Annotated in this window: 59 protein-coding genes (2 of these 59 cut by a window edge); 23 read left to right on the plus strand and 36 right to left on the minus strand. The window is 68.8% G+C overall.

Going from position 1 to position 54,541, the window contains the following annotated elements; genetic code table 11:
• The 4 genes in view from NO345_RS13850 to NO345_RS13865 are tightly spaced (at most 1 nt apart) and all read right to left on the minus strand, a layout consistent with a single transcriptional unit that may run on beyond the window.
• Nucleotides 1–305, minus strand: partial view of an ABC transporter ATP-binding protein gene (locus NO345_RS13850; protein WP_256300129.1) — the beginning only. 415 nt of this gene lie to the left of the window's left edge; the window shows 305 of its 720 coding nt (coding positions 1–305); it begins with the start codon at nt 303–305; the stop codon falls past the left edge of the window.
• On the minus strand, nt 302–1,099 hold the full coding sequence (locus NO345_RS13855; protein WP_256300130.1) for an ABC transporter ATP-binding protein: 798 nt from the start codon (nt 1,097–1,099) through the stop codon (nt 302–304). The genes NO345_RS13850 and NO345_RS13855 overlap by 4 nt, the downstream gene beginning before the upstream one ends.
• A complete protein-coding gene (locus NO345_RS13860; RefSeq protein WP_256300131.1) occupies nt 1,099–3,123 on the minus strand; it encodes an ABC transporter permease in 2,025 nt (674 codons plus the stop codon). The genes NO345_RS13855 and NO345_RS13860 overlap by 1 nt, the downstream gene beginning before the upstream one ends.
• Nucleotide 3,124: 1 nt before the next feature.
• Nucleotides 3,125–4,414 (minus strand): ABC transporter substrate-binding protein, encoded by a 1,290-nt coding sequence (locus tag NO345_RS13865; RefSeq protein WP_256300132.1) that lies wholly within the window; start codon nt 4,412–4,414, stop codon nt 3,125–3,127.
• 339 nt (nt 4,415–4,753) lie between these two features.
• On the opposite strand from NO345_RS13865, the gene NO345_RS13870 reads away from it, so the two are divergent.
• The gene (locus tag NO345_RS13870) at nt 4,754–4,879 is read left to right on the plus strand and encodes a hypothetical protein (protein ID WP_256300133.1); all 126 of its coding nucleotides are present in this window, start codon (nt 4,754–4,756) and stop codon (nt 4,877–4,879) included.
• Here NO345_RS13870 and NO345_RS13875 read toward each other — a convergent pair.
• From NO345_RS13875 to NO345_RS13895, 5 genes are all read right to left on the minus strand, one after another.
• Nucleotides 4,876–7,500 carry a disk-shape morphogenesis protein volactin gene (locus NO345_RS13875; RefSeq protein WP_256300134.1) on the minus strand — a complete coding sequence of 875 codons (2,625 nt, stop codon included), beginning with the start codon at nt 7,498–7,500 and terminating at the stop codon, nt 4,876–4,878. The two genes, NO345_RS13870 and NO345_RS13875, sit on opposite strands and share 4 nt — an antisense overlap.
• A gap of 85 nt (nt 7,501–7,585) precedes the next feature.
• Nucleotides 7,586–8,557 (minus strand): NAD-dependent epimerase/dehydratase family protein, encoded by a 972-nt coding sequence (locus NO345_RS13880; protein ID WP_256300135.1) that lies wholly within the window; start codon nt 8,555–8,557, stop codon nt 7,586–7,588.
• A gap of 70 nt (nt 8,558–8,627) precedes the next feature.
• Entirely contained in the window at nt 8,628–11,435 is a 2,808-nt protein-coding gene (locus tag NO345_RS13885; protein WP_256300136.1) for a penicillin acylase family protein, read from the minus strand.
• Between the two features lie 78 nt (nt 11,436–11,513).
• Complete coding sequence (locus NO345_RS13890) at nt 11,514–13,199, minus strand: thiamine pyrophosphate-binding protein (protein WP_256300137.1); 1,686 nt, start codon at nt 13,197–13,199, stop codon at nt 11,514–11,516.
• Nucleotides 13,196–13,519, minus strand: a complete 324-nt coding sequence (locus tag NO345_RS13895) for an EthD family reductase (protein WP_256300138.1) — start codon at nt 13,517–13,519, stop codon at nt 13,196–13,198. The genes NO345_RS13890 and NO345_RS13895 overlap by 4 nt, the downstream gene beginning before the upstream one ends.
• A 99-nt stretch (nt 13,520–13,618) precedes the next feature.
• Between NO345_RS13895 and NO345_RS13900 the strand changes: the two genes are divergently transcribed.
• From NO345_RS13900 to NO345_RS13945, 10 genes are all read left to right on the plus strand, one after another.
• Nucleotides 13,619–13,786 carry an HEWD family protein gene (locus NO345_RS13900; protein ID WP_256300140.1) on the plus strand — a complete coding sequence of 56 codons (168 nt, stop codon included), beginning with the start codon at nt 13,619–13,621 and terminating at the stop codon, nt 13,784–13,786.
• 68 nt (nt 13,787–13,854) lie between these two features.
• Nucleotides 13,855–14,406, plus strand: a complete 552-nt coding sequence (locus NO345_RS13905; RefSeq protein ID WP_256300142.1) for an Ig-like domain-containing protein — start codon at nt 13,855–13,857, stop codon at nt 14,404–14,406.
• A gap of 54 nt (nt 14,407–14,460) precedes the next feature.
• Nucleotides 14,461–14,775, plus strand: a complete 315-nt coding sequence (gene cutA, locus NO345_RS13910) for a divalent-cation tolerance protein CutA (RefSeq protein ID WP_256300144.1) — start codon at nt 14,461–14,463, stop codon at nt 14,773–14,775.
• 129 nt (nt 14,776–14,904) lie between these two features.
• The gene (locus NO345_RS13915) at nt 14,905–15,393 is read left to right on the plus strand and encodes a 50S ribosomal protein L11 (protein ID WP_256300145.1); all 489 of its coding nucleotides are present in this window, start codon (nt 14,905–14,907) and stop codon (nt 15,391–15,393) included.
• Between the two features lie 241 nt (nt 15,394–15,634).
• Entirely contained in the window at nt 15,635–16,276 is a 642-nt protein-coding gene (locus NO345_RS13920) for a 50S ribosomal protein L1 (RefSeq protein WP_256300147.1), read from the plus strand.
• Entirely contained in the window at nt 16,276–17,325 is a 1,050-nt protein-coding gene (locus tag NO345_RS13925; protein WP_256300149.1) for a 50S ribosomal protein L10, read from the plus strand. Before NO345_RS13920 ends, NO345_RS13925 begins: the two co-directional genes overlap by 1 nt.
• A gap of 5 nt (nt 17,326–17,330) precedes the next feature.
• Nucleotides 17,331–17,687, plus strand: coding sequence for a 50S ribosomal protein P1 (rpl12p, locus tag NO345_RS13930; RefSeq protein ID WP_256300150.1), 357 nt, complete (start codon nt 17,331–17,333; stop codon nt 17,685–17,687).
• Between the two features lie 110 nt (nt 17,688–17,797).
• A complete protein-coding gene (locus tag NO345_RS13935; protein WP_256300151.1) occupies nt 17,798–19,039 on the plus strand; it encodes a tripartite tricarboxylate transporter permease in 1,242 nt (413 codons plus the stop codon).
• 45 nt (nt 19,040–19,084) lie between these two features.
• On the plus strand, nt 19,085–19,264 hold the full coding sequence (locus tag NO345_RS13940; protein ID WP_089731760.1) for an HVO_2753 family zinc finger protein: 180 nt from the start codon (nt 19,085–19,087) through the stop codon (nt 19,262–19,264).
• Between the two features lie 2 nt (nt 19,265–19,266).
• Nucleotides 19,267–19,533 (plus strand): elongation factor 1-beta, encoded by a 267-nt coding sequence (locus NO345_RS13945; protein ID WP_256300152.1) that lies wholly within the window; start codon nt 19,267–19,269, stop codon nt 19,531–19,533.
• A gap of 78 nt (nt 19,534–19,611) precedes the next feature.
• Here NO345_RS13945 and NO345_RS13950 read toward each other — a convergent pair whose 3' ends face one another.
• The 4 genes from NO345_RS13950 to NO345_RS13965 form a co-directional block, all read right to left on the minus strand.
• A complete protein-coding gene (locus NO345_RS13950; protein WP_256300154.1) occupies nt 19,612–19,851 on the minus strand; it encodes a hypothetical protein in 240 nt (79 codons plus the stop codon).
• A gap of 2 nt (nt 19,852–19,853) precedes the next feature.
• Nucleotides 19,854–20,540 carry an MBL fold metallo-hydrolase gene (locus tag NO345_RS13955; RefSeq protein WP_256300156.1) on the minus strand — a complete coding sequence of 229 codons (687 nt, stop codon included), beginning with the start codon at nt 20,538–20,540 and terminating at the stop codon, nt 19,854–19,856.
• A gap of 71 nt (nt 20,541–20,611) precedes the next feature.
• Nucleotides 20,612–21,778, minus strand: coding sequence for a cystathionine gamma-synthase (locus NO345_RS13960; RefSeq protein WP_256300158.1), 1,167 nt, complete (start codon nt 21,776–21,778; stop codon nt 20,612–20,614).
• 45 nt (nt 21,779–21,823) lie between these two features.
• Nucleotides 21,824–22,390 (minus strand): GNAT family N-acetyltransferase, encoded by a 567-nt coding sequence (locus NO345_RS13965; RefSeq protein ID WP_256300159.1) that lies wholly within the window; start codon nt 22,388–22,390, stop codon nt 21,824–21,826.
• 278 nt (nt 22,391–22,668) lie between these two features.
• On the opposite strand from NO345_RS13965, the gene NO345_RS13970 reads away from it, so the two are divergent.
• From NO345_RS13970 to NO345_RS14005, 8 genes are all read left to right on the plus strand, one after another.
• Nucleotides 22,669–22,959, plus strand: coding sequence for a 50S ribosomal protein L21e (locus NO345_RS13970; RefSeq protein WP_256300160.1), 291 nt, complete (start codon nt 22,669–22,671; stop codon nt 22,957–22,959).
• A 4-nt stretch (nt 22,960–22,963) separates the two neighbouring features.
• Nucleotides 22,964–23,320, plus strand: coding sequence for an RNA polymerase Rpb4 family protein (locus NO345_RS13975; RefSeq protein WP_256300161.1), 357 nt, complete (start codon nt 22,964–22,966; stop codon nt 23,318–23,320).
• 56 nt (nt 23,321–23,376) lie between these two features.
• Nucleotides 23,377–23,955 carry a DUF655 domain-containing protein gene (locus NO345_RS13980; protein WP_256300162.1) on the plus strand — a complete coding sequence of 193 codons (579 nt, stop codon included), beginning with the start codon at nt 23,377–23,379 and terminating at the stop codon, nt 23,953–23,955.
• Nucleotides 23,956–23,995: 40 nt separating this feature from the next.
• Nucleotides 23,996–24,835, plus strand: a complete 840-nt coding sequence (locus NO345_RS13985; protein WP_256300163.1) for a 16S ribosomal RNA methyltransferase A — start codon at nt 23,996–23,998, stop codon at nt 24,833–24,835.
• Nucleotides 24,828–26,021, plus strand: coding sequence for a mechanosensitive ion channel family protein (locus NO345_RS13990; RefSeq protein ID WP_256300164.1), 1,194 nt, complete (start codon nt 24,828–24,830; stop codon nt 26,019–26,021). The genes NO345_RS13985 and NO345_RS13990 overlap by 8 nt, the downstream gene beginning before the upstream one ends.
• Nucleotides 26,022–26,606: a HemK2/MTQ2 family protein methyltransferase gene (locus NO345_RS13995; RefSeq protein ID WP_256300165.1), complete on the plus strand. Its 585-nt coding sequence runs from the start codon at nt 26,022–26,024 to the stop codon at nt 26,604–26,606.
• A gap of 64 nt (nt 26,607–26,670) precedes the next feature.
• Nucleotides 26,671–27,675, plus strand: coding sequence for a 5-methyltetrahydropteroyltriglutamate--homocysteine methyltransferase (locus NO345_RS14000; protein WP_256300166.1), 1,005 nt, complete (start codon nt 26,671–26,673; stop codon nt 27,673–27,675).
• Nucleotides 27,672–28,751, plus strand: a complete 1,080-nt coding sequence (locus tag NO345_RS14005) for a methionine synthase (protein WP_256300167.1) — start codon at nt 27,672–27,674, stop codon at nt 28,749–28,751. Before NO345_RS14000 ends, NO345_RS14005 begins: the two co-directional genes overlap by 4 nt.
• A gap of 36 nt (nt 28,752–28,787) precedes the next feature.
• On the opposite strand, the gene NO345_RS14010 is transcribed toward NO345_RS14005, so the two are convergent.
• The 7 genes from NO345_RS14010 to rpl7ae form a co-directional block, all read right to left on the minus strand.
• Nucleotides 28,788–30,497 carry a sensor histidine kinase gene (locus tag NO345_RS14010; RefSeq protein WP_256300168.1) on the minus strand — a complete coding sequence of 570 codons (1,710 nt, stop codon included), beginning with the start codon at nt 30,495–30,497 and terminating at the stop codon, nt 28,788–28,790.
• A 91-nt stretch (nt 30,498–30,588) separates the two neighbouring features.
• Nucleotides 30,589–30,924: a hypothetical protein gene (locus tag NO345_RS14015; RefSeq protein ID WP_256300169.1), complete on the minus strand. Its 336-nt coding sequence runs from the start codon at nt 30,922–30,924 to the stop codon at nt 30,589–30,591.
• Nucleotides 30,921–33,332 carry a penicillin acylase family protein gene (locus NO345_RS14020; protein WP_256300170.1) on the minus strand — a complete coding sequence of 804 codons (2,412 nt, stop codon included), beginning with the start codon at nt 33,330–33,332 and terminating at the stop codon, nt 30,921–30,923. Before NO345_RS14020 ends, NO345_RS14015 begins: the two co-directional genes overlap by 4 nt.
• Nucleotides 33,333–33,462: 130 nt before the next feature.
• On the minus strand, nt 33,463–33,927 hold the full coding sequence (ndk, locus tag NO345_RS14025; protein ID WP_256300171.1) for a nucleoside-diphosphate kinase: 465 nt from the start codon (nt 33,925–33,927) through the stop codon (nt 33,463–33,465).
• Complete coding sequence (locus NO345_RS14030) at nt 33,924–34,130, minus strand: 50S ribosomal protein L24e (RefSeq protein WP_256300173.1); 207 nt, start codon at nt 34,128–34,130, stop codon at nt 33,924–33,926. Before NO345_RS14030 ends, ndk begins: the two co-directional genes overlap by 4 nt.
• Nucleotides 34,130–34,354 carry a 30S ribosomal protein S28e gene (locus NO345_RS14035; RefSeq protein WP_089731743.1) on the minus strand — a complete coding sequence of 75 codons (225 nt, stop codon included), beginning with the start codon at nt 34,352–34,354 and terminating at the stop codon, nt 34,130–34,132. The genes NO345_RS14030 and NO345_RS14035 overlap by 1 nt, the downstream gene beginning before the upstream one ends.
• 9 nt (nt 34,355–34,363) lie before the next feature.
• Nucleotides 34,364–34,723 carry a 50S ribosomal protein L7Ae gene (gene rpl7ae / locus NO345_RS14040; protein ID WP_256300174.1) on the minus strand — a complete coding sequence of 120 codons (360 nt, stop codon included), beginning with the start codon at nt 34,721–34,723 and terminating at the stop codon, nt 34,364–34,366.
• Nucleotides 34,724–34,985: 262 nt separating this feature from the next.
• Between rpl7ae and tmcA the strand changes: the two genes are divergently transcribed.
• Both tmcA and NO345_RS14050 read left to right on the plus strand, forming a co-directional pair.
• Nucleotides 34,986–37,289, plus strand: coding sequence for a tRNA(Met) cytidine acetyltransferase TmcA (tmcA, locus tag NO345_RS14045; protein ID WP_256300175.1), 2,304 nt, complete (start codon nt 34,986–34,988; stop codon nt 37,287–37,289).
• 63 nt (nt 37,290–37,352) lie between these two features.
• Complete coding sequence (locus NO345_RS14050; protein ID WP_256300176.1) at nt 37,353–37,514, plus strand: DUF8014 family protein; 162 nt, start codon at nt 37,353–37,355, stop codon at nt 37,512–37,514.
• A 162-nt stretch (nt 37,515–37,676) separates the two neighbouring features.
• Here the strand turns inward: NO345_RS14050 and NO345_RS14055 are convergent, their stop codons facing one another.
• From NO345_RS14055 to NO345_RS14085, 7 genes are all read right to left on the minus strand, one after another.
• Nucleotides 37,677–38,411 (minus strand): GNAT family N-acetyltransferase, encoded by a 735-nt coding sequence (locus tag NO345_RS14055; RefSeq protein ID WP_256300177.1) that lies wholly within the window; start codon nt 38,409–38,411, stop codon nt 37,677–37,679.
• A 64-nt stretch (nt 38,412–38,475) separates the two neighbouring features.
• Nucleotides 38,476–39,018 carry a VIT1/CCC1 transporter family protein gene (locus NO345_RS14060; protein ID WP_256300179.1) on the minus strand — a complete coding sequence of 181 codons (543 nt, stop codon included), beginning with the start codon at nt 39,016–39,018 and terminating at the stop codon, nt 38,476–38,478.
• A gap of 74 nt (nt 39,019–39,092) precedes the next feature.
• The gene (locus NO345_RS14065; RefSeq protein WP_256300180.1) at nt 39,093–39,443 is read right to left on the minus strand and encodes a DUF8055 family protein; all 351 of its coding nucleotides are present in this window, start codon (nt 39,441–39,443) and stop codon (nt 39,093–39,095) included.
• Between the two features lies 1 nt (nt 39,444).
• On the minus strand, nt 39,445–41,112 hold the full coding sequence (locus NO345_RS14070) for an FAD-dependent monooxygenase (protein WP_256300182.1): 1,668 nt from the start codon (nt 41,110–41,112) through the stop codon (nt 39,445–39,447).
• The gene (locus NO345_RS14075) at nt 41,105–42,781 is read right to left on the minus strand and encodes an electron transfer flavoprotein subunit alpha/FixB family protein (RefSeq protein WP_256300184.1); all 1,677 of its coding nucleotides are present in this window, start codon (nt 42,779–42,781) and stop codon (nt 41,105–41,107) included. The genes NO345_RS14070 and NO345_RS14075 overlap by 8 nt, the downstream gene beginning before the upstream one ends.
• 2 nt (nt 42,782–42,783) lie before the next feature.
• Nucleotides 42,784–43,638 (minus strand): electron transfer flavoprotein subunit beta/FixA family protein, encoded by an 855-nt coding sequence (locus tag NO345_RS14080; RefSeq protein ID WP_256300185.1) that lies wholly within the window; start codon nt 43,636–43,638, stop codon nt 42,784–42,786.
• A 6-nt stretch (nt 43,639–43,644) separates the two neighbouring features.
• Entirely contained in the window at nt 43,645–43,974 is a 330-nt protein-coding gene (locus NO345_RS14085; RefSeq protein WP_256300186.1) for a 4Fe-4S dicluster domain-containing protein, read from the minus strand.
• A gap of 213 nt (nt 43,975–44,187) precedes the next feature.
• Between NO345_RS14085 and NO345_RS14090 the strand changes: the two genes are divergently transcribed.
• Nucleotides 44,188–44,691, plus strand: coding sequence for a DUF456 family protein (locus tag NO345_RS14090; protein WP_256300188.1), 504 nt, complete (start codon nt 44,188–44,190; stop codon nt 44,689–44,691).
• A gap of 26 nt (nt 44,692–44,717) precedes the next feature.
• Here NO345_RS14090 and NO345_RS14095 read toward each other — a convergent pair whose 3' ends face one another.
• The 4 genes from NO345_RS14095 to NO345_RS14110 form a co-directional block, all read right to left on the minus strand.
• A complete protein-coding gene (locus NO345_RS14095; protein ID WP_256300190.1) occupies nt 44,718–46,436 on the minus strand; it encodes a glutamate--tRNA ligase in 1,719 nt (572 codons plus the stop codon).
• Nucleotides 46,437–47,069: 633 nt separating this feature from the next.
• Complete coding sequence (locus NO345_RS14100) at nt 47,070–47,549, minus strand: DUF8159 domain-containing protein (RefSeq protein WP_256300192.1); 480 nt, start codon at nt 47,547–47,549, stop codon at nt 47,070–47,072.
• A 93-nt stretch (nt 47,550–47,642) separates the two neighbouring features.
• Nucleotides 47,643–48,692, minus strand: coding sequence for a geranylfarnesyl diphosphate synthase (idsA3, locus tag NO345_RS14105; protein ID WP_256300193.1), 1,050 nt, complete (start codon nt 48,690–48,692; stop codon nt 47,643–47,645).
• A 4-nt stretch (nt 48,693–48,696) separates the two neighbouring features.
• Complete coding sequence (locus NO345_RS14110; protein WP_256300194.1) at nt 48,697–50,049, minus strand: ribonuclease J; 1,353 nt, start codon at nt 50,047–50,049, stop codon at nt 48,697–48,699.
• A 333-nt stretch (nt 50,050–50,382) separates the two neighbouring features.
• Here NO345_RS14110 and NO345_RS14115 point away from each other — a divergent pair, with 333 nt between their 5' ends.
• Entirely contained in the window at nt 50,383–50,646 is a 264-nt protein-coding gene (locus tag NO345_RS14115; RefSeq protein WP_256300195.1) for an AN1-type zinc finger domain-containing protein, read from the plus strand.
• Nucleotides 50,647–50,698: 52 nt separating this feature from the next.
• On the opposite strand, the gene NO345_RS14120 is transcribed toward NO345_RS14115, so the two are convergent.
• The 5 genes from NO345_RS14120 to NO345_RS14140 all read right to left on the minus strand — a co-directional run.
• Nucleotides 50,699–51,430 (minus strand): isopentenyl phosphate kinase, encoded by a 732-nt coding sequence (locus NO345_RS14120; protein ID WP_256300196.1) that lies wholly within the window; start codon nt 51,428–51,430, stop codon nt 50,699–50,701.
• Nucleotides 51,427–52,413, minus strand: coding sequence for a mevalonate kinase (mvk, locus tag NO345_RS14125; RefSeq protein ID WP_256300198.1), 987 nt, complete (start codon nt 52,411–52,413; stop codon nt 51,427–51,429). The genes NO345_RS14120 and mvk overlap by 4 nt, the downstream gene beginning before the upstream one ends.
• 105 nt (nt 52,414–52,518) lie before the next feature.
• Nucleotides 52,519–53,301 (minus strand): 30S ribosomal protein S2, encoded by a 783-nt coding sequence (gene rpsB / locus NO345_RS14130; RefSeq protein WP_256300199.1) that lies wholly within the window; start codon nt 53,299–53,301, stop codon nt 52,519–52,521.
• A complete protein-coding gene (gene eno / locus NO345_RS14135; protein ID WP_256300200.1) occupies nt 53,298–54,503 on the minus strand; it encodes a phosphopyruvate hydratase in 1,206 nt (401 codons plus the stop codon). Before eno ends, rpsB begins: the two co-directional genes overlap by 4 nt.
• Nucleotides 54,500–54,541 carry the end of a DNA-directed RNA polymerase subunit K gene (locus NO345_RS14140; protein WP_256300201.1) on the minus strand. The gene runs 138 nt beyond the window's last position, so the window shows 42 of its 180 coding nt (coding positions 139–180); the start codon falls outside the window, past its right edge — the gene reads right to left on this strand; the stop codon is at nt 54,500–54,502. The genes eno and NO345_RS14140 overlap by 4 nt, the downstream gene beginning before the upstream one ends.

The following is a 54,541-nucleotide window of genomic DNA, read 5'->3' on the forward strand; positions in this document are numbered from 1 at the left end:
CCCATCTTCAGGTTCTCCGTGACGGTGAGGCCGGGGAACACCCGGCGCTCCTCGGGGACGAACCCGATGCCGTCCCGCGCGACCGCCTCCGACGGCGAGCCGGTGATGTCCTCGCCGTGGAACCGGATCTCGCCGGCGGTCGGTTCGACCACGCCGACGATGCTCCGCAGCGTCGTCGTCTTGCCGACGCCGTTGCGGCCGACGAGCGTGACGACCTCGCCCTCCTCGACGTCCATCGTGACGCCGGAGAGCACCTCCGTCTCGCCGTAGCCCGCGTGGACGTCCTCCAGTTCGAGCAGGCTCACAGCACACCACCACCGAGGTAGGCCTGCTGGACCTGCTCGTTGTCGGCGACGGCCGCCGGCGGCCCGGTCGCCAGCTCTTCCCCGCGGTTCAGCACCGTGATGCGGTCGGACGCGTTCATGACGAGTTCGATGTCGTGTTCGATGAGCAGCACCGTCCGGTCGCCGAGCACCTCGCCGATGAGCTCCATCGTCTCGCGTGTCTCATCGGCGCTCATGCCGGCGGTCGGCTCGTCGAGCATGACGAGCTGTGGGTCGGTCGCGAGTACGAGGCCGATCTCGAGCCGGCGACGGTCGCCGTAGGCCAGCGTGCTGGCCTGCTCGTGGCCGCGTTCGCCGAGCCCGATGCGGGAGAGCACGTCGTCGGTCCGTCCGTTCAGGTCGTCGAACGAGTCCTTGTGCCGGAACGCGTTGTCGACCGGCGAGCGCTCCCGGAGCACCGCCTGCGCGGCGAGTCTGACGTTCTCGCGTACGGTCAGTCCGCCGAAGACGTTCGTGATCTGGAACGAGCGCCCGATGCCGCGGTGGACCCGTTCGTGTGGGCGCAGGTGCGAGACGTCCTCGCCGTCGAAGATGACGGAGCCCTCGCTCGGGAGCAGTGCCCCCGAGATGAGGTTGAACAGGGTCGTCTTGCCCGCCCCGTTCGGGCCGATGATGCTCCGGAATTCGCCGCGCTCGACCTCGATGTCGAGGTCGTCGACGGCGGTGAGTTCGCCGAAGCGACGGGTCAGGCCGTTCGTCTCGAGCACCACCTCGCCGGTGCCGAACGTCGTCGTGGCGTCGTCTGCGGTCGCCATCAGTCGGACACCTCCGTGGGTTCACCCTCGGGCGGTGCCTCCGACGAGGCGTCGACCCGCTGTTTCACCAGCGACGGGATCGAGACGATGCCACGCGGGACGAAGATGACGAACAGGACGAACACGATGCCGAGCACGCCCTGCCACTGCTCGACGCCGACGCCGAGCAGCAGTTCCTCCAGCGAGAGGTAGCCAGCCGCGCCGACCATCGGGCCGTACAGCGTGCCCATCCCGCCGAGCAGGGTCATGACGATGACCTCGCCCGACAGCAGCCAGTCGAGGAAGCCGGGCGAGGCGCGCCCGAGGTTCTGGGTCGCACGCAGTCCCCCGGCCAGCCCCGCGAGCGCGCCGCTGATGACGAACGCACGGCGCTTGTACGCGGTCGTGTCGTAGCCGAGGAACGACGCGCGCTGTTCGGACTCGCGGATGGCCTGCAGCACGCTCCCGAACGGCGCGTCGATGAGCCGCCGGGAGACGAGGTACGAGCCGATCACGAGCGCGACGATGACGTAGTAGTACAGGTGTATCTCCCCGAGCAGGGAGACGTCGCCGAACTCCGGGCCGGACGAGATGCCGTAGTGGAACGCCTCGGCACCGATGCCGTCCTCGCCGTTGCTCAGCGGCGGAATCGTCGGCAGGCCGAGCGAGTCGAGCGTCGGGTTGAGTTCGGTGCGAAGCCCGGGCATCTTCAGCGACAGGCTGGCGAACAGTTCGGCGAACGCGAGCGTGATCATCGAGAAGTACACCCCCGAGACCCGGATCGAGAGGTAGCCGACGACCCACGCGATGAGCGCCGCGACGACGATGCCGGCCAGCAGCGCGAGCCATATCGAGGGCACCAGGTACAGCGCGAACAGCACCGTCGCGTACGCACCGAGGCCGTAGAACAGCACGTGCCCCAGCGAGACGAGGCCGGTGTAGCCCATCACGAGGTCGAGGCTGAGCGCGAACAGCGCCCAGATGAGGATGTCGACCACGATGGTGTTCACGTAGAACGGGCCGTAGAGGACCCCGATACCGAGCGGGGCGACGAGCAGCAACGCGACCACCCCCAGCCCGATGAGCCGCCGCTGTCTCCCGGTCAACACGCCGCTCCCGGCGGCCGTGAGCAGTTCACCCCCTTCGCCGGGGTCGTGCCACTCCGGACTGCCGAACAGCCCCTGCGGCCGGACGAGCAGGACGCCGATCATCAGCATGAACACGACGAGCCCCGAGAGGAACGGGAGCTGCCACTGCACGAACACCTCCACGACGCCGACGAGCAAGCCGCCGACGACCGCGCCGCGGAAGCTCCCGAGGCCGCCGAGCACCACGACGATGAACGCCGGGATGATGACGGAGCCACCCATCCCCGGTCCGACCGACTGCCGGCCGGCGAGGATGACGCCACCGAAGGCGGCGAGGAACGCCCCGAACGCGAAGACGAGCGTGTAGTAGCGGTCGATGTCGATGCCGAGGTGACGGACCATCTCGCGGTCCATCGACCCGGCGCGGACGACGAGCCCGAACCGGGTTCGTTCGAGGACGAGCCACGAACCGAGGGCGACGGCTGACCCGGCGACGATGACGAAGTAGCTGTACAGCGTCTTCTGGAAGCCGAGTACGGTGATCGTGCCGGCGAGCGCGCCGACGTCGAGCGTCCCGAGAGGCTGTGTGCCCCACACGAGCTCGATGGCGTCGACGAAGATGAGCACCAACCCGAACGTCAGCAGGATGTGGTACAGCGGGTCCCTGCCGTACAGCGGGCGGATGGTCAGTCGTTCCATCCCGGCCCCGAGCACCGCCACCGCGAGCGGTGCGACGAGCAGCGCGATCCAGAAGTTGCCCACACCGGCTGTCGTGATGGCGACACCGAAGTACGCACCCAGGGCTAGCAGCTCGCCGTGGGCGAAGTTGATGACGTCCATCACGCCGAAGATGATGGACAGCCCGGCTGCGAGGAGGACGTACACCATCCCGACCGTGAGCCCGTTGATGAGCTGGTCGAGTGTGGCACCGGCCGTGACCAGGGGCAGGTCTAACATCTTACAGTGAGCACTCGGTCTCCTCGCAGGGGATCATCGCGTCGGGGCCCTCGACCTTCGAGAGCAGCTCGACGTCCGCCATCTCGCCGGAGTCCGGTTCGACACACTGGCCCATCCACGTCGGGTTGAGCGCCTGGTGGTCGCAGGCCCGGAACTGGTTGGTGCCGAGGATGGAGTCCATCTCCAGCCCCTCCAGCGCGTCGATGACGTCGTCGACGTTGGTCGAACCGGCCTCCTTGATGCCCTCCGCGGTCATCATGATGGACTGGTACCCGACGCGGGCGAAGTTGTCCGGCGGCGCGCCGGACTCGTTCTCCTCCATGTCCATGTACGCCTCGCGGAACGTGTTGTTCGCGGGGTTGTCGAGGTCGGCGATGTAGCGGACACCACCGTACAGCCCGTACGCGGCCGACCCGAGCGCGCCCCGGACGACCTGGAACGTCATCGTGGGGGCCATGATGTCCTTGTCCTCGGTGATGCCGGCCTCGACGGCCTGTGCGGTGAAGTTGATGAGGTCGCCGCCGGTCATGCCGATGACCACCACCTCGGCGTCGGAGTTGTCGATCTCGGAGATGTACGTGTCGAAGTTCGAGGAACCGAGCTGCGAGGCCGTGCTCCCGACGACGTTCAGGTCCGAGTTCGCCTCCTCCATCCGCTGGGTCACCCGGTTCTGGACCGAGGTCCCGTACGCGTAGTCCGCGATGTGGAACCAGACGTCCGTCCCGAGGTTGTTGACCGTGTACTCCGAGACGGCCTCTGCGATCTGTGCCGTGTTCGTCTCGGTCCGGAAGACGTAATCGTTGCAGTTCGCACCCGTGATGGGGACCGCGGCCGCCCCCGGGTTGTAGATGACCTGTTCATCGGCGGCGAACTCGTTCATGGCCAGCGCGACGGAGCTGGAGATGTTCCCCATGATGAAGTTCGCGCCGTCCTCCTGGACGAGCCGCTCGGCGGCCTGCACCGAGGCTGTGTCCTCCGTCTGGCCGTCCGCGTAGACCCCCTCGATGTCGAAGTCGAAGTCGTCGTCCTCCTGCAGGGTCCGGATGGCGAGTTTCGCGCCGTTGCGCTGGCCGGGTGCGAGACTGCTGTACGCGCCGGACATCGGACTGACGACGCCGTAGGTGACTGTTTCCGAGCCGCCTCCACCACCACCGATGTTGTCGAGACAGCCTGCCAGTCCGAGGGCACTCGCCCCGGCCGTGGCTCGAAGGAAGTTACGACGGGACCCGAACCCACTCGACTCCCCTTTATTGTTGGTGCGCTGCTTGCGATTACTGGTACCCCGTGCCATGCATGAACATTTATTAAATAGACCCTAAATCAGTTCGCCCGCACATGTCCGGGGTATTTATGAACTACATCACCGATCTCGATGACGCAATCCCGGTTCCGTCGGTGAGAAACACGAAAAATACCGTATGGAGTTGTCTCATCTAGTTTCGTACCCGCCGCCGCGAACTCCACTCGGAACTCGATACCGGGGGCCCACGGGCCCACGACGCGACGAAGGACGTCGCAGCGCGGGCCCGCGAGGACGCGACCGACTGCCTCGCCATCGAGGAACGGCCGGGGTCCATCGGACAGGAGCCGCGCCAGAAGCACGATATCGGGGACGTCGAGGGGTACCGAGATGGTCGACCCGGACGACGCCGCTCAGCGCCGGGACGCCGACCCAGAACTGGAGCGGATCTCGGGCGACGAACAGAGAGCGGGCCCGGTACAGCCGGACCCAGAACTGAGGCGGTCGGCCGACTAGCGCAGCAGCGCGGCCACGCCGACCACGACGGCGATTGCGAGGCCGAACAACCCACCGCCCATCGGGTTCGTGACCGCACCGGCCAGCCCGACGAGTCCCGCCGCGACGGCCCCGGAGACGATGCCCGCGGAGACGGCGGACGACCGGGGTGTCCCTGCCGGCTCCCCGGTCGTGACCGCCTCATCGGACCCGACCCGTTCCTCGAGCGCGTCCAGCCGGTCCGAGAGCGCGTCGAACTCGTCGAGCCGGGTGTCGAGCTCGTCGACGTGCCCGGCCAGGTCGTCATCCCCCGTGTCCTCGACCTCGTCGGCGAGGTCGTCCACGCGGTCCTCCACGTCGGCGACCCGCCCGGCCAGCGACTCGTGGGCCGTCGCATCGGCCGACTCGGCATCGACCCGCTCCACCTCGTCGGCGACTGATTCGACATCACCGACTACGGTCTCGACACGTTCGTCAACGTCGTCGGTGTCGGCACGGACGTCCGAGAGTGTCGACCGCACCTCGTCGACGGCGTCGTGCTGGTCGCTCACGCCGGCCCGGAGCGCGGCGAGGTCCTCGGTGCTCGGCGCGTCGCGGTCGGCGACATCGTCCACCCGGTCTGCGAGGCCGTCGACTCGTCCCGCCAGCTCGTCGTGGCCCGAATCGAGCTCCTCGACGCGCCCGTCGACGTCAGCGACCCGGGAGTCGACCGAATCGACGTCGGAACCGATCTCCGCGAGCCTGTCGTCGACGCGCTCTCCGAGGGCCGAGACGTCCTCGTCCACGGCGTCCACGCTCGCCTCGACGGCGGCGACGTCGTCTTCGACTGCTTCCACGTCGGCGGCCACGTCGTCGAGCCGCTCCGAGAGTGCGTCGACCCGCTCGGCGGCGGCGCTCTCCTCGCGCAGTGCGGCGAGGTCGTCGCCGGTCGCGTCGAGCGCCTCCTCGACGGCGGCGAGGTCGGTGGTCAGGTCCAACCGAAGCTCCGCGAGCTCGTCGGCGACTGTGTCGACCTCGCTCCCCAGCTCCTCCAGATCCGTCGCGACCTCGTCGACGCGTGATTCGAGGGCTGCGTGGGTATCCGTGTCTACGGAACGCTCGTCGAGGTCGGCGAGCCGGTCGGCCAGCGCGGAGAGGTCCGCGGCGGTCCCGTCGAGCTCGCCGCGGAGGTCCTCCAGCAGCGAGCCGTTCAGGTTCGTCCGCCGTTCGAGGTCGCCGACCCGGTCGACCGCGTCGTCGATGCTGTCGTTCGCCTCGTCGAGCTGCGTCGAGAGCTCGTCCACGCGCCCGGCCAGCGCGGAGAGGTCGGCTGCAGTGGCCGCGGTCTCGTCCAGCGCGGAGAGGCCGGTCGCGACATCGTCGAGCCTGTCGGCCACGTCTTCGAGGTCCGTCGCGAGGGCGGCCTCGTCGCGGAGTGCCTCGACACGGTCGGCGAGCTCGTCGACCGCAGCCTGCACCTCGTCGAGTTCGTCGTCGCGCTGGCCGAGCCGGTCGAACATCTGGTCGATGGCCCGGTTCGCGGAGTCGTCCTCGGGGCTCCGACCGGGCGAACCGTCCGCCGGAGCCGGGGACGCGCCCGCCATCGCGGAGCCGGCTGTCGCCGACGCCGCCGCGGTCTCGCCGCCCGACCCGGCGTCGTCGTCCCCGCTCTCGACCGCGTCCGACCACGCCACGGCCTCGTAGGCGTCCACATCGGCCACCGCGGCGACGAACGCGCCACGGGCGGGGCAGGCCACGGGCTCCTCTGCCCGCCGTACCGACGACACGGACACGGGCGCGCCGGAGTCGTCGAGGCGGCCACCGAGCAGGAGTTCGAGGCCCGGGACCGCCCCCTCGCCGGCGAGCACGACCGGGGCCGAGACGCCCGGGCGAACGTCGCCCTCGCTGGCCTCGCGTTCGAGCGTCGCGAGGAGGTCCGCGACCAGCCCGTCGAACGCCTCCGCGAGCGCGCCCTCGACCCCGCCCGCGGCGGTGTCCGGGCCGAGCGAGAACGCCGAGAGCGCGACGCGCACGTCGCTCGTGCTCGCGTCGGCGGTGTTGGCCGCTCGCTCGACTACGTCCTCGGTGCCGGTCGGGAGGGAGAAGGCGACGACGGGGACGCCGTAGTAGGAGAGACAGACCGCGGTCGACTCCGGTCGGACCGCGACGCCGAGGCCGGTGTAGTCGTCGTCCTCGGCCGCGCCGTAGAGGGTCGCCAACCCCGTGTGGATGGGTGTCCCGTCGAAACCCACCGATCCGAGCGCGTCGGCGACGGCCTCGCGGTGAGCCTCCGTCGGCAGGTCTGCGTCGACGACGGTGCCAGGCGAGGTGTAGCACGCGCGGTCGGGGTCGTCGACAATCGATTCGACGAGTGCTGCGAGCGCCTCGCCCGCGCCGTCGCGGGCGGCGAGCACGTCGCGGACGAACAGCGGTTCCGCCGTCGCGCCCGTCGCGTCGGCTGCACGATTCGCGTCCTCCCCCACCACGTACACGGTCCCGTCGCGTTCGGCGTGCGCGAGGTCGTCGAGGTCGAGGCCGGCGTCGGCGAGCGCGTCCGCGTCGACCGTCGCGACGAGCGCCGGCGCATCGGCGAGCGTCGGGTCGTCCGGGTCGCCACGGGCGACGCGGAGTCGGTCCGTTCCGAAGTCTAGTCCAGTCACCATGTCCGTCTACACGGCCGGTTGACGGGGGGAGCTATTGGTCGTTGTGACCGACCGGGAAGGAGAGTGGTGTCGTCGCGGTTCGCCGTTACAGCGGTTCGAGGCCGGCCTCCTCGCGGAGCACGTCGATGTACCTCCGGAAGCCGGACTCGAGGTCGTACTCGACTTCGTACCCGGTGTCCTCCTGGAACGCGGTCATGTCCAGGCGCTGGGTCCACGGCAGTTCGCCCTCGTCGCTCACCTCGATCTCCGCGTCGGGCATGATGGACTCGACTGTCTCGGCCGCCTCGCGGATGGACGCCAGCTCGCCCCGGACGTTGTACACCCGCTGGCTGAGGTCCGACTCGGGCGTGAACGCCGCCAGCCGGAACGCCTGCGCGATGTCCTCGACGTGCTGCCAGTCGATCTCCTGGTCGCCGTACTCGACGCTGAAGGACTCGCCCACCGCCGGCTTCTCGACGATGTTCGCCAGGAACGCCGACCCCCCGGTCTCGCGGTACGGGCCGTACGCCACGGTGGGCCGGATGGCGACGTGGTCGACGCCGAACTCCTCGTTGTACACCCGTGCCTGGTGCTCGTTGTACTCCTTGGTCGCGCCGTACAGCGTATCCGGGTAGACCAGGTCGTCCTCGGTCACCCACCAGTCCCCGCCGTCGTCGTAGTTCGCCGGCGGCGCGTACACCGCCGCCGAAGACGCCCACGCGACACGCTCGACCTGGTCCGAAAGCGTTCGCGCGGCCTCGAAGATGTTGTTCGTCCCCTCGACGTTCACCTGCATCGCCGCCCGCGGGTTCGACTCCGCCGTGTTCGTCAGCAATGCGGCGAGATGCACGATGTGCGTCGTGTCCGTCTCGGCGACCGCATTGACCACATCGGTCGGGTCGCTCACGTCGCCGCGGCGAATCTCCACCTCGTCGGCGATACCCAGCTTCTCGAGGATGCGCGGGTCCGTCGACAGGTCGTACGCCACCACGTCGTGCCCGTGGTCGAGCAGGTCCTTCGCGACGTACGAACCGATGAATCCGGTACCACCAGTGACTAGGACGGTCGAGTCCGACATTGGACGAACGTTCAGCGAGCGTGCCGAAAAAGCTTCTCGTCGCGGTACCGAGTCCCGTCGATCCGGCACCTCAGTCCGCCGACTCGTCGTCGCCGTCTGAGAGGCGTTTCGCCAGCAGCCCGGCGAGGATGGAACCGCCGGCCAGCGTCGCGGTGAACCCCGGTGTGCCACCGTCACCGCCGGCGTCGTCGCCGCCGTCCGTCGTTCCCTCGGTCACCATCCCGCCATCGCTCGTTTCCTGGGTCGGGGTGGCCGTCGGCGTCGGCGTGGACGTCGCGGTGTCGGTCCCGGTCCCGTCGTCGGACCCCAGCTCGAGCCCGGTCGTCGACTCGGTGGCCGCCTCCACGGCCGCGTCGTCGAACAGCAGCGGCTTGTACTCGAAGTTCACGAACATCTCGAGCTGGTCGTCGTAGTGGGGATTGGTGGTCCCGTCCGGTGCGACGTACCCCGAGTTGCCCGGCGGCAGGATGTTCTCGGCGGTCGGGTCGTCGCTCATCCGGACGAAGTGGTTCTCGGTACCACGGTTCACCCACGGCATGTCGCCGGCGTCGCCGACGCCGATGGGCATCCCGAACAGCGCGAGGTTGTCGAGCTCGTCGAGTCGGGCCTCGGCACGCCAGCCCGAGACGTCGTCGCCGTACTGGTCCGCCAGCTCGTCACAAGCCGCAGTGAAGGCGTCGACGAACGCCGTCTCGACGCCGTCGGGAGCGTAGTCGGTTCCCAGGTCGAGCGTGGTCTCGTCCGGATTGAGCAGCCGCATCATGGTCCCACGTCCGTACCGGTAGGTGAGGAAGTACGAAGCCGGGCCGTACGCGCCGGGGAAGTCGTCGACGAAGACGTTCTGGAGCATCTTCGGGAACGTCGCGTTCCAGACGGTGTAGCCGACGGGATACTGCCCGGTGAACTCCCCACCTTCGCCCTGTCGGTAGTGGTCCCACTCCGCCACCGCGTCGCGAGCGGCCTGCTGTGTGTCGGTGAGGTTGGCCCCGTCGAGCGCGTCGAGCAGCGCGTCGCGGTACCGGATGCTCCGCAGGTCGACGAACGAGATGTCGTAGACGACGTCCTTCAGGTCGTCGTAGCCGACCGAGCCCGAGGTCTCGAGCTCGTTCTCGACGAGGTTGATGATGCGCTGGACGCGGTGGTCGGTGCCCCAGGAGTAGCTGAGGTCACCGTTGTTCCAGTCCGGTGCTGGCTTGTTGTTCCACTGCGCGGAGTAGCCACGCGGCGGGTTGATGCTGTACGGCACCTCCTCGTCGGCCGCCCGGAGGTAGTCGTCGTCGGTCAGTTCGTACTGCGTGCCGTCGGCAGGGAGGCGGGTGTCCCACTCGACGGACTCGGCGTCCGGGTAGCGCCCGAGGTGGAAGTAGCCGATGTCGCCGTCGTCGCCGGCCCACATGAAGTTGAGCGCGTAGTCGCACTGCCGTGCGGCCTCCCCGTACTCCTCGGCGTTCTCGGCGAACTGTGACTCGTAGAACGCCGCCCACGAGTTCATGTCGCGGCCGGCGTAGGACTTCGTCTGGGCGACGGCCTCGCCGGCGTCGGGGTTCCAGTTCGTGACGACGCCGTGGTGGGTGCGCCGGAGCGTCACCGTCTGGTCCTCGCCCCCGGCGACCGGGATGGTCTGCTCCTCGGCGTACACCTCGCGCTGCTCGCCCCGGAACTCGTAGGTGTCCGGGCCCTCCGCGTTCGTCTGGATCGACTCGACGAACGTCTGGATGCAGTTGTCGATGCCGGCCGTCGAGGTGAACGCACCGTGGTTGTTCCGCCCGAACATGATGAACGGGTAGCCCGCGACGGTGATGCCGGCGACGTCGAAGTCCGGGCCGTGGAGGCCGGCCTCGTACATCACCGACGGCGTCGAGAAGTCCATCTGCGGGCCGCCCATCAGGAGGGCGTCGCCGCTGTCGGTCACGTCGCCCTGCACCGCTAGCGCGTTGCTCCCGTACTTCAGCGGGAGGCCGAGGTCGACGAGTCCTGTCGCGAGCGTCCTGATACGTTCCATCTCGGCTTCGTGCACGGCCGCGGCGTTCGTCGGGATGCGGTAGTCGCCACCGGTGACGCGGTTCGAGGGCGTGTTCTGACGGCCGGTCGCACCGCGCTCTGTCGGCGAGAATCGCCCACCCCCGCTGCCCGCGTCGTCACCGGCCGGGGTGTACGGTGGCTCGTAGACGCCCTCGGGCTGTACACCAGAGGTCGGCGCGCCGGGGTCGTTCCCCCAGTTGAGGTCCTCGAACAGGTCCATCGCCGCCTCCTCGCCCACTTCGGCTGTCAGGAGGTCGAGGGCCGTCGCGCCGAGGGTCTCCAGCTGGAAGCCGCTGAAGTACGCCATGCTGGCGACGTACATCCCGGCGACGTCCTCCTCGTCGAACGGCTCGGGTTCGAAGCCGTTGTCGACGAATCCCCGGTGGAACTCCCGGTCACCGTTCCGGACGGACTCGATGTAACGGTTGATGCCGTCGGCGAACGCTTGAATGACGGCGCGGTTGCCCTGGTCCATCGACTCGAGCTGTTCGCTCAGGCTCGTCTCGGTGAACGTGTTCTGCCGTGCCGCGATGTCGAACTCGACGAAGTCCCGCCCGAACACCTCCGCGACGGTGCCGTGGTAGTAGCGCCGGTAGAGCTCAAGCTGGAACAGCCGGTCCTCGGCGGTCGCGTAGCCGTACCCGAAGAACACCGGCGTCCGGTTCTCGCCGTCACGAGCGTAGATGTGCGGGACGCCATAGCCGTCCCGTCTGATGGTCACCTCGGTGTCCTGTGCCGTCTGTTCGTACGCGAGCGTCGTCTCGCTGACGGCGGCCGCGGTCGCCAGCCCGACGCCGGCCTGCAACACGTTCCGTCGAGAGACTCCACCCGGTGACTGCCATTGGTTGTCACCCATGTAGCGTGCTACCAAGAAACAAGTAGTATAGCTTGGGCCGCCTATGTGGCCACTTTATACGGAAGAACGGAGAGCAGCCTACTCGTGGAGCCCACCGACCTCGGCGTAGAACGACGACTGGAGCGTCTCCGCCATGTCGGGCTCGCGGTCGATGCGCACGTCGAGCACCGTCGGCACGTCGTTCGCTTTCGCCTCCCGGAGCGTCGGCTCCAGGTCGGCCGGGTCGGTGACCCGGTGGCCCTCGCCGCCGAGTGCCTCCGCGACCTGCACGAAGTCGGTGTCGTGGAACTCGACGCCGGGGATGGAGTCGTCCATCTGCCGGACCATGCCGAGGCTCGTGTCGTTGAGTATCACGAACGTCGGCGCGACGCCGTGGTCGACCGCCGTCTCGACCGCGGTCATCGTCATCGTGAAGCCACCGTCGCCGGCGACAGCGATGGCGTCCTTCCCGAGCAGGGCGGCCGTGACCGCCGCGGGGGCCGCCCAGCCCATCCCGCCGACGCCACCGGAGCCGTAGTAGGTGCCGGTGTCGGGCGTCTGGAGGTAGTTGAGCAGCCAGAATCGGTTGTTGCCGGAGTCCGCAGTGACGACGGTGTCGCCGTCGACGACGCTCTCGATGGCCTTGCACGCCCGCTGGGGCATGATGGGCGTCGCGTCGGACTCGCACTCGGGCACGGCGAAGTCATCGCGGGCACCCGCGGCGCGCTCTTTCGCCCAGCCGTTCTCGCTCCCGCCGGCGTCGGCGAGCGCGGCGAGCGACTCGGCGGCGTCGCCGATGAGGCCCACGTCGGCCGGGTACACCCAGCCGGCGTTGCGCGTGTCGATGTCGGCGTGGACGATGGTCTGCTCGTCCGGTCGGATGAACGACGCGGCCTGCCAGTTGGTGTCCATCGGGTTCATCCGGCAGCCCACGACGAGCAGCGTGTCGGCCTCGCTGACCACCTGGTTCGCGCCCTCGTGGCCGAACGAGCCGATGACGCCGGACGCCCGTTCGTGGGTCTCCGGAATCGTCGACTTCCCGAGGTACGAGGTCGCGACGACGGCGTCGTAGGCGTCGGCGACGGCCTGGAGTTCGTCGTAGGCGTCCGCGGCGTGGACGCCGTTGCCCGAGATGATGACCGGTCGCTCGGCGGATTCGAGCGCCTCGACGGCGTCCGCCACGTCGTCGTCGGTCGGCTGTGCCTGCCAGTTCTGTACCTGCCGCTCGTCGTCCCACACCGGCGGGATGGCGTCCTCCGGGAACGCCTCGCTGACGGCGTCGCCGTCGAGGATGACGGCGGTCGGCCCGGGGCGACCAGCGGTCGCGTGCTTGAACGCCAGCTGGGTCGAGCGGACCGTCTCGGTCGGGCTCCGCGGGAACCACCACTCCTTCGTGACCCCGTCGAGGATCTTCGGGAGCGCCAGCCCGCCGTAGTCGCCGCGTGACTGCTGGTACGGCGCGAGCGTCGAGTAGTCGCCGCGCTCGCTGGCCTCCGTGATGGCGACCATCGGCGAGGACGCGAGCCGCGCCTCCATCTGACCCATGTTGCCGAGGCTGCCGACCCACGGTCCCTGTCCCGCGAGGACGCCCGGCTGGCCGGTCATCCGGCCGTACGACTCGGCCATCACGCTCGCCTCGCGCTCGTCGCGCGGGCGGACGACCTGTATCTCGTCGTGGTCGGCGAGCGTCTCGAACACCTCGATGACGCGGCCGCCGGGGTAGCCGAAGACGTACTCGGTGCCGAGCGCGGAGAGCGTCTCGACGACTCGTTCGGCCGTGTTCATTCGTCCCCGCCCATCTGGACGGTCTCGTCGACGTACAGCGTCGGCCCGGCGTCGGGCTTCGCGAAGTTCGCCAGGTCGGCCTGGACCTCCTGTCCGACCTCGGACTCGAACGCGGCCTGCAGGTCGCTCATGTCGTCGAAGTAGAGCTCGACGATGCCGTCGTACTCGCTGCGCTCGGGCGCGGTCGGGACGCTGGTCGCGTACTTGTTCGCGTTGGGCAGCTGCTTCGCCAGCGGAACGTGTTCCTCGTACCAGTACTCCACGAACTCCTCGTGCGACAGGTCGTCCTGCCTGACGAGGAGGTTGACGAGCTTCACCATAACGGTCGGAACGACGCCCGGCCCGCCCTTGGCTCTACCGGTGGGGGAAACCTGCCGGGGGCGCGTGAGCTTTTGTACCTCGCCGTCTCACTGGACGGTATGACGGAACTGAAGCGACCGACTGCCCGAACGTGCGAGCGGTGCGGCCGACAGGAGCGCTGGGACGACGACAGCGAGTCCTGGCGCGTGGCCGACGGCGAGGTTGGCGAACGGTTCTGCATCCACGAGTGGGACATCAACGGCACGTTCAACCCCGTCGCAGAGTAGTCGAACGGGCTGAAATCCCGATTTCAGCTTACAGAAGGCCGTTATGGTCTCCTGTCGTCCGTCCGAGCATGAAGCGACGCGCCCTCCTCGCGACCGTCGGTGCGGCCTCGGCCTCGCTCGCCGGCTGTACCGGACTGCTGGACGACGATGGCACCGACGACGACAGCGACACCGACGACACGCCGACCGACGGGACCACGTCCGGTGGCGTGAACACGCCCCACGACCTCTACCTCGCGAACCTCCACGAGGAGACGCTGCGCATCCACGTGGAACTCAGACGAACCGACACCGACGAGACAGTCGTCTCGGGGACGTACGAACTCGACGACGGGCAGGCGGCCGAGTTCGAGAACGTCGCCGGCTGGGACGGCGAGTACGAGGTGACGGCCACGCTGCAGACCGACGCCACCGCGACGTACGACTGGCTGACCCAGTCCTGCCCGAACGACGGCCACTCCCGGAACGCGAGCCTCCGCGTCGGCGGCGACGACGGCGACGATGACGGGTTCTCGTTCGTCGTGGACGAGTGCGACGCCATCGTCGCCGGAACGGCCGCGTCGGCGGGACCCGCGGAGAGCTTCAGGGTCGAGGACGGAGACGGAACGACGGGCGCCTGACACTCGACCTGCCCATCCCCCGTCGTTTTTGCCCCGGGCCGCGCAGGCACGGGTATGCCGACCGTCTACGTCACCGCGCCACCCGATGCGGCAGCCGACCTCGCGAGCCAGCTCGTCGAGGAGCGCCTCGCGGCCTGCGTCAACCGCGTTCGCTGCCGGTCGACGTACCGCTGGGAGGACGAGGTCCACCGCGACGACGAGGAGATCCTCCTCGCGAAGACGACCGACGGGGCCTGCGACGAGCTGATGGCGCGGGCCGAGGAGCTGCACCCCTACGACGTGCCCTGTATCGAGCGGTTCGACGTGACCGACGCCACGGGACCGTTCGAGGAGTGGCTCGATTCCGCGGTCGAGGTCGGGGAGAGCTGACCGCCAACGGCCGCACTGCGACGGTCGTCTCGACGAAACGCGGCGGGTACCCGTGGGTGTGCTATGCCAGCGTGACCCACCCGGCGTCGAAAGACAATCCTTAAAACTCGCGCACGGATTCGTTCACGCATGGCTGGAACCATCGAAGTGCTCGTTCCGGGTGGCCAGGCCAACCCTGGCCCGCCGCTCGGTCCCGAGCTCGGTCCGACACCCGTCGACGTGCAGGCAGTCGTGAGTCAGATCAACGAGGAGACCGCCCCGTTCGACGGCACGGAAGTGCCCGTCACCGTCGAGTACGACGACGACGGCAGCTTCACCATCGAGGTCGGCGTCCCGCCGACCGCGGAGCTCATCAAGGACGAGGCCGGCTTCGACACCGGCAGCGGCGAACCCCAGGAGAACTTCGTCGCCGACCTCACCGTCGAACAGGTCAAGCAGATCGCCGACCAGAAGCAGTCGGACCTGCTCTCCTACGACCTGAAGAACGCCGCGAAGGAGGTCGTCGGCACGTGCACCTCGCTCGGTGTCACCATCGAGGGCGAGAACCCGCGCGAGTTCAAGCAGCGCATCGACGACGGCGAGTACGACGACGTATTTGCGGCCGAAGCGTCAGCGTAGGCCGCGAAGGCTCGTCGCTCGACCGGCGCTGGATTTTCCGAAGCGGTAGCGAACGGAGAGCGGGGCATCTATCGGGCGACTACGGAGACCCCAGCGACCGTCCCTGTGTACCCCCCGTGTACGCCCGAGAGGACCCGTACTTCGACGGCTTTAAGTTTCGGCTGGGCTTCGGTCGAGACGAGACAGGCTTCGCCTGTTTCACTGACCCGTAGGAGCACTACGCGTACTACGGAGGTGAACGATGGCAGACCAGGATATAGTCACAGCAGTCTCTCGCGCACTCGAGGACGGCCCGCAGCGGAACTTCCGCGAAACGGTCGATCTCGCGATCAACCTGCGCGACCTTGACCTCAACGACCCGTCGAAACGTATCGACGAGTCCGTCGTGTTGCCGTCGGGCACCGGTCAGGAAACCCAGATCGTAGTCTTCGCCGAGGGCGAAACCGCCCTCCGAGCCGAGGACGTCGCCGACGAAGTGTTCGGCGGAGACGGTCTGGCGGACCTGGGCGGTGACGACGACGCCGCGAAGGACCTCGCCGACGAAACAGACTTCTTCATCGCAGAGGAGGACATGATGCAGGACGTCGCTCGTCACCTTGGGACCATCCTCGGTCCGCGAGGGAAGATGCCGACACCGCTCGGCCTCGACGAGGACGTCGTGGAGACCGTCAACCGCATGAAGAACACCGTCCAGCTCCGGAGCCGTGACCGGCGGACGTTCCACACCCGTGTCGGTGCAGAGGACATGGGTGCGGACGACATCGCCGACAACATCGACGTCATCATCCGGCGGCTGGAGGCCAACCTCGAGAAGGGCCCCCTCAACATCGACTCCATCTACGTGAAGACGACGATGGGGCCGTCCGTGGAGGTGAGCGCATAATGAGCGCCGGAGCCGAGCGCAAGACCGAGAACCTTCCGCAGTGGAAGGTCGAGGAGGTCGACGAGCTGGTCGAGATGATCGAGTCCTTCCAGAGCGTCGGCGTCGTCAACGTCGCGGGCATCCCGAGCCGACAGCTCCAGGCGATGCGCGCGGACCTCTACCCGGACACGAAGCTCCGGATGAGCCGGAACACGCTGCTCGAGCGTGCGCTCGACGAGGTCGACGAGGGCATCGAAGGCCTCACCGAGCACATCGAGGGCCAGGTCGGCCTCATCGGCACGGACGACAACCCGTTCGCGCTGTACAAGGTGCTCGAGGCGAGCAAGACGCCCGCACCCATCAACGCTGGCGAAGTCGCGCCGAACGACATCGTCATCCCGGAGGGCGACACCGGTGTCGACCCGGGGCCGTTCGTCGGCGAACTCCAGCAGGTCGGTGCGGCCGCACGCATCCAGGACGGGTCCATCCACGTCACGGAGGACTCGAACGTTCTGAGCGCGGGCGAGGAGGTCTCTGACGGGCTCGCGAACGTCCTGAGCGAACTCGGCATCGAGCCGAAGGAGGTCGGGCTCGACCTGCGCGCCGTCTACTCCGACGGCGTCATGTTCGACCCGGAGGACCTCGACATCGACATCGAGGCCTACCGCAGCGACGTGTCCACCGCAGCGGCACGCGCACGCAACCTCTCCGTCAACGCGTCCTACCCGACGACGGCCACCGTGCCGACGCTCATCGCGAAGGCGACGGGCGAGGCCAAGAGCCTCGGCCTGCACGCCTCCGTCGAGAGCCCGGAGCTCGTGGACGACCTCGTCCGCAAGGCCGACGGGCAGGTCCGCGCGCTCGCGGCAGCGTTCGACGACCCCGAGGCGCTTCCGGAGGAGCTGCAGGACATCGAAGCGCCTGCAGCGACCGAGGAGGCGGAGACCGAAGCCGAAGACGAATCGGACGACGACCAAGACACCACCGAGGAAGCTGACGCCGACGACGCCGACGAAGACGACGGCGACGACGAGGACGGCGCGGCGGGCCTCGGAAACATGTTCGGATAACTACAATGGAGTACGTTTACGCAGCACTCATCCTGAACGAATCGGGCGAAGAGATCAACGAAGAGAACCTCACCGCGGTGCTCGACGCAGCGGGCGTCGACGTCGAGGAGTCGCGCGTCAAGGCGCTCGTCGCAGCGCTCGAGGACGTCGACATCGACGAGGCCGTCTCGGAGGCGGCCGCAGTCCCCGCCGGCGGCGCGGCCGCAGGCGGCGCTGCCCCGGCCGACGAGGGCGGCGACGACGAGGGTGGCGACGAGGACGAGGAGGAGGTCTCCGACGTGCCGGACACGACGGACGACGACGATGACGACGACGACGTCTCCGACGAGGGTGCCGAGGGTCTCGGCGGCCTCTTCGGCTGAAGTCGCGCCACAGCAATCGAGCTTTCTTTCGACGCAGCCACCGATGAGCGGCGGCTGTCGCGACCGCCGAAGGCCGACGTTCATATACCGGGACGACACCAGAGTCGGCGATGGACCCCCTGTCGACCGTCGGAGTGCTCGTCACCACCGGCGTCCTCGCCGACGTGCGCCTGCTGGCGTGCGTCTTCGCGGGCGTCTGCCTCGGCACGGCGAGCGGGTTGACGCCGGGGCTGCACGCCAACAACTTCGCGCTGCTGCTGGCGGCGGTGGCACCGTCTGTACCGGCACCGGCGTCCTGCGTCGTCGCGGCGATGCTGGCCGCCGGGGTGGTCCACACGTTCCTCGACGTGGTGCCGGCACTCGCCCTGGGGGTGCCCGACGCGGCGATGGCGGCGTCGGCGTTGCCGGGTCATCGACTCGTCCTGGGTGGTCGGGGGCGCGAGGCGCTCCGGCTGTCGGCCATCGGGAGCGGGACCGCGCTCGTGGTCGCCGCGCTGCTCGCCGTCCCGCTGACGGAGGTGATGACGGCGGTGTACCCCACCCTGCTCGCGCACCTCTCGCTGGTGCTCGCCGTGGTCGTCGTCCTGACCCTGCTCGTCGAGCCGTCGTGGTGGCCCCGCCTCGCGGGACTCGCCGTCCTCGGGCTGTCCGGTGCGCTCGGGGCGGTCGCGCTGCCGATGGAGCCCGGTGCACCGCTCCCGGCGAGCGTGTTGACGCCGCTGTTCGCGGGGCTGTTCGGCGCGCCGGTGTTGCTCGACGCGATGGACGGTGGCGGCGTCCCACCGCAGGCCGACGCCCGGCTGCTCGTGGAGCGGCGGTCGGTGGGCGTCGCGGCCGGCACGGGTGCGCTCGCTGGTGGAGCCGTCGGCTACCTGCCCGGCGTGTCGAGCGCCATCGCGGCGACGGCGGCGCTGGCGGGGCTGCCCGCGGACACGGGTGACCGGGGCTACGTCGTGGCAACGAGCGGCGTCAACACTGCCAACGGCGTCTTTGCGCTGTTCGCTCTGGTCGCGCTCGGCTCCCCACGGACCGGCGTGCTCGTGGCGGTCGACCGGGTGGGCGGCGTCCCGTCGCTCCCGGTCGCGCTGGCGGCGGTCGTCGTCGCCGGGGCGGCCGGGACGGTGCTCGTCGTGACGGTGGGGGACCGCTATCTGGCGCTCGTGGGGCGTGCGGACTCGCGTCGACTCTCGGTCGCGGCGCTCTGTCTGCTCGCCGTCCTCTCGGTCGCGTTCGCGGGTCCCACCGGCGTGGTGCTGTTCGCCGCCGCGACGCTCGTCGGACTGGTCCCCGTTCGGCTGCGTACACGGCGGGTGTACTGCATGGGCGTGCTGCTCGTCCCCCTGGCGCTGTAGGGTCGAAAGACAACCGTTAAAACCGACGGGCGGGAAACTTGCGGTATGAGCGAGTCGAACCAACGCGCCCGGCGCACCTGCGTCTCCTGTGGGATCAACATCTCCGGGACGAACGCAGCCGCGTTCAAGTGCCCGGACTGTGGTGCGCAGATCTACCGCTGCGCGAAGTGCCGCAAGCAGAGCAACCTGTACAACTGTCCCGACTGCGGGTTCGAGGGGCCGTAACCATGGGGAAGGTAGCAGCCAAGATCAAGGTCATGCCGAACAGCCCGGACATCGACCTGGACGAGCTCCAGGAGCGTCTGGAGAACTCCCTGCCGGAGGGCGCGAAGATCAACGGCGTCGAGCGCAACGACGTCGCGTTCGGTCTCGTCGCGCTGTTCCCGACCGTCATCGTGCCGGACGACGCGGGTGGCACGGAGGCCGTCGAGGAGGCGTTCGACGGTGTCGAGGGCGTCGAGTCCGTCTCCGTCGAGAACGTCGGCCGCATCTGAGTTCGGCCCGGCCGCGGTTCGTTTTCGGTCACCGCGCGGTGACCAGCCGTTCGTACCGTAGCGACGGCACCGCCGCTGTCAGCGAGCGAAGACACGACGCCAGAGGAGGTCGATGGCGACGACGCCCACGTAGGAACCGACGGTCATGACGAGGAACGTCGCCATCGCCCCCTCGAGTGTCTCGACGCCGAGGACGCCGACCCCGAGGAGGTCCGCGATGACCGACACAGCCGCGATGGTGACGACGAACAGGAACAGCCGTGGGTCGACGAGCTCGTCGACGATATCAGCCCGCCCCGGTGGTGTGGAGTCGGACACGGTCACGTCCGTAGTTCGTCGTAGATGGTGGCGATGCGGTCCGTGTCGGCGTCGGCGGTGCCGCCGTGGTAGCAGTGCGTGGTCTCGACGTCGAGTTCGGCGAGGCGGCCGACGGACTCGACGGCGACGTCCATCTCCGGCGTGAAGTGCGGTTTCGGACCGCCGAACGCGTCCGGACCCTCGTTGTCGTTCGTCACGGCGTCGCCGGCGACGAGGAAGCGGTGGTCGGGAAAGTACAGCGAGACGTGGCCGGGCGAGTGACCGGGCGTCTCGACGACCCACATCGGACCGGCGGCGGTGTGGAACGTCTCGCCGCCGGTGAGTTCGAGGTCGACGGTGGCCGGCGGGTACCGCTCGTCGTCGGAGTCCGTCTTGACGGGATGTCGGCGGCCGTCGACGTACGGTGCCTCGTCCTCGTGCGTGGCGACGATGAGCGGGGTCTCGCCCTCGAGTTCGGTGAGGCCCGCGGCGTGGTCGCCGTCGTGGTGGGTGAGCAGCACCATGGAGACGTCGGCGAGCGAGAGCCCAGCCTCCGCGAGTGCGTCACCGAGCTGGTCCGTCGCGCCGGGCAGGCCCACGTCCAGCAGGACGACGCCGTGGTCCGTCTCGACGGCGGCCGGGTGGACGGTGAGCTCGCGACCACCGAACTCGAACTCGAACGTGAGCGTGTGGACGCCCTCGGGTGTCATGTGTCGAACTGCGACCGCGAGGAGGAAAGCCGTTGTGCCGACGACGGTCAGTCGCCGTCGTGGCGGGCCGCTCAGAGCCCGGCGGCGTCGAACGCCTGCTGGAGGTCGGCGGTGAGGTCGTCGACGTGCTCGATGCCGACGCTTGCGCGGATGAGCCCGTCGGTGAGTCCGGCCTCGAGGCGTTCCTCCTTCGGGATCGCGGCGTGGGTCATCGCGGCGGGCTGTTCGATGAGGCTCTCGACGCCGCCGAGGGATTCGGCGAGGGTGAACACCTCGGTCGCGCTCACGACGGTGCTGGCCTGTTCGAGCGTCCCGTCGACCTCGAAGCTGAGCATCCCGCCGAAGTCGTCCATCTGTTCGGCGGCGATGTCGTGACCCGGGTGGTCCTCGAGTCCGGGGTAGAACACCTCGGAGACGGCCGGGTGGTCGGCGAGCCAGTCCGCGATGGCGCGGGCGTTCTCGCAGTGGCGGTCCATCCGCACCGGCAGGGTCTTGGTCCCGCGGAGCACGAGGAAGCAGTCGTGCGGGCCGGGCGTCGCGCCGACCGAGTTCTGGTAGAAGCCGATGCGCTCGTCGAGGTCCTCGTCGTCCGTGACGAGTGCGCCGCCGACCACGTCGGAGTGGCCGCCGAGGTACTTCGTCAGCGAGTGGCTCACGATGTCCGCGCCGTGTTCGAGCGGTCGCTGGAGGTACGGCGTCGCGAACGTGTTGTCGATTGCACAGAGTGCGTCGTGGTCGTGGGCGATGTCGGCCGCGCCCTGGATGTCGACGATGGACATGAGCGGGTTCGTCGGGGTCTCCAGCCAGAGCAACTCGGTCTCGTCCCGCATCGCGGCCTCGATGGCGTCGAGGTCGGTCATGTCCACGAAGGAGAACTCGAGGTCGTAGTCCTCGTACACCTGCGTGAAGATACGGTGGGTGCCACCGTAGACGTCCTCGCCGGTGACGACGTGATCGCCGGCTTCGAGCAGGTTCAGGACGGTGTTGATGGAGCCCATCCCGGAGGAGAAGCAGCGGCCGAACTCACCGCCCTCGAGGCTCGCGAGGTTGGCCTCGAGGTCGGTGCGTGTCGGGTTCGCGGTGCGTGAGTACTCGTAGCCGCGGTGCTCGCCCGGGCCGTCCTGCTCGTAGGTGGAGTTCGCGTAGATGGGCGTCATGAGTGCGCCGGTCTCCTCGTCGGGTTCCTGTCCGGCGTGGATGGAGCGCGTCTCGATGTGGAAAGCGTCGTCGTCGTCCATACCGGTGGCATCGACCCGCTGACTGGTTACTCTTGCGTTGGGCGGCTACAGCTCGAGGCGCATCTCCAGTTCGCCGTGCCCGACGTACTCGCCCTCGAAGCCCATCGACCGGTAGAGGTTGAGTGCGGGCCGGTTTCGCGACTCGACGTAGAGCGTGATCGCGGAGATGCCGTAGCCACCGGCCACCCAGCAGCAGCGTTCGAGCATGCGAGTTCCGAGACGGGCGTGCTGGAAGCTGTCGAGGACGAAGATGGCGAGTTCGTGGGCGTCCTCGTCGCGTGCCTCCACGAGCACCGCGTGACCGACGACCCGGCCGTCGTGGCGCGCGACGACGTGCAGGCCCTCCCGGAGGTTGTCGAGCCAGCTCCGGACGTTGTCGCTGCCGAGCGGCGGCAGGCCGTGGGCCCGGTCGGTGGGGTCGAACGCGTCGTACATCTCGACGAGAGCCCCGTACGTTTCGTCCGAGAGCCCGTGGCCGATGGAGAGCTGGATGTAGCGGCCGCGGGCGTCGAGGAACGACTTCGGTGGACGGTCGGACGCTCTGGACGGCTCCGGGACGTAGTGTTCGTCCGAGCGTCCACATTCTGGAGCAGATAGTTTCGTTTTGACCATCGTATTCGCCTGGTAGTCGATATTCGGTGGCGTTTAATACCTTTTTGTTGCTATATGTCGAAAGTGATTGGAGTGAGGGGACGTCCTCCAACTGTTTAATGACGTTAAACAGGATGTCACGACGGCCGCGTCACGTCTCGGCGTCGATGGACGACCTCGCGTGTGCGCCGCCGCGGCCCGATGACCGGCCGGCCGCGTCTCCGAGCCGAATCCGGGCGTTTCGGCAGTCGAACAACGTGCGATTTATAACGGCGACGAGACAAGGGAGGTGTACGACTATGCCCAACTCCAACGGACCCATGAAGAACACGCGGAACAAGCTCAAGAACCACCCGCGCGAGCGGGGCACATCGCCGCCGCAGCGCGCGATCCAGGAGTACGACGAGGGCCAGAAGGTCCACCTGAAGATCGACCCCTCGGTCCAGAAGGGTCGCTACCACCCGCGCTTCGACGGCCAGACCGGCGAGGTCGTCGGCAAACAGGGCTCCGCGTTCAAGGTCCAGATCACGGACGGCGGCAAGGAGAAGACCCTCATCGTCGCCGCAGCACACCTCACGGCCCAGCAGTAATCGCATGACGATCTTCAAAGAAAAGCTCGACGAGGAGTACGTGACAGTCCCGAAGGTCAAGGAGCTCCTCGCCGATATCGAGGAGGACAGGGCCCTCGACGAGGACCGCGAGATGCAGTACGAGCTGGCGCGGGCCATCGAGCACGTCAACCGCTTCGCCGTGCTCGAGGTCGAGGAAGCACAGGAGCTGGTCGACGAACTGCAGGAGCTCGAGAAGGTCGACGAGGCGACGGCGTACAAGATCGCGAACCTGCTCCCGCAGGACCGCACGGAGCTGCGCTCGGTGTACGCCCAGGAGCGCTACACGCTCGACGGCGACGAGCTGGACGAGATCCTCAACGTCGTCGCGAAGTACGCGTAAGCCGGGCACCACGTCGCCATCTTTTAAATACGCGCCTCCCCTACCTTGTAGCTAGAATGAGCGATTCCGAACGCGAGGAGGAGGCGTCGGTCCACGCCGTCGTCCTCGACATCTTCCCCAACGGCCGTTCGAGCGACGGGCGGGCCGGATACGACCGGGAGCCCCTGGCCTACGCCATCGGGACCCGCGACTTCCGCCTGTTCGAGGTCGTCTTCTCGGAGACGCCCGACGTGGCCATCGACGACGAGGTGGCCGTCGAACCGCCAGGCGAGACGGTGAAGCGGGTCCGTAACGTCGAGTTCGACGACCTCTCCTCGGGTGCGCAGTCTGAGCTCGAGTACGTCGTCGCCGAGATGGTCGAGGCCGACGAGGGCCGGTTCGTGTCGTTCTACAACGACGCACAGCCGATCACCCTCCGGCTCCACCAGCTGAACCTCCTGCCCGGCATCGGGAAGAAGCTCCGGAACAGCATCCTCGACGAACGCAAGCGCAAGCCCTTCGAGAGCTTCGACGAGCTAGAGGAGCGGGTCGCCGGCCTGCACGACCCGGAGGGCATCCTCGCCGAGCGCATCCTGGAGGAGCTGCGCGACGACGACCTGAAGTACAAGGCGTTCGTCGGCCGGAGCGACGAGTAGGCGGCTTTTTCCCTTCCGGTCCCGTAGCCGGCGGCAATCGATGAGAGACCCCGATGGACTGCTGGCACGGGCGGGGGTCCGCGGCGACCCCGACCGCGACCAGCACTTCCTCGTTGACGACCGCGTCCTCGACCGACTGCCCGGTTACCTCCCGGAGACGGCCGACCGCGAGCACCTGCTGGAGATCGGCGCGGGCAACGGCGCGTTGACCGACCGGCTGCTCGCGACGGCCGAACACGTCACGGCCATCGAGCGCGACCCGACCCTGGCCGCCTTCCTGCGCGAGGAGTTCGCCGAGGAGCGCGAGGCGGGCCGGCTGACCGTCGTCGAGGGCGACGCCCTTGAGGTCGACCTGCCCGAGTTCTCGGCGTCGGTGTCGAACCTGCCGTACGGCGTGTCGAGCCCCATCACGTTCCGGCTGCTCCCCCTGAAACGGCCGCTCGTGCTGATGTTCCAGCAGGAGTTCGCAGAGCGGATGGTTGCCGAGCCGGGAACGGACGACTACGGCCGGCTCTCGGTGAGCACGCAGCACTACGCCGACGTGGAGCTGGTCGAGACGATACCCGCCACGGCGTTCTCGCCGCCGCCGCAGGTCGACAGCGCGGTCGTCCGATGTACGCCACGCGACCCCGACTACGAGGTCGACGACGAGGCGTTCTTCCTCGACTTCGTGAAGGCGGTGTTCACCCAGCGCCGGAAGACGATGCGGAACGCCATCCGCAACACGGCACATATCTCCGGACTGGACGACGCAGACGCCGTGGTCGACGCCGCCGCCGACGAGCTGATGGGCAAGCGGGCCGGGAAGCTCCCGCCGGAGACCTTCGCGGAGCTCGCGAGGGTCGCTGCCGAGGTCGGCCGTGATCGGGCAGATGAGTGAGTTCGGTGTCCCCCCGGCGCTCGCCGACGCCGCCGTGCACCTCCAGTCCGGGGGGAGCTGGGTCACGGACCTCGTCGAGGCGGTGAACGGCCTCGCCGAGGTCGTCGAGAGTCCGGTGCTGCGGGCGGTCGCGACCGTCGCCGCGGTCGCGTTCCTCGCAGCCATCGGCTACGTTACGAACAGAGTGCAGGGCGAACTGCGCGAGCGCTTCGGTAACACCGTCGCCGACCTGCTGACCGTGCTGCTCATCGGCCTGTCCGTGTTCGCGTCGGCGGCGGTCGTCGTCGGCGTCTGGTCGAGCGCGGACGAGGTCGCCAGCGCGATGCGGAACCTGCCGGTGTCGACCAGGGACTCGGACAAGGTGCTCATCTCGGTCGTCCTCGTACTGGTCACCCACATCCTCTCGCGGCTCGTCAAACGGGTGCTGGAGGACTACCTCGCGACCACCGAGGCGTTCTCGGACCACCAGCGACGGCTCACCTACCGCGTCTCGCAGGTCATCCTCTGGACCGGTGCGGCCATCGTCGCCCTCGGCGTCTGGAACGTCGAGCTGACCGGGCTACTGGTCGGGGCCGGCTTCGCCGGCATCGTCGTCGGGATGGCGGCCAGACAGACCCTCGGCGCGGTGCTCGCGGGCTTCGTGCTGATGTTCTCGCGGCCGTTCGAGATCGGCGACTGGATCGAGATCGGCGACGTCGAGGGCATCGTCACCGACATCTCCATCTTCAACACGCGGATACAAACGTTCGACGGCGAGTACGTCATGTTCCCGAACGACGTGGTCAGCGGCCAGCGGATCACCAACCGGTCGCGCAAGGGTCGGCTCCGCCTCGAGGTGGAGGTCGGCGTCGACTACGACACCGACGTGGACGCCGCGGTCGAGACCGCCGCCGAGGCCATCGAGGGCCTCGACACCATCCTGACGGTGCCGACGCCGCAGGTCGTCGTGAAGCGGTTCGACGACTCGGCTGTCGTGCTCGGTGTGCGGTTCTGGATCGACAACCCGAGCGCGCGCCGGAAGTGGCGGGCCCGTACCGCGGTCGTCACGGCCGTCAAGGAGGCGTTCGACGACGCGGGCGTCTCCATCCCGTTCCCGCAGCGCACGCTCGGGTCGCGGGGGGACGCCGACGTCGACGAGACGGCCGCAGCGGTCGCCGAACCCGCCCCGGACGGGGGTGACGAGTAGATGGCCGACGACCTCGCCGAGCGCCGGGGTGTCGAGACCGAGGTGTACCAGCCCGCGGAGGACTCCCACCTGCTCGCGGAGGCCGTCCTCGCGGACGGCGTCTCGGGAACCGTCGTCGAGGTCGGCACCGGTTCGGGCTACGTCGCAGAGCGGATCGCCGCGGAGACGGACGCCGCGGTCGTCGCGACCGACCTCAACCCCCACGCCTGCGAGCAGGCCCGCGAGCGAAGCGAGCACGGCGTGCAGGTGGTCCGTGCGGACCTCGTGGCACCGTTCCGCGACGGGAGCCTCGACGCGGTCGTGTTCAACCCACCGTACCTCCCCGCGGACGACGCCGCGGCCAGGAACGACTGGATGGAGGTCGCGCTCACCGGCGGCGAGGACGGGCGGGCGGTCATCGACCCGTTCCTCGACGACGTGGGCCGCGTGCTCGCGCCCGACGGGGTGGTCTACCTGCTGGTCTCCTCGCTCACCGGCGTCGACGAGGTCGTCGAGCGTGCCGCAGGCAACGGGTTCAGTGCCGTCGCGCTCCGCGACGAGTCGTTCCCGTTCGAGACGCTGACCGTGCTGAAGCTCCTCCGGTAGATAACTCGTGTGCATTTGCAGAGTTCGTAAATATTAAACTCCCGCATAGCCAAGCCGGAGTAAGATGACAGACCTCGTCGCGACGACACCAGGACTGTTCCCCCTCCCGGACTGGGCGAAATCGGAGCTCTCGGACCTCAAAGGGCACCAGAAGGGCGACCTCATCTCGGGCGACGACGGGCCGGAACTGCAGGACGCCTACGACCGCGCCCGGAGCGAGGTCGTCGACGTCCAGACCGACGCCGGACTCGACCGCGTCGTCGAGGGCCAGCTCCGCTGGGACGACATGCTCGCGCACCCGCTGGCCGTCCACGACAGCGTCGAGACCCGGGGAATCGTCCGCTACTACGACAACAACAACTTCTACCGCGAGCCCGTCGTGCAGGACGACCTGACGTTCGACGGGGACGTGGCCACCGAGCTGGAGGCCGCCGCCGAGCAGGTCGACGACGGGCTGCAGGCGGTGCTTCCAGGCCCGTACTCCCTGGCCGACCTCGCCACCGACGAGCACTACGGCGACGAGACGGAGTTCCTCCACGCCGTCGCCGACTTCCTCGCCGGTGAAGCCGACGCCTTCCCCGCGGTCGAGACGCTGTTCCTGCTCGAACCGTCGCTGGTCGAGAACGCACCGGACGAGGGCCTCGACAGCGAGGTCCCCGAGGCCGTCTCGGCGGTCGCCGACGCGGTCGACGCCGAGGTCGTCGTCCACCCGTACTGGGGCGCACTCGACGAGAAGGTGTACGCCCACCTCCTCGACGCCGACGTGGACGCCGTCGGCTTCGACTTCGTCTCCGACCACGAGGCGAACCTCTACAACCTGCAGGAGTACGGTGCGACCGACGACATCGCGCTCGGCCTGCTCGACGGGCAGAACACGCTCGTCGAGGAGCCCGAAGCCATCAACGAGCGCGTCGACTGGGTGTTCGACAACCTCCCGGTCGCAGAGTTCGACACGACGTACGTGACGACGAACACCGAGACGTTCTATCTCCCATACAGCAAGTTCGAGGCGAAGGTCCAGGCCGCCGCCGACGCCGTCGCCCTCGCCGAGACGGAGGTGCAAGCATGACGACCAACGAGAACCGCGATCAGTTCCGCCCCGAGGACCACCCGAACGACCACTTCCTCCTGACGACCGTCGTCGGGAGCTACCCGAAGCCCAAGTGGCTGAACCGCGCGAAGGAGCTCTACGAGGACGAGGACCACGAGTTCGACGCGGACGACTGGGCCGAGGCGAAGGACGACGCCTGCCGGCTCATCACCGACGAGCACGAGCGCGCCGGCCTCGACGTCGTCGTCGACGGCGAGATGCGCCGCAACGAGATGGTCGAGTTCTTCGCCCACCGCATCGAGGGCTACGAGTTCAACGGCCCGGTCAAGGTCTGGGGCCACAACTACTTCGACAAGCCGAGCGTCGTCGACGACGTCGAGTACACCGACAGCTGGCTGGTCGACGAGTACGAGTTCACCGCCGCGGCCGCCGAGCGCCCGGTCAAGGTGCCCATCACCGGCCCGTACACGCTCGCGAACTGGTCGTTCAACGAGGCCTACGAGGACGACGAGGCCCTCGCCTACGACCTCGCGGACCTCGTCAACGAGGAGATCGAGAAGCTCGTCGACGCCGGCGCGCGCTACATCCAGATCGACGAGCCCGCGCTCGCGACGACGCCCGACGACCACGCCATCGTCGGCGAGTGCCTGGAGCGCATCGCCGATGAGATCCAGGACGACGTGCGCATCGGCCTGCACGTCTGCTACGGCGACTACTCGCGCATCTACCCCGAGATCCTCGACTACCCCGTCGACGAGTTCGACCTCGAGCTCGCCAACGGTGACTACGACCAGCTCGACGTGTTCACCGCCGACGAGTTCACGAAGGACCTCGCGCTCGGTGTCGTCGACGCCCACACGGCCGAGGTCGAACCCGTCGAGGAGATCAAGGAGAACGTCAGGAAGGGTCTCGAAGTGGTCCCGCCGGAGCGGCTCGTCATCTCGCCCGACTGCGGCGTGAAGCTGCTCCCGCGCGAGGTCGCCTTCGGCAAGATGCGGAACATGGTCCAGGCCGTCCGCGAGGTCGAGGCCGAGCTCGACGCCGGCGAGATCGAGGTGCCCGCCGCGTCGCGGCGCTCGCCCGCCGACGACTGAGCGGTCCACCCGTTCTCCTCCGTCGCGGCTCCCGTCTCAGGTGGCACGCGGGAGGGTGACGCGAACTATCGTCCCCCGCGGGTCGTTCTCGGCGAAGTTCACCTCGCCACCGGCGGCCATCACCGCCCAGTTGACGAGCCACAGGCCGAGCCCGGAGCCGTGCTCCAGCGGCGTCTCCTCGTCGGCGGCCAGGACGCGTCGTTCCGCGGGCGGGATGCCGGGGCCGGTGTCGGCGATCTCGACCGTGACCGAGTCACCGTCGTCCGTGACGGTCACGCGCACGTCGGTCGTCGCCGTCTCGCCGTCGGTCGGTGTCCCGTGTTCGACGGCGTTGTCGACGAGCTCGTAGAGCGCCCACTCGAGCGTACTGTGCCCGAGCACGACCGCGTCGACCGACTCGGGCGTCTCGATGCTCGCGTCGGGGGACGCCCGGCGGACACGGTCGACAGCGTGGTCGATGGTCGGGCCGAGCGGGACCGCTCGGCGCTCGCCGTCGACGCCGTCGAGTGCGCGCTCGGCGAACCGGGCGCGGTCGGACCAGTCGACCAGCTGCTCGGCCGACGAGAGCATCGTCTCCAGCCCCTCGCGCTGGGCGGCCGACAGCTCCTCGGCTATCGTCTCGCCGTGACCGAGGATGAGGTTCGTCTCGTGGCGGACGTTGTGCCGGAGAACTCTGTTGAGCACGTTGAGCCGCTGCTCGCGGAGCACCCGGTCGGTCACGTCCTGCAGCGTGAGCAGCTGGCCGACGTACAGCCCGCGACCGCGGTACACCGGTGTCGATTCGACGTCGACGTAGCGCTCCCGGTCGTCCTCGCCGCTGAGCAGCAGTCGTTGCTGCTCCTCCTCGAGCCCGCCGTCGGTGGCCATCGCCAGCTCCGACTGCACGGACTCGAGGCGGCGGCCGACGGCGTCGTCGTCGCCGATGAACCGCTCTGCGGCCGGGTTGGTCTGCGTTATCTCGCCGTTCGCGTCGAGGACGACCACCCCGGCAGCCATCTCGGCGACGACCGCCTCGCTCGCGACCGTCGGCGTGAGTGGGACGACCCGGAGCAGTTCGTGTCCGAACAGCGCGACGGCGAACGCGACCAGCGAGACGGCGAACGCGACCGGTCCGAGCACCAGTCCGGGGACCAGCGGCGCGTCGACGACCGTCGGGACGCTCCCGAGCAGCGGTGCCGTCGCGGCGACGAGGAGCGCGACCGTCCGTCCGCGGTAGAGCTGTGGGACCTGCAGCGTCGCCCGGACGAGCACCGCGGAGCCCGCGATGACCATGGCGTAGACGTACAGGATGGTCACCGGGTACAGCGGACCGTGGTCGAGCGTCGCCGTCGGGAGCCCCGGCCCACCGACGGAGACGGCCTCGACGACGCGGAACAGCCCGTCGGGGTTCGCCCAGACGAGCACCAGCGTCACCACTGGCTGTACCGCGAGCAGGGCGGCGAACCGCCGGGAGTAGCCGCCCCTGGGGCCGGTGTAGGCGAGGACGAACAGCAGCCACGCGGGTGCGACCAGCAGGATACCGACCCACTCGGCGTTGACGAGGAAGAGGAACGACTCACGGGTGGTCGCACCGACACGGAGCCCGTGGATGCCGACCCACAGCCCCGAGCCGACGCTCAGGGTCGCGAACTCCACCCCACCGGGGACGGACCGTCGACGGGCTTCCCGGAGTGCGTACGCCGCGAGGGCGAACGCCATCGCGGCCAGCGAGAGGAGCGCGACCGAGAAGACGTTGAGCGTGATCATCGATGATGTGGTGACCGCCCGCAGCGGGTCTCGATGAACTGTCCTCCGACCCGCGGTCACTTGGCTCTACTTGCCGAATCATGGTCGGCGGTCAGAACACGCCCCGGACGAGCGCCCCGAACGTCGGGAGCCCCAGCCCGAGCGCCAGCGCGAGCCAGACCGGTTGCCCCATCCCGAGCACCGGTCCGAGCGTCCCGGCGAGCCAGAGCTGGCCGAGGAACACGACGACGGCGAGCACGCCGACCCCGAAGCCGGCACCGATGCCGCGCGGAACCGTGCGCTGTGGGAGTGCTGCCAGCGCGCCCGCGAGCAGCAACCCGGACCAGTGGAACAGCGAGAGCCCGACGCCGAGCAGGACCGCGCCGTTCGTCGCCGCGACGCGACGGCTGTCGTCCTCGCGCAGTTCGGTGAGGAACTCGGGCGTCATCCGTCTCCCTCCTCGAAGGTGATGTCGATGCCGTCCGGGACCTTCCGACGCATCGGCTTGTACTCGCCGTTCGCCCACGCCTGTAGCTGGTCGTCGTAGTGCGCGGAGAAGTAGTCGCCCGAGTTCCCCCCGGGCAGGATGGCCCGCGAGTCGCCGTCGAACGTGGCGACCATGCGCCAGCTCGCACCGGTCGACCCCTCGCTGTGGAAGTTCCGCACCGTGCCGGGCGAGCCGGCCGTCCGGAGCCGGTCGTAGTTCAGGAACGGCTGGTCGAACGGGTGCGAAAAGCGGACGCGGTTCCAGTCGCCGTAGTCGTCCCAGCCCTCGTCGGCGATCCTGTCGCGTGCTGCCCCCATCGCCTCGGCGGCGACGGCCGTTCGGTCGCCGTCGAACCACTCGCTGTCGGCCGGGAGCGTCCCGAGTATCCAGTCGTTCGGGTTCGGGAAGTCCTCGGGGAGTCCGGCGTCGGCGAACGCGTCCTCGAAGGTCGCGCTGCGGAACTCCCGGAGCCAGTGCTCGAACAGGAGCGGTTCTGGGTCGCCGGGGCGCATCTCGCCGTCCCAGTCCAGCAGCGACTCGGGCGGCTCGAAGGCGTCGGTCGAACTGCCACCGTCCTCGGTCGTCGGGACGCCGACCTCGGCGACGGCCTCGATGGTCGGACGGAACAGCTCGTACCGGGGGTCGAGCGTGTCGAGCTGTACGTCGCGGGCGAACGCGGCGTCCATCGGCTCGTCGCTCGACGCCCGCTCGTCCAGCCGGTCGTAGATGCGACTGCCACGGAACGGCGGCGCGTACCCCTCGGAGATGTAGTGCTCCGGGTCGCCCGTGAGTCGCTGGTTCGCCGTCGCGAGGGAGTCCGGGTTCCGCACGCCGGGCTTCTCCTCGAACGGGACGAACCCCTCCCACGAGGACTCGCCGAAGGGCGTGTAGCCCGCGCCCCACTCGCCCTCGCGGGCCGAGCCGTCGAAGATTCTGGTTCCCCGCACCGGCTCGCCGTCGGTCGTCCGGATGGGGATCTGGCCGGTGACCCAGTAGTACGTCCCGCCGTCCGAATCGGCGTAGACGAAGCTCTGCGTCGGCTCGTCGAACTTCCGGATGGCGGCCTCGGCCTCGTCGACGCCGCCAGCGACGTTGAGCTCGTGGACCGCCTCGACGGTCCGCGTCGCGGAGAGCCCCGTCCACGCGACGCCGAGCTCGTCGGCCCGCTCGAACTCGTCGCCGTCCGGGTACTGCGTGAGCACCGAACCGTGGACGGACCGCTTGACCGTCACCTCGACGTCCTCACCGTCGGCCACCGCGACGGTCTCGGTCCGGCTGTCGAACTCCCGCGTCTCGTCGCCGTACCGGTAGCTCCCGTCACCCGTCGTCTCGTACGTGTAGAAGTCGATGACGTCCGCGCCGGCGTTGGTGAAGCCCCACGCCCCGGCGTGGTTCTGGCCGATGATGACGAACGGGACTCCCGGGAAGCTCACCCCGCGCACGTCGAGCGGGTCCGGGCCGACGACGTGCTGCTCGTACCAGACCGGCGGCACGGTCAGGTTGAGGTGCGGGTCGTTGGCGACGATGGGATCGCCCGAAGCGGTGTGTTCGCCCGAGACCACCCACGAGTTCGAGCCCACACCGGGGTCGGACTCGAACGACCCGAGCCAGGAGACCATCCCGGGTTCCGGCGTCGCGGCGTCCGCGCCCGCGACCGTCCCCGAGGCACCGTCGCCACCACGGATGATGGGTACGTCGTGGTCCATGAGCCGCGGGTACAGCTCCTCGGTCGCCTCGCTCCCGAGTCGGTCCCGGGCCAGTGCCGTCCGGAGCGTGCGGAACGAGCCGGTCAGTCCCCACGCGATCTGCTTCGAGATGAGGAGGCACGCCGTCGGCGTCCACTCCCGCGGCTCGAACGACAGCAGGCGATACTCGAGGGGTGTCGACTCCCGTTCGAGCGCATGGTTCACGCCGTCGACGTACGCCTCGACCACGTCGCCGGTCGCGGTGCCCTCGGCGCGCTCCCAGGTCGCCTCGGCCGCGCCCGCGAAGTCCAGCTGGCGGTGGAACACGTCGGAGTCCACCGCCACGTCGCCGACGACCGCGGCCAGTTCCCCAGCCATCAGTCGTCGGTAGAGGTCCATCTGGAAGAACCGGTCCGCACCGTGGCAGTACCCCACCGCGAAGTACGCCGCACGCTCGTCGTCGGCCTCGACGTGCGGGACGTGGTCGTCGTCGTAGCTGACCGTCGCCGCGCCGTACGGACTGTCCACCGAACCGGCCGCGTTCCGGTTCGCCGCACCCCACACCGTCCCCGAGTTCGGCGTGAACCGTGTCAGGTACGACCGTGCGTCGGTCAGTGCCATCCCCCCGACGCCGGCCCCGAGGACCGCGGAGAGGACCGCGCGTCTCGTCGTCTCTTCGTTCACGATGCGCAGCTAAACGGACGGAACGGGTAAAGTTTCTTTCCGTGGTGGATGGCTCTGCCGGGAGTCCGTCCCCCCTCACGGGACGGAGCCGTGGCTCCCGAACTGCTGAACGGCGGAAGAAGTCGAAGGCTTACTCGTAGAGCCAGCCTTCGTCGACCTTCTCGTAGTCGACGAGTTCGTCCTCGTCGAAGAACAGGTCGATCTCGCGCTCGTTCGACCCGGGGTCCTCGTGGTCCGAGCCGTGGATGACGTTGCGGCCGAGGTCCAGCCCGAAGTCACCGCGGATGGTGCCCGGGGCGGAGTCGGCGGGGTCGGTCTCGCCCATCATAGTGCGGACCTGCCGGATGGCGTCGTCGCCCTCCCAGACCATCGCCATGACGGGCCCGGAGGTGATGAACTCGACGAGGCCGTCGAAGAACGGCTTGCCCTCGTGTTCGCCGTAGTGCTCCTCGGCGAGCTCCTGGTCGATCTGCATGAACTTCGCGCCGACCAGCTTCAGACCGCGGTCCTCGAACCGGGAGATGATCTCGCCGGTGAGGCCACGCTGGACGCCGTCGGGCTTGACCATGACGAAGGTGCGCTCGCGCTCGCTCATTCCTCGTCGTCCTCCTCGTCCCCGGAGACGCCGGCACCGGCCTCCGTCCACTCGAGGTCCCGGGGCTCGCGGCCGAGGTCGGCGTTCTTCTCACACTTCGCGGAACAGTAGTGGACCGTGGTGCCGTCCGTGTGGACGAACATGGTCCCCGTTCCGGGCGTGATCTCGGTACCGCAGTACTCGCAGTCGCGCGTCGTCACCATTATTGTCCTCCGATGGAGTCGGCCTCGCGAGCGGTCTCCCGCAGCTGCAGGATGTCGCCCTCGCGGACCGGGCCGAGGCAGTTACGCGTGATGATTCGACCCTGATTCTCCCCTTCGCGGATGCGACACTTGACCTGCATGGCTTCGCCGTGCATGCCGGTCTTGCCGACTATCTCGATGACTTCCGCGGGGGTCGCGCCGTCTTCGGACTCTTCGGCACTCATGGATTACCTCTAAAGGTCCTCGAGTTTGCCCGCGATGTCCTCGACGTCCGTCGAGGCCTCGCCGGCGTCGACGACGGCGGCCGCGGCACTCCCGACCTCAAGGCCGGCTGCGTGGCCGACGTCGTCCTGCGTCTCGATGAAGACGACCGGGATACCCTTCTCGTCGGCCAGCTCGGGGAGGTGCATGACGATCTCCTCGGGCTGGACGTCCTCGGCGACGTAGATGAGCTCGGCGTTGCCGCGCTCGACGGCCTTCGTCGTCTCGTTGGTTCCTTTCTTTACGCTACCTGTGTCTCGTGCGACCTCGAGGGCCTCGAGGGCGTCCTCTTGGAGGTCGGCTGGGATCTCTTTTGTTACGTAGACTGCCATGGTTGTTCACCTCTCCTACGCGTGGGCTCGCGCTCCCCTGCCGTCGCGGGCGAGGCCCGCATGACCGTCAGCTGGGTCCGACGGTCGGAATCCTGTGGGGCTAGGAGCATCATCAACCCCGCGTAGGGTGTAATACAACCGTAGCCCGGCCCACCTTATAAGGGTGTCCAAAGCGCCGAGCGCGTGGGACACCGGCCCACAGTTCACCCGGCCGAGATGGGGGACCGAAACGCCCCTCTATCTCGGGGCCCCACGCGGGTGTATGGACGCAGTCGACGCCGCGCATGCGCTGCTCGCAGAGGCCGACGCGACGAACGAGCGACGCCTGCTCGTGCTGACCGGCGCACGCGAGGCCTGCTACCGGGTCGCCGACGCCGTGCTCGACGCGGTCCCGGTCGGCGTCTCCGACACCGTGCTCGTCGGCGACCGCGACGCGCTCGCGTGTCGGCAGGTCGAACCGAACCGGGCGTCGACGCTGCTCGGAACGACGCTCTCGGCGGTCGTCTACGACGCCCACGACACGCTCCGGCCGAACGCACTCGGGCAGGTCGTCGGCGCGGTCGACGGGGGCGGCCTCCTCCTGCTGCTCGCGCCGGACCTCGACGACTGGCCGGACCGTCGCGACGGCTTCGACGAGGGGCTCGCGGTCCCGCCGTTCGGCGTCGAGGACGTCTCCGGACGCTTCAGGCGACGGTTCGTCGAGAGCCTCCGTGCACACCCCGGAATCGGTATCGTCGCGGTCGGCGCGGACGTTGGTGTCACCGACGAGACGGACGGGACGCGGGTCGTCGACGACGGCCTGACGAACCCCGCACCGCGGCTGGTCGACAGCCGCGAGCCCGAGAACGAGCCCCCGGTTCCGGTCGGACACTGGTTCCCGCGCGAGACGTACGAGGCGTGCCTGACCGCGGACCAGGTCGAGGCCGTCCACGGGTTCGAGTTCCTGGTGGGTGGGGTCGACGACCAGCGCGAACCGCGCGCGCTCGTCGTCGAGTCCGACCGCGGCCGCGGGAAATCGAGCGCCGCCGGCCTCGCAGCGGGCGCAGCGGCCGCCGACGGACAGGACGTGCTCGTCACCGCGCCGAATCGCCGGAACGCCGCGGAGGTGTTCGACCGCGTCCGCGAACTCCTCGAGGCGCTCGGCGCGGGCGGCGAGCACCCCGACCCCGGAACCCACCTGGTCACGACATCCGGTGGCGCGGTCCGGTACGAATCGCCACGAATCGCCGCCGAGGCGGCCGCCGAACCGGACCTGCTCGTCGTCGACGAGGCCGCGGCCCTCTCGGTCCGACTCCTCGATGCGACCCTCGCCGCCGACCGGGTCGCCTACGCCTCGACGGTCCACGGCTACGAGGGCGCGGGACGGGGCTTCTCGGTGCGCTTCCGCGAGCACCTCGACGAGAGCGACCACGAGGTCCGCGAGTGCCGGCTCGCCGAGCCCATCCGCTACGCGGCCGGCGATCCCGTCGAGGTCTGGTCGTTCGACGCGCTCGGGCTGGACGCCAGACCGCCGGTCCCAGAGATCGTCGCGGACGCCACGCCCGATTCGGTCAGCTACGAGCGCATCGACGGCGACGACCTGCTCGCGGACCCGACGCTCCTTCGCGAGACGTTCGGCCTGCTCGTGCTCGCACACTACCGTACCGAACCCGACGACCTCGCGCGACTGCTCGACGCGCCGAACCTGACGGTGCGCGCGCTGACCCACGGGGGCCACGTCGTCAGCGTCGCGCTGCTCGCCCGCGAGGGCGACCTCGACGACGAGACCATCGCCGGGATGTACGAGGGCGACCGCATCCGCGGGAACATGATCCCCGACGTGCTCGTGAGTCAGGTCCGCGACGAGGCCGCCGCCGCTCCCGTCGGGTACCGCGTCGTCCGCATCGCCACGCACCACGCCGTCCGCTCGGCGGGGCTGGGTTCGCGGCTGCTCGACGAGGTCAGGGCCGAGTTCGCCGAGAGCGTGGACTGGCTCGGCGTCGCCTACGGCGCGACGGCCCGCCTCGTCCGGTTCTGGGAGCGCAACGACTACGCCGCCGTCCACTACTCCACCACCCGGAACGACGTGAGCGGCCAGTACTCCGTCGTCATGCTCGACCCCTGCTCCGAGGCGGGCGCAGCCCTCGCGGACCGCCACGGCGACTGGTTCGCCCGCCGCGTCGGCGGCCAGCTCACGGACTCGCTGGACGACGCCGACCCCGAGGAGGTGCGCGCCGCGCTCGCGGCCTGCGACGGCGACCTCGACCTCTCGCTCACCGAGCACGAGTGGCGGATGGTCGCCGGCGCGGCCTACGGCACCGGCCTGTTCGACGTCGACCCCGCGCCGTTCCGCGAACTGGTCGTCAAACACCTCGTCGACCCCGACCACGCGGTCGAGCTGACCGACCGACAGGTGCGCGTCCTGGTCGAGCGCGCGCTCCAGGCGCGGGACTGGTCGACGGTCGCCGACGACTGCGGATTCCACTCCCCCGGCCAGTGCATGCGCGCCCTCGGCGACGCGCTCGTCCCGCTCTGTGACGCCTACGGCGGCGAGGTGGCCGACGAGGAGCGCGAGCGGCACGGTTGAGCGTCGGCCGGCGGGACGGGGCCGTGGGGAAGTTTGGTAACGGTAGACGCGGAACGCCTGCGTATGGAGTGTTCGGAACCGGACTGCGGGCGGGAGGCCGCGGTCGAACTCGACATCCCCTGGGACGAGAACCGGGCGGTGTGTCCGGCCCACGCCCGCGTCCTCGGGCAGCAGGACGGCGTCGTCGCGCTCCCACTCGACGGGAAGGAGGACGAGTGGCCGTGATAGACGTCATGGCGGCGGAACCGCGGTCGCACGGTTCCGGACGCGGGCGGAACTGGCGACGCACGCGGAGACGGGTGACCCCGACAGCAGGACCCACGCTTCGTCGGGGGTGAAGCAGCTGCTCGGGGCCATCGAAGAGTACGAAATGTGGGTGTGTCCGGCTCAGACCGTCGTCGCCAGCATCACTTCGTCGACGTAGTCCTCGTCGATCCTGTAGTGGTCCTCGCGCACCGCCTCCGTCTCCCAGCCGTGCCCCTCGAGGAACGTGATCGCGGCCTCGTTGGTCGCCGGGACGGAGTTGTAGATCTTCTCGTAGCCGTTCGAGGCGGCCCAGCCGACGCCGCGCTCGAGCAGGTGCGAGCCGATGTCGTGCCGGCGGTACTCGGCGAGCACGCCGACTGTCAGCTCGGCGGTGTGGGACAGCTTCGCCAGCTCCGGCGCACGGATGTGGACCCAGCCGACGACCTCGTCGCCGACCGTCGCGACGAAGAACATGCGCGACTCCAGCTCGTTGTGCCGGAGCAGTACCTCCTCGTGGTCGAGCACGTCGGCCACGGATTCGGCGACGATGTAGTCGCCGCTGCTGGCGACCGCCCGGATGGCTCCGACGAGCCCGGCGAGGTCCTCCTGTCGCGCCTGTCGGATGACGAAGTCGAGGTCGTCTGAGGTGTGCTCCTCGGCGGCTGCCTCGTCCTCGAAGGCGACCTTCAGTTCGCCGCCGGTGTCGGTGAGGTAGCCGTCGCGCTTCAGGATGGCCACGTGGTGTCGCACCGCTCGCGGGTCGAGGTTCAGCGCCCGGTGGAGCGAGTCGCGTTCTACCGTGCCGTGGCTCTCGACGTACTCGTAGATGCGCTCCCTGTCCTCGTGGTCGAAGCTCAGCTTGTCAGTGAGTTTCATGATGGTTGTTACCACGAAGCCAGCCGTAATGATTGTTTGGGAGGATTCCGGTCCCGGGAGGGAGTCAGGCCAGTCCCTTCAGGAGATCGCCGACGGCGTAGGCGACCGTCGCGGCGGCCATCCCGACGACGAACATCTCGCCGCCGTTCCAGTACCACGACCGGCTCGTCACGAGGCTCCGGCTCGCACCGACGACGAAGAACGCCAGCCCGGTCACCGCGATGGAGATGGGGAACGCCGGTTCGAGCTCGAAGATGTACGGGAGCAACGGTGCCCAGCCGGCGACGACGAACGCGAGGAACGTCACGAAGGCCGTGCTCGCCGGCGACTTCCCGCCGTCGGCCGGACCGTCAGACTCCCCCTCGACCGTCGCCCGGTAGTCCATCTCGGAACGGCGGCTCAGGTAGTTGCTCATCCCCATCGAGAAGCCGTCCGCGAACAGGTTCGCCGCCCCGAGCACGAGGACGATGCCCGGGTTGAGCGCCGCCCCGGCGACGCCCGAGACGACGGCGAACGTCGTGACGATGCCGTCGTTCGTGCCGTAGATGACCTCCGCGAGGTACCGGCCGGTGTCGTCGACGTCGTCGCCGAGGAGGATCTCGAGCATACGGCGCACGCTACGGCGGCACGAGATACGAAACTACGGGTCAGGAGAACGGTCGAGTCGGTGACCGCCGGCCGTCAGCGCCGGTCCGGGACCGTCGTCAGCAGCTGGGCCACGTCCCGGGCATTGTGCGTGTCGACCAGCACCTCCGCGCCGGTCCGGATGGCGAACGAGCAGTCCATCTCGACGCCGTAGCAGCGCGCGTACAGCTCCAGCCAGTCGTTGAAGACGGCCTCCAGCCGCTCGCGCTCGGCCGACGGCAGCTCCGGGCCGCCGGTCCGGCAGTCGGTGAACAGCACGACAGCCGGCCCGACGCCCTCGCGGACGTACTCGCTCGCCCGGGCGTCGGGGTCTGCGGGCGGCTCGAACGACGCCCGTTCGGCCTCGACCCGGCGTTCGAACTCGTCGATGCGTGCGGCGACGGACATCTCAGCCCTGCTCGTACTCGACGCCCTTGCCGCCGCGTGGGTGCTCCCACTTCGTGTCGGCGACGACGGCGCAGGTCCCGCACTCGACGCAGGGCTGCGTGTCGAGGCTCACGACACGCTCCTCGCTGCCGTTCGTGCCGACGGTCTCCGAGCGGTAGCAGCCGCCGCCGAAGTCCTCGGCGCTGACCGGGCAGGCAGTGACCGCCATGCCGCTGGCTTCCCACGAGTTGTCGAGCACCTCGATGTGCGGGTTGCCGATGTCGGTGTTGTAGCTCAGGTCGCCGATGCGCTCCTCCAGGCTCGGCGGCTCGACCGTGCTCTCGCCGCTGACCGGCGCACCTTGCTCCTCGCCGATGAGCGTCGGGATGGTGACGTAGGCCGGCTTGATGTCCGGCAGCATCGACAGCAGGCGCGGTGAGTTGAACGCCTTCTCGACCATCGACTCGGCGGCACCGGTCCGCAACACGGCGCGGCCGACCGGCGACTTCGCGACCGTCTCCATGACGCTCGCCATCGCCGGATGCTCGCTGATGCCGCTCGTCCAGTCGTAGCTCTTCGGCCGGAGCTTGTCCATCACGCCCTCCTGGTCGAGCAGCGTGGTGTACCGCTGGCCGGCGGTCTCGCCGGAGCGACCGCGAGCGGTCACGTACGCGTCGGCGGCGAGCGCACCGGCCGTGACAGCGTGGTTCATCCCCTTGATGATGGGGCCCTGGGCCTGCATCTGCCCGGCGGCGTCCCCGACGAGCAGCAGGCGGTCGCGGTGGGGCTGCTTGAGCGCCACCTTCTTCGAGTCGGGCACCAGCTTCGCGGAGTACTCGATCTCGTCGTACTCCTCGGGCAGCCAGTTCGAGAGGTGCGGGTGGGTCAACAGCGCGTCGAGCAGCTCGTGGGTCTCGGCGCGCTCCTCGACGATGCTGTCGAGGTGGAACACGGTCCCGATGGAGAGCGTGTCCTGGTTCGTGTACATGAACCCGCCGCCGCGGGCGTCCTGGAACAGGTCGCCCGAGAACAGCCTGGCGACGCCCTCGTCCTCGTCGACGTCGAACGTCTCCTGGACGAAGCCGTCGGGGCAGTCGACCACGGCCTTGACGCCCTGGAACCACTCCTCGGGCTCGTCCCAGTCCATCAGGCCGGCCTCGCGGGCCAGCTCGGAGTTGACGCCGTCGGCCGCGATGACCACGTCGGCCTCGATGTCGTCCAGCTCGTCGCAGGTGACGCCGACGATCTCGCCGTCCTCGCGGAGCAGGCCGTTGACCCGCACGTCGGTCAGCAGGCCGCCGCCGCTCTCGCGGCACTTCTCGTGGACCTGCTCGGCCATCCACGAGTCCATCTTCCGGCGGAGTACCGAATCGCACCAGAGCGTGTCGTTCTCGTGCAGCGGCGTCAGGTCGTACGTCTTGACCTGGTTCCCCGCGATGTTGTCCATCTTGTAGTCCGTGATGGGGCGCTCGCTGGCCTCCTCGCGGAACCCGGGGAACAGGTCGTCGACGGTGTACGGCGCGGACTGCTCGGCGTAGATGAGTCCGCCGGAGACGTTCTTCGAACCGGCGTCGACGCCGCGTTCGAGGACGAGCGTCTCGACGCCGTGGTCGGCGAGCCGGGCGGCTGCTGCGGCCCCACCGGGTCCAGCACCGACGACGACCGCCTCGTAGTGCTCGCGGTCAGTCATCGCCACCACCTCCGGGAGCCGCGGCCTCGGCAAGTGCCTCGCTCACGTCGCCGCTCTCGACGGCGTCGATGAGCCCGGGCAGCACGTCGAACAGGTCCCCCTCGATGAAGTAGTCCGAGAAGTCCCTGATTCGCGCATCGGGGTCGGTGTTGATGGAGACGATGACGTCGGAGTCGTCCATCCCGACCTTGTGCTGGATCGCGCCGGAGATACCGGCGGCGATGTAGAGGTCGGGCGCGACGATCTGGCCGGTCTCGCCGATCTGGCGCTCCTCCTTCGTGTACGGCTCGACGTTCGCGTCGAACTGGTACGAGCCAGTGACGATGCCGCGGGTGACGCCCACGTCGGCCTCCTCGAAGCAGTCGGCGAGCTCGACGCCGAGCTCCATCCCCCTCGTGGGGTCCGCGCCGATGCCACGGCCCATGGCGACGACGACCTCGTTGCCGGTGAGGTCGACGCCCTCGTCGAGCACGTCGTGGTCGGTGACCTCGACGTGGAACCAGCCGTCGTCGATATCGCCGTCCCACTCGACGACCTCGCCCTCGCGGTCGGGGTCCCGGTCCGGCACCTCGAAGCTGCCCGGGATGACCGAGCCGCCCTGCGGGTGGAAGTCCCGGTGCGGGTTGTCGATGCAGAGGATGGTCGAGTACTCGAAGCCGGAGAAGTCCGGCCGCTTCATGTGCAGGATGCGGTCGAACGTCTTCGTCGTGCCAGGCTCGCCCGTCTTCACGGGGTTCGAGATCTCGGCGTCCTCGATGTACAGGCCGGAGCAGTCCGAGGCGAGCCCGGAGTCGAGCTCGGCCTGCACGAGCGCGGAGAGGTCCCGCCCGTTGTTCGTCGCCGGGAACAGGACGTAGCGCGGCTCGTCGTAGTCGCGCCAGTCCGCCGGGTCGGGGTTGCCCTCGCCGGGGTCGCCGCCCCAGCGCGCCATGTCAGAGAAGATGCGGGTGTACGGCTTGTGCCGGAAGCGTTCGAGACGCTCGTCCTCGGCGGTGACGACCACGTCCGCGCCGAGTTCGATGCACTCCTCGGTGTGCTTCTCGACGTCGTCGCCGATGAGCACCGCGACCACCTGCTCGTCGCCACCGTAGTCGTCCTCGTACTGGTCCATCAGCTCGCGGGCCTTCCCGAGCATCTCCCGGGAGACGTCGAGCAGGTCGCCACGCTGGGTCTCGCAGTACACCCACATGTCCTCGTAGGTGCCGTCCTCGATGGCCCGGACGTGGCGCTTGTCGTTCGTCGGGTGGTCGAGGTCTGGGTGGCGCTCCTCGGGCGTCTCCGCCTCGACCGCTTCCCCGTCACCGCCGTCCTCGGTCTCGCTGAGATCGTCGATGCGCTTCTGGATGAGGTTCTTGGCGCTGTCCCTGTCCTCGCCGGCCTCCTCCGCTTCCAGGAGGGCCTCCAGTTCGTCGACCTCGTCGATGTCGCGGACCGCGTTGCCGATGTCGGCGACGCTCATGTCGCTCGGGTCGACGTCGCCGGCGTCGGCCTCCTCGTCGTCCTCGCTGAACTTGTCGATGCGGCTCTCGATGAGCGTCACCGCGCCGGTGCGGTTCTCGCCCTCCTTCTCGGCTTCGAGGATGGCCTCGAGCTCGTCGACGTCCTCGACGTCCTTCAGCTCGGGGCCGAGTTCGGCGATGGTGTACTCGCCGGGGTTGATTTTCGCCATCGTCAGTCACCCCCCGCGAACGGCGTCATCTCCTCGAGCACCTGTTCCATCCCCTCCTCGTCGTCCGGCGTCACCATCGTCGCCTCGCGCTCCGAGGGTGCCTTCGGGATGGGGTCGACCGACGAGACGATGGTCGGCGAGCCGTCCAGTCCGACGAAGTCGGGGTCGAGGTTCAGCTCCTCGTGGTTCCACATCGTGAGGTGGTCCTCGTAGTTCTCCGCGCGCTCTTTCGTCTGCTCGCGCAGGTCCTTCAGCTCCAGCCGGTGCGCCGCGCGACGGTACGTCGGCTCGAACTCGGGGTCGGTGACGACGACGCAGGGCAGCGGTGCCTCGACGGTCTCGATCTCGTCCACGTCACCCTCGACGAGGCGCTTCGCACGCACCACGTCGTTCTCGGGCTCGATGTCGAGCGAGATGACGTGCGTGAGGATGGGTCGGTCCAGCCCCCAGCACGTCTGCGGGCCGGTGTGGCCCGTCTCGCCGTCGGCTGTCTTGAAGCCCGCGAACACCACGTCCGGCTCGCGGTCCATGTGTTCCATGGCCGTGGTCAGCGTGATGGCCGTCGCCCAGGTGTCGGCGGCGGCGAACTCCCGGTCCGACACCAGGACGAGGTCGTCGGCGTACACGTCGCGCATCCCCTCCTCCAGGATGTTGTCGTAGCCCGGCGGCCCCATGCTGCAGAGCGTGACGTTCCCGCCGTGGCGCACCTTCGTCTGCAGGGCTGCGCGCAGAGCGAACTTGTCGTTCGGGTTCATCACCGTCGGGGTCTTCCCGCGCTCGAGGTGGCCGTCCTCGTCGAAGGACACCTGGCCCTCTCGGAAGTCGGGGACCCCCTTTGTGAGTACTGCTATCTCCATCGGTTCCTATGCACGCCCCTGCCGTCCTGCGTCCACGTCGATCGCGTCGACCGGGCAGACGTCGACACAGAGCATGCAGTCGATACACTGGGCCTCGTTCGCCGGGTCTGCCTTGATCTCGGACTCGGGGTGGCCCGGGGTGTCCACCCACTCGAACACGTCGACAGGGCAGTCCTCGAGACACGCGCCGTCGGCGAGACAGATGTCGAAGTCCACCGCGACGTGGGTGCCGTGGATACCGAGCGTCTCCGGCTCCTCGACCGGCCCCCACACGTCGTGGCCGTTGTGCTCGTCGACTAGTTCACGGTTCTCCTCGAAGTTCGGGTCAATGGGCATTGTCACCTAGGCACGAAGGCGGCCCGGGTCTTAAATTTACGTTCGTGAACGACGTGACGGCGGCGCGGTCGGCACTCGCCAGCGACCACGCCGGACACCCCACCGAGGACACCGGTAGCGCCCCCACGACGACCGGACGATCCCCCGGTCACACGACGTACGCGAGGGAGAGACGGCACAACAGCCTTCAGGTCGCCGTGACTACAGGCGGTCATGGACGTCACCGCCCCCCTCGCCGGTGTCGACCCGGTGCTCGTCGTCGCCCTGGTCCTCCTGGTCGCCGGCATCGTCGGTAGCGTGATCCCATCGATGCCCGGCCCGTTGCTCTCCGTCGCGGGCGTGCTCGCCTTCTGGCTCTGGGGCGACGGACTCGGCACGTTCGTCGCGCTCGGACTCGTCGCCGTCGGGCTGTTCGCCGTCGTCGCTGACCTGCTCGCCGACGCCGTCTCCGCCCGCGTGGGCGGCGCGTCCTGGCGGACGACGGCGCTCGCAGGCGTGGTCGGCCTCGTCTTGTTGTTCGTCACCGGCCCGCTCGGCGTCGTCGTCGGCGTCGTCGGTACGGTCTTCGCGCTGGAGTACTGGGACACCGAGGACCACCGTCACGCCGCCCGCGCCGCCGCGACGACCAGTCTCGGCATCCTCGCGAGCGCGGTCGTGCAGGTCCTGCTGACGCTGTCGATGCTGCTCGGCTTCGGCCTGTTCGTCTTCGTCTGGTAGCGAGAAGAGCCGCCGACGGTCCCCGGCTACTCGTGGGCGAAGTACGCCACGGAGCCGTCCTCGTCGTGGGCGTCGACGCGGGCGAAGCCGACGCGCTCGAACTGCACCATCGCATCGACCGGCTGGTCGCGGAAGCCGGGTTCCGCGTACCCGGTCACGACGCCGTCCATCGTCCACAGCTCGACCGGCTCGTTGTCGTCCGCCGGCACCCAGTGGACCACGTCGACGCCCTCCTCGCGCACCGCCGAGATGTCGTCGCCGGTGTACTGGAGCGCATCGCGGGTGAACCGGAAGCAGCCCAGCCCCTTCAGCCAGACGCGCTCCTCGCGCTCCGGCAGGTCGTCGGGTTCGAGCAGCACCGCGGAGCCGACCGGGATCTCGCGGACGCCCCGGTCCTCGTGGTCCGGGTGGACCGGCGGCTCGCCGAACTCGGGTGCGCCGCCGACGATGCCGAGTTCCGTGCCGCCGCGCACGAGGAACTGCCGGTCCGCCCCGTCGTCGACGAGGTCGCGGTTCTTCGAGTACACCGACGACATCGCGAGGTCGACGTTCGACGTCGAGGTGCCGAGTTCGATCATCGAGTCGACGATGGCATCGCCGCGGATGCCCCGCCGCCGGAGGCTCTTGATGGTCGGCGCGCGCGGGTCGTCCCAGCCGTCGAGCTCGCCGGCGTCGATGAGCTCCTTGATGGTCGAGGTGGACATCGTCACGTCGTAGGCGTCGACCTGGACGTGGCCCCAGTGGACGACCTCGGGGTACTCCCAGCCGAAGTAGTCGTAGACGAACCGCTGGCGCTTCGCGGAGTCCTGCAGGTCGATGCCGCGGATGATGTGCGTGATGCCGACGAGGTGGTCGTCGATGCCGGACTGGAAGTCGAGCATCGGCCAGCAGCGGTACTCCGCGGCCTCCGTGCGGGGATGCGGCGTGTCTATCATCCGGAACGCGACCCAGTCACGGAGTGCGGGGTTCTTGTGCTCGATGTCGGTCTTCACCCGCAGGACCATCTCGCCGGAGCTGTACTCCCCGGCGATCATGTCCTCGAACTCCGCCATCGTCGTCTCGGCGTCCTTCTCGCGGTGCGGGCACGCCTGCCCGCTGTTCTTCAGGTCGGAGAACTCGCCCTGCGGACACGAACAGGTGTACGCGCCGCCCATCTCGACGAGTTCCCGAGCGTGCTCGTAGTACGTCTCCATCCGGTCGCTCGCCTTCAGGACCTCGTCGGGCTCGAAGCCGAGGTACCGGATGTCCTCCAGAATCCCGTCGTACGCGTCCATGTCCGGGCGCTTCGTCTCGGGGTCGGTGTCGTCGAACCGGACGCAGAACCAGCCGTCGTAGCGCTCCCTGTACGTCCCGATGACGGCCGGCATCCGCGCGTGGCCGACGTGCCACGGGCCGTTCGGGTTCGGCGCACAGCGCATCCGGATCTGGTCGTACTCCTCGGCGTTGTCGAGGTCCGGCAGCGTGTGCTCCTCGCCCTCGTCCTCGCTGTCGAGCTCCTCCAGGAGGTCGGGCGCGAGCTCGCCCAGCCGCTCGCGCTTCTCGTCGTGGCTCATCTGGTTGACGCGGCCACAGACGCCCCCGACCACGCCGGGGACCTCGTCGCCGTGCTCGCGGAACGCGGGGTTCTCGCCCATCAGCGGTCCCATCACCGCGCCGACGGCGGCGTCGCTCTCGTGCTTGATCGCGTTGAACAGGGCGTGCTTCTCGGCCTCTCGCTCGACCTGCTCGCGTAGCGAATCGTCCATTGACGTGGCGTACAGCCGGAACCGTCAAAACAGTCGTGATGTTCGTCGCCGGGAACGGCAGTTTCGGAAGAACCGAGGACGATGCGATTCTGACCAGCCGGGTGGCGCGCGGCTGTCTCGGAATCACGGCGATTCCGATGGCCAGTGAGAGCTTGCTCTCGCAGTGGATGAGCGAGGGAGCCTGCGACCGAGCGAAGTGGCTGGGGAGGTGTGAGGTGCGGTGCGGTCGCGGTGGGTGGGACTGAAAGGGGCGAGACGCTCGGGGCTCGCTGCTGTTCGTGGGTCCAGGGTACTCGACAACACGAGAACGAACGGGAACTGGCGAGTCACTCACAGGGACACGAACACCGTTCCAAGAAGACAGCCGCCCCGGCGTGCTCCATCCACCGTGGAGCCAACCACCGTACCGCATCCACCAGCCGAACCGGGGAACGCCACTCTCACACCGCAGTCACGTCGCACGCACCGCAGTCGTTGCCTCCGTACCGCACCGCGACCGCAGACCGCACCGCGATTCGCACGTGATGACCGGCGCGTCGCCGGTCGGCCACCCAGAGTCGGAGTGCCGGTCGGGAAGCCGGCACAGCCACGGACACAGCGTTCGGGTCCCGTCGACCCGGGTCGGATTTGTCGTTACTCGGTCGCGGATTCGGGGAACTGTCGCGTGTTGAACACCCGCTGGGCGACGACCGCGTCGGTCATGTCGCCGGCGCGCCACTGCGCGACCCACGACGCCTCGACGTGGTACTCCTGGGCCTGTTCGGGGAACCGCTCGGCGATGCTCGCCTCCAGCCGACTCGACGGCCCGCCGCTGTCGATGATGAGTCCGTACGAGGAGATGACTTGACCAATCTCCTCGCGGGACTCCGCGCGGTCGCCCGCACTGGACTCGTACTCCAGGTCCACGACCTCGTCGTCGAACGTCATGCTCGTCACCGTCATGCCGTGGGTCTCCTCGAGTATCCAGCGCAGTTCGCCGAGGGTTCCCTCGCCGTCCTGGTTCGGTTCGGACTTCTGTACCTGGTTGCCGCCGAGGCAGCCGGCGAGTCCCGCCAGGGCCGCGGCCCCACCCGCGAGGACGCTCCGTCGCGTCGTGATGCTGTCCTGTGGCATAACTACGGGTTGAGAGGGAGACCCACTAAAACCGCGGAGGAGTTCGCCCCGCGATACGGCGCTCGACTCGGGAACTGAGTCGCCCGCGAGTCGTCAGTAGCCGCGCTCTATCAGGTAGTCCGCGATGTCACACAGCAGGCCCCGCGCCTCGTTGTCCGGGAGGACCTCGAGCCTGGACTTGCCGCGTTCGACCAGGTCGCGCGCGGTCTGGTTCGCGTACTCGATGCTGCCGGCGTCCTCGAGCGTCGCCACCGCGTCGTCGATCTCGGCCTCGGTGACCGCCTCGACGCTGTCGGTGTCGACGAGTCCGCCGACGTCGACGCCCTGCTCGCGGGCGTGGACCGTGATGAGCGTCTGCTTGTTCTCGACGAGGTCGGATCCGCGCTGCTTGCCCAGCTGGTCCGAGGGGACGGTGAGGTCGAGCACGTCGTCCTGGATCTGGAACGCGCGCCCGACGTCGAGGCCGTAGCCGTACAGCGCGTCGACGACCTCGTCGTCGGCCGAGAGCAGCTCGCCGGCGATGGCCGCGGAGGCCGCGTACAGCACCGCGGTCTTCTGCTCGATCATCTCGAGGTACTCGTCGGGGTCGACGTCGCGTCGCGTCTCGAAGGAGACGTCGAGGCTCTGGCCCTCGCAGATCTTCGTGCAGGTCGACGCGAGGGTGTCCGTCGCCGCGACGACCCGCTCCGGTGGTGCGTCGGTCTCGACCATGATCTCGAACGCCTTCGAGTAGAGCGTGTCGCCCGCGAGGATGGCCGTCTCGAGGTCGTACTCCTTGTGGACCGCCGGCACGCCGCGCCGGAGGTCGTCGTCGTCCATGATGTCGTCGTGGATGAGCGTGAACGACTGGATGACCTCGACGCTGACGGCGGCGGCCATCAGGTCGACGGGCTCCTCGGAGAGCGACGGGAACTCGCGGTAGTCGACGGACATCGGCTCCACGTCGGTCAGCGCCTCGCCGACGACGAGGAGCACGGTGGGCCGGAGTCGCTTGCCACCAGCGTCCAGCAGGTAGCGGGAGGCCTCGTAGAGCCGCTTCGGCTCCTTGATCGGGAGCTCCTCGGTGATGGCCTCGTTGACGAGCTCGCGTCGCTGGCCCACCGCGTCGAGCACCGTCTGTTCTCGCGTCTGCGGGTCCGTCATGCTGTCACTCGGTCAGCTGGATGAGGTTGCCGTTGCGGGTGACGTGGAGGTCGCGGCCCATCTTGTACCCCTCGCTCTCCGCGAGATTGACGTAGCCGCTGAAGCCGCTCATGTCCTGGTGGGCCGGGATGACGTTCTGGGGCTGGAGCGCCTGGAGCATCTGATAGTGGCCCTCGCGGTTCAGGTGGCCGGAGACGTGGATGTCGGAGTAGATGCGTGCGCCCTGCATCCCGAGCAGGCGCTCGGACTGGTAGCGCTGGCCCTCGTTCGTCGGCTCCGGGATGACCCGTGCCGAGAAGATGACCTTGTCGCCGTCCTCTAACTCGTAGGGGGTCTCGCCGCGGCCCATCCGGGTGAGCATCGCGCGCGGCTCGCCCTGGTGGCCCGTGACGATGGGCAGGAAGTTGCCCTTGCCCTCCTTCATGACCCGCTTGAACGTGCGGTCGACGGACTTCCGGTGGCCGAACATCCCGAGGTCGCCCGGGAAGTCGACGAAGCCGAGCCGCTCGGCCGTGCCGGAGTACTTCTCCATCGAGCGCCCGAGCAGCACCGGCTGGCGGCCGATGTCGCGGGCGAACTCGACGAGGGACTTCACGCGGGCGATGTGGCTGGAGAACGTCGTGGCGACGATGCCGCCCGAGTAGTCCTCCAGGGAGTACATCACGTCCTTCAGGTGCCGTCGCGCCACGGCCTCGCTCGGCGTGCGGCCCTGCTTGTTCGCGTTCGTACAGTCCTCGATGTAGCAGAGGACGCCCTCGCCCTCGCGACCGATCTCGCGGAACCGCTTCATGTCGATGGGGTCGCCGATGACCGGCGTGTGGTCCATCCGCTTGTCGAGGCCGTAGACGACCGCGCCCTCGGGTGTGTGGAGGACGGGGTTGATGGCGTCGATGATGGAGTGGGTGACGTTGACGAACTCCAGTTCGACCTGTCCGGAGTCGCCGATGGTCATCGTCTCGCCGGCCTCCATCTTCACGAGGTCGTTCTCGACCCCGAACTTCTGCTCGCTCTCGACCTGCTGTTTCACCAGCTCGATGGTGTACGGCGTCGCCACGACGGGCGCGTCGTACCGGTGGGCCAGCTTCGAGATGGCCCCGATGTGGTCGAGGTGGCCGTGCGTCGGCACGATGGCCTGCACGTCGCCCTCGAGCTCGCTCATGATCCGGTCGTCCGGGATGGCCCCCATGTCGATGAGGTCCAGGCTGTGCATCTTCTCGGTCTCGACGTTGTCGTGGATGAGAACCTGCGAGAGGTTCAGACCCATGTCGAAGACGACGACGTCGTCACCGGCTCGGACGGCAGTCATCTGCCGGCCGACTTCCTCGTATCCGCCGATTGTTGCGATTTCGATTTCCATGGTTGTGTAGCACCGAAATACCGCGTCTCGGTATGTGCAAACTCCCCCGGAGAACGGAACGCTACGCCCCGGCGTCTTACAGCGCGTCGGCGCACATCCCGCTATGTGGCCGCGGGCGCTGCCGGCGATGCCGACATCGTCGCGACCACACTTACCCGCGGGGTCTGTTGTCCGACCATTCTCGGCCCGAGGTTAAAAGCACGTGGGTTACGCGGCGACGACGGACTGGTCGTCGACGGGACGGGCGTCGTCCCGATCCGACGGCGCGTCACCGAAGAACGCGGCCGTGTGAACGGTCCACAGGTTTAACTTTCACTGCACCCAACCCGATGTATGGCGTCGTGCTCGTTCTGCGGTCGGGAGGTCGATGGGTTCCCGTACTCGTGCAACGAGTGCGGCGAGACCCTCTGCGGTCGCCACCGACTGCCCGAGCGCCACGACTGCCGCGGCCTCGCACGGGTCGCGGACCGGACAGACGACGAGGCGGGGTTCATCGGGCGGCCGGACGACCGCGACAGAGCTGAGAGAGGCGTCGTCGGCCGGGCACTCGACGCGATGCTGACGCCGGTTCGACGGCTCCGTCGACTCCGGCGGTAGCTGCCAGTCACTCCACACCACGGTACAACAGAAGAGCACGCGCAAGTACGGTTCAGCCGACCGTCGTCCCGGGGGCCTCGCCGTCGAGGAACGCAGACAGGTCGTCCAGCCCGAACACGCTCGCGGGCGTCGGCAGGTCCAGTAGCGTCCGCACCTTCCCCGCCATCCCGCCGGAGACGTCCGTCGACTCCGCCCCACCGAGCGCGTCGGCGGCGTCCTCGAACCGGTCGATCCTCGGAATCACGTCGCCGTCAGTATCTAGAACCCCTGGCACCGTCGAGCAGAGGCCGACCCGGTCGGCATCGAGGCTCCGCGCCAGCGAGGTGACTATCTCGTCCCCCGACAGCACCGTCACGCCCTCGCCACGGTGTGCGATAACGTCGCCGTGCAGTACCGGGACGAACCCCTCCGCACGGAGCGTCGCGACCTGCTGGGCCGGCAGCGTGAGTTCGCCCCCGGCGTCCCGGCTCGCGGCCGAGAGCGGGTGGACCGGCACCGCCGGCACGTCGCGGTCGTGGAGCCGCCGCAGGACGAGTCCGTTCAGCGCCTTCATCGCGGCGTGGACCTGGGTGACACCCTCGATGTCGTGTGTCCCCTCGGTCGTGCTGACGTCGTACGCCTCGGCGTTGTGGTGGCCGAAACTGCCGCCGCCGTGGACCACGACGAGGTCGTCGTCGGCACGAGCCACCGCGTCCACAGCCCGGTCCAGCGCCTCGCCGTCGACCGTCTCGGCGCGCTCCTTGTCGGTGATGACGGAGCCACCGAGCTTGAGGACGGTCGTCACGAGACGACCACCCCGTCGCGGGCGAGTTCGGCACGGAACACCGCCTCGCAGGACTGCGAGTACGAGAGCGCCGTCTCCGTCGCCGGGCTGTCGTCGAGCGCGACGATACAGCCGCCTCCCCCGGCACCTGTCAGCTTCGCGCCGTGGGCCCCCGCCTCGCGGGCGGTCCACACCATCTCGTCGAGCGAGCGCGAGGAGACGCCGAGCGCCTCCAGCAGCCCGTGGTCGAAGTCCATCAGCCGCCCCAGCTCGTCGAGCGAGGGGTCCTCCTCGACCAGGACGGCCTCGCCACGACGGACGATGTCGCCGATAGCGGTGACGGTGTCCGCCGCGAAGTTGTACCGCTCGCGCAGGTCGCGCACGCCAGCGACCAGCTTCCCGGTGTCACCGCTCCCGCCGTCGAAGCCGATGACGAACGGCAGGTCCGGCGCGTCGAGGGTGCGGCAGTCGTCGCCCTCGACGCGAACTGCGCCGCCCATCGCCGAACAGAACGTGTCCGCCCGCGACGCCTGCCCGTCCTGCACCGCGAGCTCGACCTGGTACGCCCGGTCGGCGATCTCGCGTGGACCGAGGTCGACCCCGAGCTCCGCCGCCGTCGCCGCGATGGTCGCGACGACGACCGCCGCCGACGAGCCGAGGCCCGCCCCGAGCGGGATCTCGCTCTCGACGGTGACGTCGAAGCCCGCCTCTGGCTCGTCGCAGGCGTCCCTGGCCTGTGCGACCGCGCCGTCGACGTACTCCGTCGCCGCCGCGAGCAGTTCGCTCGGCACCTCGACACCGAGTTCGTCCGTCGACGCGCCGTACTCCACGGTGAACCCCTCGATCTCGAGGTCCCGTGCGTCGACCCTGAGGCGACCGTCGGTGCGCTGTTCCACCGTGACCGTCGCCCGGCGCTCGACCGCACACGGGACCGCCGGCTCGCCGTAGACGACCGCGTGCTCCCCGAACAGGTACACCTTCCCCGGGGCGCTTGCCGTGACCATACCGTCTCTCTCCCCGCCACTGGTATGAGTGTTGTCGATTCGGGCCTCGACGGGAACCGTAGCCGTCGCTACGCACGGCGGAGAACGTGAAAAGGTCCAGCCAGTTCAGATACCGCTCTCGAAGTCGTCCAGGGAGTACGTCGGCTCGGCACCGCGGCGGTCGAGCGTCTCGTTGGCGAGCAGCCAGTAGACGACCGACAGCGCCTTGCGCCCCTTGTTGTTCGTCGGGACGACGAGGTCGACGTTGCTCGTCTGGTTGTTCGAGTCGCACATCGCGATGACCGGGATGCCGACCGTGATGGCCTCCTTGACGGCCTGTGCGTCACCGATGGGGTCGGTGACGACCACGACGTCCGGCTCGATGTAGCCGTCGTACTTCGGGTTCGTCAGCGTGCCGGGGATGAACCGGCCCGTCCGGGCGCGTGCGCCGACCGCGTCGGCGAACTTCTTCGCCGGGAAGCGACCGTACTGGCGCGAGGACGTGACGAGGATCTGCTCGGGACTGTAGTTCGACAGGAAGTCCGCGGCGGTGCGGATGCGGCTGTCGGTCATGCCCACGTCGAGGACGTACAGGCCGTCGGTCCGGACGCGGTGGATGAACCGCTCCATGTCCTTCGTCTTCTGCTGGGTACCGATGTGGACACCGGCACCGAGGTAGTCCTCGACGGGGATGAGCAGGTCGGCCTCGTCGTCGGCCATGACGTCCTCGTCGAGCGCGGACTCCTCCTCCTCTGGTTCGGCCTCGGCCTCGACGGCCTCGGCGTCCTGTTCCTCGGTGGGCGCGGCGTCCTCGACGGGTTCCTCGTCGGCCGCCTCGTCGGCGGCGTCGAGGTCCACGTCGGAGTCGGACGCGTCGAGCCCCTCCTGTTCGGGTTCCTGGTCTGTCATAGTGCGTCGTCTGCGATTCGGATGAGTTCGTTCAGCTTGGCGGTTCGCTCGCCACCGACCGCGCCCGTCTTGATGAACGGTGCGTCGGTCGCGACGGCGAGGTGTGCGATGGTCGTGTCCTCGGTCTCGCCCGAACGATGGGAGATGACCGGGTCGTAGCCGTTCCGCACGGCGAGTTCGACCGCGTCGAACGCGTCGGTCAGCGTCCCGATCTGGTTCGGCTTGATGAGGATGCTGTTGCCGGCACCGAGCTCGATGCCGGTCGAGAGCCGCTCCGTGTTGGTGACGAACAGGTCGTCACCACAGACGAGCGTGCGGTGGCCCACGCGCTCGGTCAGCGTCGCGTAGCTCTCGTAGTCGTTCTCGTCGAGGGGGTCCTCGACGTAGACGAGGTCGTACTCGTCGACGAGTCCGGCGATGTAGTCGATCTGCTCGTCGGTCGTCCGCGTCTCGTCGCCGTAGCGGTAGACCTCGTCGGCGGCGTCGTACAGCTCCGCGGCGGCCACGTCGAGCCCGAAGCCGACCTCGAAGCCGACCTCGTCCTCGACGAGCTCCGTCGCCTCCTCGACGACCTCGAACGCCTCGGCGTCGTCGATGGACGGCGCCCAGGCACCCTCGTCGCCCTTGCCGCAGGGGACGCCGCGCTCGTCGAGCAGGTCGGCGACGGCCTCGTGGACGGCCGCGTTCGCGAACACCGCATCAGCGACGTTCGGCGCACCGACGGGCGCGGCGAGGAACTCCTGGATGTGGGTCGCGTCGGCGGCGTGTTCGCCACCACCGACGACGTTACCCAGCGGGACCGGGAAGTTCTCGCCGCGGAACGCACCGCCGAGGTGCTGGAACAGCGGCGCACCGAGCACGTCCGCACCGGCCTTCGCGGCCGCCATCGAGATGGCGACCGCGCTGTTCGCGCCGATGCCGGAGAAGTCGTCGGTGCCGTCCGCCGCGTGGAGTGCGGCGTCGACCTCGCGCTGGTTCCCGGCGTAGGCATGGCCGACGAGACGCGGGATCGCGTCCTCGCGTGCGTTCGCGATGGCCTCGCCCGGTGGGAGCTCGACCGCCTCGTACTCGCCCGTGCTCGCACCCGACGGTGCAGCCGCACGACCGAAGCCGCCGCTCTCGGTGAGCACGTCGGCCTCGACCGTGGGGTTGCCACGGGAGTCGAGTACGCGGCGGAGTCGAACGTCGCTGACGAGCGTCATTCCTTTCCTCGCTTGACCGTGAACGGGAGCGCGTCCGC

This window comes from Haloarchaeobius salinus, from assembly GCF_024464185.1.
Taxonomy (GTDB): domain Archaea; phylum Halobacteriota; class Halobacteria; order Halobacteriales; family Natrialbaceae; genus Haloarchaeobius; species Haloarchaeobius salinus.

Bases quoted from the DNA above. Each gene is read 5' to 3' on its own strand.
- NO345_RS13905 (WP_256300142.1), top strand. From the start codon at position 13,855: ATGAAGCGACGCGCCCTCCTCGCGACCGTCGGTGCGGCCTCGGCCTCG.
- rpl7ae (WP_256300174.1), bottom strand. From the start codon at position 34,723: ATGGCAGTCTACGTAACAAAAGAGATCCCAGCCGACCTCCAAGAGGAC.
- rpl12p (WP_256300150.1), top strand. From the start codon at position 17,331: ATGGAGTACGTTTACGCAGCACTCATCCTGAACGAATCGGGCGAAGAG.
- NO345_RS14035 (WP_089731743.1), bottom strand. From the start codon at position 34,354: ATGAGTGCCGAAGAGTCCGAAGACGGCGCGACCCCCGCGGAAGTCATC.
- cutA (WP_256300144.1), top strand. From the start codon at position 14,461: ATGCCGACCGTCTACGTCACCGCGCCACCCGATGCGGCAGCCGACCTC.
- NO345_RS13865 (WP_256300132.1), bottom strand. From the start codon at position 4,414: ATGGCACGGGGTACCAGTAATCGCAAGCAGCGCACCAACAATAAAGGG.
- NO345_RS13940 (WP_089731760.1), top strand. From the start codon at position 19,085: ATGAGCGAGTCGAACCAACGCGCCCGGCGCACCTGCGTCTCCTGTGGG.
- NO345_RS13970 (WP_256300160.1), top strand. From the start codon at position 22,669: ATGCCCAACTCCAACGGACCCATGAAGAACACGCGGAACAAGCTCAAG.
- NO345_RS13920 (WP_256300147.1), top strand. From the start codon at position 15,635: ATGGCAGACCAGGATATAGTCACAGCAGTCTCTCGCGCACTCGAGGAC.
- NO345_RS13900 (WP_256300140.1), top strand. From the start codon at position 13,619: ATGACGGAACTGAAGCGACCGACTGCCCGAACGTGCGAGCGGTGCGGC.
- NO345_RS14080 (WP_256300185.1), bottom strand. From the start codon at position 43,638: ATGGAGATAGCAGTACTCACAAAGGGGGTCCCCGACTTCCGAGAGGGC.
- NO345_RS13870 (WP_256300133.1), top strand. From the start codon at position 4,754: ATGGTCGACCCGGACGACGCCGCTCAGCGCCGGGACGCCGACCCAGAA.
- NO345_RS14075 (WP_256300184.1), bottom strand. From the start codon at position 42,781: ATGGCGAAAATCAACCCCGGCGAGTACACCATCGCCGAACTCGGCCCC.
- NO345_RS14000 (WP_256300166.1), top strand. From the start codon at position 26,671: ATGACAGACCTCGTCGCGACGACACCAGGACTGTTCCCCCTCCCGGAC.
- tmcA (WP_256300175.1), top strand. From the start codon at position 34,986: ATGGACGCAGTCGACGCCGCGCATGCGCTGCTCGCAGAGGCCGACGCG.
- ndk (WP_256300171.1), bottom strand. From the start codon at position 33,927: ATGAGCGAGCGCGAGCGCACCTTCGTCATGGTCAAGCCCGACGGCGTC.
- NO345_RS14110 (WP_256300194.1), bottom strand. From the start codon at position 50,049: ATGGAAATCGAAATCGCAACAATCGGCGGATACGAGGAAGTCGGCCGG.
- NO345_RS14005 (WP_256300167.1), top strand. From the start codon at position 27,672: ATGACGACCAACGAGAACCGCGATCAGTTCCGCCCCGAGGACCACCCG.
- NO345_RS13975 (WP_256300161.1), top strand. From the start codon at position 22,964: ATGACGATCTTCAAAGAAAAGCTCGACGAGGAGTACGTGACAGTCCCG.
- NO345_RS13915 (WP_256300145.1), top strand. From the start codon at position 14,905: ATGGCTGGAACCATCGAAGTGCTCGTTCCGGGTGGCCAGGCCAACCCT.
- NO345_RS13895 (WP_256300138.1), bottom strand. From the start codon at position 13,519: ATGGTGAAGCTCGTCAACCTCCTCGTCAGGCAGGACGACCTGTCGCAC.
- NO345_RS13885 (WP_256300136.1), bottom strand. From the start codon at position 11,435: ATGGGTGACAACCAATGGCAGTCACCGGGTGGAGTCTCTCGACGGAAC.
- NO345_RS14095 (WP_256300190.1), bottom strand. From the start codon at position 46,436: ATGGACGATTCGCTACGCGAGCAGGTCGAGCGAGAGGCCGAGAAGCAC.
- NO345_RS14085 (WP_256300186.1), bottom strand. From the start codon at position 43,974: ATGCCCATTGACCCGAACTTCGAGGAGAACCGTGAACTAGTCGACGAG.
- NO345_RS14030 (WP_256300173.1), bottom strand. From the start codon at position 34,130: ATGGTGACGACGCGCGACTGCGAGTACTGCGGTACCGAGATCACGCCC.
- NO345_RS13860 (WP_256300131.1), bottom strand. From the start codon at position 3,123: ATGTTAGACCTGCCCCTGGTCACGGCCGGTGCCACACTCGACCAGCTC.
- mvk (WP_256300198.1), bottom strand. From the start codon at position 52,413: ATGGTCACGGCAAGCGCCCCGGGGAAGGTGTACCTGTTCGGGGAGCAC.
- NO345_RS14055 (WP_256300177.1), bottom strand. From the start codon at position 38,411: ATGAAACTCACTGACAAGCTGAGCTTCGACCACGAGGACAGGGAGCGC.
- NO345_RS13980 (WP_256300162.1), top strand. From the start codon at position 23,377: ATGAGCGATTCCGAACGCGAGGAGGAGGCGTCGGTCCACGCCGTCGTC.
- NO345_RS13855 (WP_256300130.1), bottom strand. From the start codon at position 1,099: ATGGCGACCGCAGACGACGCCACGACGACGTTCGGCACCGGCGAGGTG.
- NO345_RS14010 (WP_256300168.1), bottom strand. From the start codon at position 30,497: ATGATCACGCTCAACGTCTTCTCGGTCGCGCTCCTCTCGCTGGCCGCG.
- NO345_RS13890 (WP_256300137.1), bottom strand. From the start codon at position 13,199: ATGAACACGGCCGAACGAGTCGTCGAGACGCTCTCCGCGCTCGGCACC.
- NO345_RS14090 (WP_256300188.1), top strand. From the start codon at position 44,188: ATGGACGTCACCGCCCCCCTCGCCGGTGTCGACCCGGTGCTCGTCGTC.
- eno (WP_256300200.1), bottom strand. From the start codon at position 54,503: ATGACGCTCGTCAGCGACGTTCGACTCCGCCGCGTACTCGACTCCCGT.
- NO345_RS13945 (WP_256300152.1), top strand. From the start codon at position 19,267: ATGGGGAAGGTAGCAGCCAAGATCAAGGTCATGCCGAACAGCCCGGAC.
- NO345_RS13990 (WP_256300164.1), top strand. From the start codon at position 24,828: ATGAGTGAGTTCGGTGTCCCCCCGGCGCTCGCCGACGCCGCCGTGCAC.
- NO345_RS14050 (WP_256300176.1), top strand. From the start codon at position 37,353: ATGGAGTGTTCGGAACCGGACTGCGGGCGGGAGGCCGCGGTCGAACTC.
- NO345_RS13935 (WP_256300151.1), top strand. From the start codon at position 17,798: ATGGACCCCCTGTCGACCGTCGGAGTGCTCGTCACCACCGGCGTCCTC.
- NO345_RS14115 (WP_256300195.1), top strand. From the start codon at position 50,383: ATGGCGTCGTGCTCGTTCTGCGGTCGGGAGGTCGATGGGTTCCCGTAC.
- NO345_RS13925 (WP_256300149.1), top strand. From the start codon at position 16,276: ATGAGCGCCGGAGCCGAGCGCAAGACCGAGAACCTTCCGCAGTGGAAG.
- NO345_RS14100 (WP_256300192.1), bottom strand. From the start codon at position 47,549: ATGCCACAGGACAGCATCACGACGCGACGGAGCGTCCTCGCGGGTGGG.
- NO345_RS14065 (WP_256300180.1), bottom strand. From the start codon at position 39,443: ATGTCCGTCGCCGCACGCATCGACGAGTTCGAACGCCGGGTCGAGGCC.
- NO345_RS13955 (WP_256300156.1), bottom strand. From the start codon at position 20,540: ATGACACCCGAGGGCGTCCACACGCTCACGTTCGAGTTCGAGTTCGGT.
- NO345_RS13985 (WP_256300163.1), top strand. From the start codon at position 23,996: ATGAGAGACCCCGATGGACTGCTGGCACGGGCGGGGGTCCGCGGCGAC.
- idsA3 (WP_256300193.1), bottom strand. From the start codon at position 48,692: ATGACGGACCCGCAGACGCGAGAACAGACGGTGCTCGACGCGGTGGGC.
- NO345_RS13995 (WP_256300165.1), top strand. From the start codon at position 26,022: ATGGCCGACGACCTCGCCGAGCGCCGGGGTGTCGAGACCGAGGTGTAC.
- NO345_RS13875 (WP_256300134.1), bottom strand. From the start codon at position 7,500: ATGGTGACTGGACTAGACTTCGGAACGGACCGACTCCGCGTCGCCCGT.
- rpsB (WP_256300199.1), bottom strand. From the start codon at position 53,301: ATGACAGACCAGGAACCCGAACAGGAGGGGCTCGACGCGTCCGACTCC.
- NO345_RS13880 (WP_256300135.1), bottom strand. From the start codon at position 8,557: ATGTCGGACTCGACCGTCCTAGTCACTGGTGGTACCGGATTCATCGGT.
- NO345_RS13960 (WP_256300158.1), bottom strand. From the start codon at position 21,778: ATGGACGACGACGACGCTTTCCACATCGAGACGCGCTCCATCCACGCC.
- NO345_RS14015 (WP_256300169.1), bottom strand. From the start codon at position 30,924: ATGACGCCCGAGTTCCTCACCGAACTGCGCGAGGACGACAGCCGTCGC.
- NO345_RS14070 (WP_256300182.1), bottom strand. From the start codon at position 41,112: ATGACTGACCGCGAGCACTACGAGGCGGTCGTCGTCGGTGCTGGACCC.
- NO345_RS13965 (WP_256300159.1), bottom strand. From the start codon at position 22,390: ATGGTCAAAACGAAACTATCTGCTCCAGAATGTGGACGCTCGGACGAA.
- NO345_RS14060 (WP_256300179.1), bottom strand. From the start codon at position 39,018: ATGCTCGAGATCCTCCTCGGCGACGACGTCGACGACACCGGCCGGTAC.